This window comes from Salinihabitans flavidus (genome assembly GCF_900110425.1).
Classification (GTDB): domain Bacteria; phylum Pseudomonadota; class Alphaproteobacteria; order Rhodobacterales; family Rhodobacteraceae; genus Salinihabitans; species Salinihabitans flavidus.
The window spans coordinates 55788-108731 of record NZ_FODS01000012.1 but is presented as its reverse complement, the minus strand read 5'-3'; the positions used below and the strand labels follow the sequence as shown (position 1 = coordinate 108731).

At 62.8% G+C, this 52944-nt stretch carries 54 protein-coding genes and 1 tRNA gene (1 of these 55 cut by a window edge); 37 read left to right on the top strand and 18 right to left on the bottom strand.

All coding sequences use genetic code 11. The features are described from left to right. The 9 genes from BMW66_RS11265 to BMW66_RS11225 form a co-directional block, all read left to right on the top strand. A partial coding sequence (locus BMW66_RS11265; RefSeq protein WP_139196157.1) for a transposase occupies window positions 1-261 on the top strand: 261 nt, incomplete at its 5' end. A gap of 259 nt (window positions 262-520) precedes the next feature. Further along, complete coding sequence (locus BMW66_RS11260; RefSeq protein WP_093118501.1) at window positions 521-1765, top strand: CpaE/TadZ family protein; 1245 nt, start codon at window positions 521-523, stop codon at window positions 1763-1765. Between the two features lie 14 nt (window positions 1766-1779). Continuing rightward, a complete protein-coding gene (locus BMW66_RS11255) occupies window positions 1780-3237 on the top strand; it encodes a TadA family conjugal transfer-associated ATPase (RefSeq protein ID WP_093118499.1) in 1458 nt (485 codons plus the stop codon). A gap of 5 nt (window positions 3238-3242) precedes the next feature. After that, complete coding sequence (locus BMW66_RS11250) at window positions 3243-4211, top strand: type II secretion system F family protein (RefSeq protein ID WP_093118497.1); 969 nt, start codon at window positions 3243-3245, stop codon at window positions 4209-4211. An 11-nt stretch (window positions 4212-4222) separates the two neighbouring features. Continuing rightward, window positions 4223-5188, top strand: coding sequence for a type II secretion system F family protein (locus BMW66_RS11245; protein ID WP_093118495.1), 966 nt, complete (start codon window positions 4223-4225; stop codon window positions 5186-5188). A 13-nt stretch (window positions 5189-5201) separates the two neighbouring features. Further along, a complete protein-coding gene (locus BMW66_RS11240; protein WP_093118493.1) occupies window positions 5202-5765 on the top strand; it encodes a tetratricopeptide repeat protein in 564 nt (187 codons plus the stop codon). A gap of 31 nt (window positions 5766-5796) precedes the next feature. After that, window positions 5797-6642 (top strand): tetratricopeptide repeat protein, encoded by an 846-nt coding sequence (locus BMW66_RS11235; protein WP_093118491.1) that lies wholly within the window; start codon window positions 5797-5799, stop codon window positions 6640-6642. Window positions 6643-6654: 12 nt separating this feature from the next. Beyond that, window positions 6655-7152, top strand: coding sequence for a prepilin peptidase (locus tag BMW66_RS11230; protein ID WP_093118489.1), 498 nt, complete (start codon window positions 6655-6657; stop codon window positions 7150-7152). 122 nt (window positions 7153-7274) lie between these two features. Beyond that, window positions 7275-8585 (top strand): ATPase, encoded by a 1311-nt coding sequence (locus BMW66_RS11225; protein ID WP_093118529.1) that lies wholly within the window; start codon window positions 7275-7277, stop codon window positions 8583-8585. Window positions 8586-8651: 66 nt separating this feature from the next. On the opposite strand, the gene BMW66_RS11220 is transcribed toward BMW66_RS11225, so the two are convergent. Both BMW66_RS11220 and BMW66_RS11215 read right to left on the bottom strand, forming a co-directional pair. Beyond that, on the bottom strand, window positions 8652-10025 hold the full coding sequence (locus BMW66_RS11220; RefSeq protein ID WP_093118487.1) for an L-serine ammonia-lyase: 1374 nt from the start codon (window positions 10023-10025) through the stop codon (window positions 8652-8654). After that, window positions 10025-10729: a glutathione S-transferase family protein gene (locus BMW66_RS11215; protein ID WP_093118485.1), complete on the bottom strand. Its 705-nt coding sequence runs from the start codon at window positions 10727-10729 to the stop codon at window positions 10025-10027. The genes BMW66_RS11220 and BMW66_RS11215 overlap by 1 nt, the downstream gene beginning before the upstream one ends. 171 nt (window positions 10730-10900) lie before the next feature. On the opposite strand from BMW66_RS11215, the gene rpiA reads away from it, so the two are divergent. The 6 genes from rpiA (at window position 10901) to BMW66_RS11185 (ending at window position 17097) form a co-directional block, all read left to right on the top strand. Beyond that, window positions 10901-11689, top strand: coding sequence for a ribose-5-phosphate isomerase RpiA (gene rpiA, locus BMW66_RS11210; protein WP_093118527.1), 789 nt, complete (start codon window positions 10901-10903; stop codon window positions 11687-11689). A gap of 9 nt (window positions 11690-11698) precedes the next feature. Beyond that, window positions 11699-13054 (top strand): glutathione-disulfide reductase, encoded by a 1356-nt coding sequence (gor, locus tag BMW66_RS11205; protein WP_093118483.1) that lies wholly within the window; start codon window positions 11699-11701, stop codon window positions 13052-13054. A gap of 65 nt (window positions 13055-13119) precedes the next feature. Continuing rightward, window positions 13120-14307 carry an FtsH protease activity modulator HflK gene (gene hflK / locus BMW66_RS11200; RefSeq protein WP_093118481.1) on the top strand — a complete coding sequence of 396 codons (1188 nt, stop codon included), beginning with the start codon at window positions 13120-13122 and terminating at the stop codon, window positions 14305-14307. A 5-nt stretch (window positions 14308-14312) separates the two neighbouring features. After that, window positions 14313-15197, top strand: coding sequence for a protease modulator HflC (gene hflC / locus BMW66_RS11195; protein ID WP_093118479.1), 885 nt, complete (start codon window positions 14313-14315; stop codon window positions 15195-15197). Next, the gene (locus BMW66_RS11190; protein WP_175483221.1) at window positions 15194-15391 is read left to right on the top strand and encodes a DUF2065 domain-containing protein; all 198 of its coding nucleotides are present in this window, start codon (window positions 15194-15196) and stop codon (window positions 15389-15391) included. The genes hflC and BMW66_RS11190 overlap by 4 nt, the downstream gene beginning before the upstream one ends. A gap of 242 nt (window positions 15392-15633) precedes the next feature. Beyond that, window positions 15634-17097: a DegQ family serine endoprotease gene (locus tag BMW66_RS11185; RefSeq protein WP_093118477.1), complete on the top strand. Its 1464-nt coding sequence runs from the start codon at window positions 15634-15636 to the stop codon at window positions 17095-17097. Between the two features lie 84 nt (window positions 17098-17181). Here the strand turns inward: BMW66_RS11185 and BMW66_RS11180 are convergent, their stop codons facing one another. Further along, window positions 17182-17922: a hypothetical protein gene (locus tag BMW66_RS11180; RefSeq protein WP_093118475.1), complete on the bottom strand. Its 741-nt coding sequence runs from the start codon at window positions 17920-17922 to the stop codon at window positions 17182-17184. Continuing rightward, window positions 17922-18245, bottom strand: coding sequence for a 2Fe-2S iron-sulfur cluster-binding protein (locus BMW66_RS11175; protein ID WP_093118473.1), 324 nt, complete (start codon window positions 18243-18245; stop codon window positions 17922-17924). The genes BMW66_RS11180 and BMW66_RS11175 overlap by 1 nt, the downstream gene beginning before the upstream one ends. Window positions 18246-18437: 192 nt before the next feature. Between BMW66_RS11175 and BMW66_RS11170 the strand changes: the two genes are divergently transcribed. Next, on the top strand, window positions 18438-18974 hold the full coding sequence (locus tag BMW66_RS11170) for a peptidoglycan-binding domain-containing protein (RefSeq protein ID WP_245729458.1): 537 nt from the start codon (window positions 18438-18440) through the stop codon (window positions 18972-18974). A gap of 32 nt (window positions 18975-19006) precedes the next feature. Here BMW66_RS11170 and BMW66_RS11165 read toward each other — a convergent pair whose 3' ends face one another. After that, on the bottom strand, window positions 19007-19801 hold the full coding sequence (locus BMW66_RS11165) for an HTD2 family dehydratase (protein ID WP_093118471.1): 795 nt from the start codon (window positions 19799-19801) through the stop codon (window positions 19007-19009). A gap of 302 nt (window positions 19802-20103) precedes the next feature. Between BMW66_RS11165 and BMW66_RS11160 the strand changes: the two genes are divergently transcribed. Then, window positions 20104-21051 (top strand): stealth conserved region 3 domain-containing protein, encoded by a 948-nt coding sequence (locus BMW66_RS11160; protein ID WP_093118469.1) that lies wholly within the window; start codon window positions 20104-20106, stop codon window positions 21049-21051. Between the two features lie 19 nt (window positions 21052-21070). On the opposite strand, the gene BMW66_RS20020 is transcribed toward BMW66_RS11160, so the two are convergent. Further along, window positions 21071-22189, bottom strand: coding sequence for a glycosyltransferase family 4 protein (locus tag BMW66_RS20020; RefSeq protein WP_139196156.1), 1119 nt, complete (start codon window positions 22187-22189; stop codon window positions 21071-21073). Continuing rightward, window positions 22186-22863, bottom strand: coding sequence for a CDP-alcohol phosphatidyltransferase family protein (locus BMW66_RS20015; protein ID WP_175483220.1), 678 nt, complete (start codon window positions 22861-22863; stop codon window positions 22186-22188). The genes BMW66_RS20020 and BMW66_RS20015 overlap by 4 nt, the downstream gene beginning before the upstream one ends. An 82-nt stretch (window positions 22864-22945) precedes the next feature. Between BMW66_RS20015 and BMW66_RS11150 the strand changes: the two genes are divergently transcribed. Next, on the top strand, window positions 22946-23698 hold the full coding sequence (locus tag BMW66_RS11150; RefSeq protein WP_175483219.1) for a phosphocholine cytidylyltransferase family protein: 753 nt from the start codon (window positions 22946-22948) through the stop codon (window positions 23696-23698). A 169-nt stretch (window positions 23699-23867) separates the two neighbouring features. Here the strand turns inward: BMW66_RS11150 and BMW66_RS11145 are convergent, their stop codons facing one another. Then, a complete protein-coding gene (locus BMW66_RS11145; RefSeq protein WP_093118463.1) occupies window positions 23868-24395 on the bottom strand; it encodes a hypothetical protein in 528 nt (175 codons plus the stop codon). 85 nt (window positions 24396-24480) lie between these two features. Further along, entirely contained in the window at window positions 24481-26157 is a 1677-nt protein-coding gene (locus tag BMW66_RS11140) for an acyl-CoA dehydrogenase family protein (protein WP_093118461.1), read from the bottom strand. A gap of 144 nt (window positions 26158-26301) precedes the next feature. On the opposite strand from BMW66_RS11140, the gene BMW66_RS11135 reads away from it, so the two are divergent. Next, window positions 26302-27069 (top strand): sulfite exporter TauE/SafE family protein, encoded by a 768-nt coding sequence (locus tag BMW66_RS11135; RefSeq protein WP_093118521.1) that lies wholly within the window; start codon window positions 26302-26304, stop codon window positions 27067-27069. 16 nt (window positions 27070-27085) lie between these two features. Here BMW66_RS11135 and BMW66_RS11130 read toward each other — a convergent pair whose 3' ends face one another. Beyond that, on the bottom strand, window positions 27086-29656 hold the full coding sequence (locus BMW66_RS11130) for a hypothetical protein (RefSeq protein WP_093118459.1): 2571 nt from the start codon (window positions 29654-29656) through the stop codon (window positions 27086-27088). Window positions 29657-29821: 165 nt separating this feature from the next. Here BMW66_RS11130 and BMW66_RS11125 point away from each other — a divergent pair, with 165 nt between their 5' ends. After that, the gene (locus BMW66_RS11125; protein WP_093118519.1) at window positions 29822-30505 is read left to right on the top strand and encodes an SIMPL domain-containing protein; all 684 of its coding nucleotides are present in this window, start codon (window positions 29822-29824) and stop codon (window positions 30503-30505) included. A 319-nt stretch (window positions 30506-30824) separates the two neighbouring features. On the opposite strand, the gene BMW66_RS11120 is transcribed toward BMW66_RS11125, so the two are convergent. Then, entirely contained in the window at window positions 30825-32117 is a 1293-nt protein-coding gene (locus BMW66_RS11120) for an O-acetylhomoserine aminocarboxypropyltransferase/cysteine synthase family protein (protein ID WP_093118457.1), read from the bottom strand. 87 nt (window positions 32118-32204) lie between these two features. Then, window positions 32205-33209 carry a glycosyltransferase family protein gene (locus BMW66_RS11115; protein ID WP_093118455.1) on the bottom strand — a complete coding sequence of 335 codons (1005 nt, stop codon included), beginning with the start codon at window positions 33207-33209 and terminating at the stop codon, window positions 32205-32207. A gap of 145 nt (window positions 33210-33354) precedes the next feature. Here BMW66_RS11115 and BMW66_RS11110 point away from each other — a divergent pair, with 145 nt between their 5' ends. After that, a complete protein-coding gene (locus tag BMW66_RS11110; protein ID WP_093118453.1) occupies window positions 33355-33783 on the top strand; it encodes a hypothetical protein in 429 nt (142 codons plus the stop codon). Between the two features lie 65 nt (window positions 33784-33848). Here the strand turns inward: BMW66_RS11110 and BMW66_RS11105 are convergent, their stop codons facing one another. Together BMW66_RS11105 and BMW66_RS20330 are read right to left on the bottom strand one after the other, a co-directional pair. Next, window positions 33849-34958, bottom strand: coding sequence for a CaiB/BaiF CoA transferase family protein (locus BMW66_RS11105; protein WP_093118451.1), 1110 nt, complete (start codon window positions 34956-34958; stop codon window positions 33849-33851). A gap of 88 nt (window positions 34959-35046) precedes the next feature. Next, window positions 35047-35130: transfer RNA gene (locus BMW66_RS20330), tRNA-Tyr, on the bottom strand. 132 nt (window positions 35131-35262) lie between these two features. On the opposite strand from BMW66_RS20330, the gene rlmB reads away from it, so the two are divergent. The 10 genes from rlmB (at window position 35263) to BMW66_RS11055 (ending at window position 44128) form a co-directional block, all read left to right on the top strand. Then, window positions 35263-36039: a 23S rRNA (guanosine(2251)-2'-O)-methyltransferase RlmB gene (gene rlmB / locus BMW66_RS11100; RefSeq protein ID WP_093118449.1), complete on the top strand. Its 777-nt coding sequence runs from the start codon at window positions 35263-35265 to the stop codon at window positions 36037-36039. Window positions 36040-36396: 357 nt separating this feature from the next. Further along, window positions 36397-37401 (top strand): LLM class flavin-dependent oxidoreductase, encoded by a 1005-nt coding sequence (locus BMW66_RS11095; RefSeq protein ID WP_093118447.1) that lies wholly within the window; start codon window positions 36397-36399, stop codon window positions 37399-37401. A 166-nt stretch (window positions 37402-37567) separates the two neighbouring features. Further along, a complete protein-coding gene (locus BMW66_RS11090) occupies window positions 37568-38515 on the top strand; it encodes a DMT family transporter (RefSeq protein ID WP_245729457.1) in 948 nt (315 codons plus the stop codon). Window positions 38516-38719: 204 nt separating this feature from the next. After that, entirely contained in the window at window positions 38720-39010 is a 291-nt protein-coding gene (locus BMW66_RS11085) for an ArsR/SmtB family transcription factor (RefSeq protein WP_093118445.1), read from the top strand. Then, window positions 39007-40065 carry a permease gene (locus BMW66_RS11080; RefSeq protein ID WP_093118443.1) on the top strand — a complete coding sequence of 353 codons (1059 nt, stop codon included), beginning with the start codon at window positions 39007-39009 and terminating at the stop codon, window positions 40063-40065. The genes BMW66_RS11085 and BMW66_RS11080 overlap by 4 nt, the downstream gene beginning before the upstream one ends. A 36-nt stretch (window positions 40066-40101) precedes the next feature. Continuing rightward, complete coding sequence (locus BMW66_RS11075; protein WP_093118441.1) at window positions 40102-40338, top strand: thioredoxin family protein; 237 nt, start codon at window positions 40102-40104, stop codon at window positions 40336-40338. 119 nt (window positions 40339-40457) lie between these two features. Then, complete coding sequence (locus BMW66_RS11070; protein ID WP_093118439.1) at window positions 40458-40817, top strand: CidA/LrgA family protein; 360 nt, start codon at window positions 40458-40460, stop codon at window positions 40815-40817. After that, window positions 40814-41530, top strand: a complete 717-nt coding sequence (locus BMW66_RS11065; RefSeq protein ID WP_093118437.1) for an LrgB family protein — start codon at window positions 40814-40816, stop codon at window positions 41528-41530. The genes BMW66_RS11070 and BMW66_RS11065 overlap by 4 nt, the downstream gene beginning before the upstream one ends. Window positions 41531-41771: 241 nt before the next feature. Further along, the gene (locus BMW66_RS11060) at window positions 41772-43262 is read left to right on the top strand and encodes a SulP family inorganic anion transporter (RefSeq protein ID WP_093118435.1); all 1491 of its coding nucleotides are present in this window, start codon (window positions 41772-41774) and stop codon (window positions 43260-43262) included. 11 nt (window positions 43263-43273) lie between these two features. Next, window positions 43274-44128: a universal stress protein gene (locus tag BMW66_RS11055; protein WP_093118433.1), complete on the top strand. Its 855-nt coding sequence runs from the start codon at window positions 43274-43276 to the stop codon at window positions 44126-44128. Between the two features lie 82 nt (window positions 44129-44210). Here the strand turns inward: BMW66_RS11055 and BMW66_RS11050 are convergent, their stop codons facing one another. Continuing rightward, entirely contained in the window at window positions 44211-44432 is a 222-nt protein-coding gene (locus BMW66_RS11050) for a hypothetical protein (protein WP_093118431.1), read from the bottom strand. Window positions 44433-44691: 259 nt separating this feature from the next. Between BMW66_RS11050 and BMW66_RS11045 the strand changes: the two genes are divergently transcribed. After that, on the top strand, window positions 44692-45456 hold the full coding sequence (locus BMW66_RS11045) for an ADP-ribosylglycohydrolase family protein (protein ID WP_175483218.1): 765 nt from the start codon (window positions 44692-44694) through the stop codon (window positions 45454-45456). 161 nt (window positions 45457-45617) lie between these two features. Next, a complete protein-coding gene (locus BMW66_RS11040; protein ID WP_093118427.1) occupies window positions 45618-46835 on the top strand; it encodes an MFS transporter in 1218 nt (405 codons plus the stop codon). A 45-nt stretch (window positions 46836-46880) separates the two neighbouring features. Here BMW66_RS11040 and BMW66_RS11035 read toward each other — a convergent pair whose 3' ends face one another. From BMW66_RS11035 to BMW66_RS11025, 3 genes are read right to left on the bottom strand one after another with little or no spacing between them, the layout of a single operon-like run. Continuing rightward, the gene (locus tag BMW66_RS11035) at window positions 46881-47498 is read right to left on the bottom strand and encodes a methyltransferase domain-containing protein (RefSeq protein WP_093118425.1); all 618 of its coding nucleotides are present in this window, start codon (window positions 47496-47498) and stop codon (window positions 46881-46883) included. Then, window positions 47495-48184, bottom strand: coding sequence for a class I SAM-dependent methyltransferase (locus tag BMW66_RS11030; protein ID WP_093118423.1), 690 nt, complete (start codon window positions 48182-48184; stop codon window positions 47495-47497). The genes BMW66_RS11035 and BMW66_RS11030 overlap by 4 nt, the downstream gene beginning before the upstream one ends. Beyond that, window positions 48181-48906, bottom strand: coding sequence for a spermidine synthase (locus BMW66_RS11025; protein WP_093118421.1), 726 nt, complete (start codon window positions 48904-48906; stop codon window positions 48181-48183). The genes BMW66_RS11030 and BMW66_RS11025 overlap by 4 nt, the downstream gene beginning before the upstream one ends. Before the next feature lie 223 nt (window positions 48907-49129). Here BMW66_RS11025 and BMW66_RS11020 point away from each other — a divergent pair, with 223 nt between their 5' ends. The 4 genes from BMW66_RS11020 to BMW66_RS11005 all read left to right on the top strand — a co-directional run. After that, entirely contained in the window at window positions 49130-50323 is a 1194-nt protein-coding gene (locus BMW66_RS11020) for an amidohydrolase (RefSeq protein WP_093118419.1), read from the top strand. 291 nt (window positions 50324-50614) lie between these two features. Further along, window positions 50615-51742, top strand: a complete 1128-nt coding sequence (locus BMW66_RS11015; protein WP_093118515.1) for a TRAP transporter substrate-binding protein — start codon at window positions 50615-50617, stop codon at window positions 51740-51742. A gap of 78 nt (window positions 51743-51820) precedes the next feature. Next, entirely contained in the window at window positions 51821-52405 is a 585-nt protein-coding gene (locus tag BMW66_RS11010; protein WP_093118417.1) for a TRAP transporter small permease subunit, read from the top strand. Beyond that, window positions 52402-52944, top strand: the beginning of a protein-coding gene (locus BMW66_RS11005) for a TRAP transporter large permease (protein ID WP_093118415.1). Its footprint extends 876 nt past the window's final position; 543 of the gene's 1419 nt are visible here — the first part of the coding sequence; the start codon lies at window positions 52402-52404; its stop codon lies beyond the right edge, outside the window. The genes BMW66_RS11010 and BMW66_RS11005 overlap by 4 nt, the downstream gene beginning before the upstream one ends.

Below are 52944 nucleotides of genomic sequence, written 5' to 3'. Positions count from 1 at the left end.
TACGACGCCCGCGCGATCCTCGAGCTGATCGCCGCGCATGGCGGACGCGGCCACATCCCGACCCAGCGCGACCGCAATGTGCAACGCTCGGTCGATCCCGCGATCTATCGGCAGCGCAACCTCGTGGAGAGGTTCTTCAACAAGCTCAAACACTTCCGCAAGATCGCGACACGCTACGAGAAATCCGCCCGCAACTATCTCGCTGCGGTGCTCATGGCTTGCTCCCGCCTCTGGGCAAGGCATTATGAGTCCGCATCCTAGGCGGCCTCCTGCGATGTTTCCCGTCTGAACAGCCGCGATCTTGCGCGATCGGCTGTTGGCACAGCATGATACTCTACGCCTTACGGTTGTGAGACCGTCGCCCAATACCGCACAATTTCGGCTTTTTAGCCCCAATGTTGCCCCAGTCTACGGCGATTGTCGTCTCCATGGGAGCAGTGCGCGCGGTGGAAACCGAGCGCCTGGCCAATCCGGCGTATTGTCGTGAGATGGCCCACCAGTAGGTGTAAGGACGTGAAACATGACGAGTAGCGCAAAGATGAATTCGGAACCGAGCCCCATTCTGGCCTGTACGGTCTGCCGGGACGTTCAGAATTTCGACTTGCTTATCGAGGACATGGAGGAAGCTCTTGGAGAGCAATGGGGGGATCTGAACTTTGCCGATGCGCTGCAATTCTTTAACCAGCCTGAGTCTGGTCATCTGGAGTTTATCGCCCTGGCGGTGGACGATTTTGACGAGGACAACCTTCCGTTGCTGCTGGAGATCGTAAAGTCAGCGAAAATGCGGAGAATCAAGACGCTTCTGGTGGCAGAAGACATCACACCGGTCGCACTTCACCAACTGCTTCGCAGCGGCGCGGATGAATTTATTCCCTACCCGCTTCCGACCGGGGAACTGAATGCCGCGATCGGGCGTATCCGCAAGCCCGAACCAGTTGCAGACCAGCCGCAGCCAGCGCAGGTGGCACTTAGCGGCAATGCGCAAAGCCATGAGGGGGTTCTCATCGCCGTCCATGGGCTTGCGGGAGGAAGTGGCGCGACCACGTTGGCAGTCAATCTGGCTTGGGAACTGGCCATCGCCGACAAGGCCGATCCGCCAAAGGTCTGTCTGATCGACCTCGACCTGCAATTTGGATCGGTCTCGACCTATCTTGACCTTCCTCGGCGCGAAGCGGTTTATGAGTTGCTGTCGGATACCGAAGGCATGGACCACGAGGCATTTGGTCAGGCGCTTCTGACCTTTGAGGACAGGTTGCAGGTGCTTACCGCGCCAACCGACATGCTCCCACTCGACCTGATCGGCTCGGAGGATGTGGAGCGCGTGATGGAAACTGCACGGCACCATTTCGATTTTGTCATCGTCGATATGCCTTCGACCCTGGTGCAGTGGTCCGAGGTGGTCCTCAATGCCGCACATGTCTACTTCGCCATGCTCGAAATCGACATGCGTTCGGCGCAGAATGCGATGCGGCTCAAGCGTGCACTTCAGGCAGAGGATCTGCCATACGACAAGCTGAGATATGTCATGAACCGTGCGCCCAAGTTCACGGACCTTTCAGGCAAGGCACGGGTGAAGCGAATGGCCGAATCGCTTGGCATTTCGATTGATGTTCTGATGCCTGATGGCGGACGCCCAGTCATGCAGGCCGGCGATCACGGGTCACCCCTCGCAATATCAGCATCGAAAAACCCGCTTCGACGGGAAATCGCGAAACTGGCCCTGTCGCTCTATGAACTCGACAAGGCGGATACGCAGGCGGCATAAGCCAAGAGGTCAAGATGTTCTCAAGATACAAGAAATCAGCAGGCAAACCAGCGCCGGCGCCTGCGATGGCCGGGGCTGCGAAAACGACCGAGAAAGCCACGGCAGCGCCAAGCTCGGCAGATGAAGCCGTTGTCAAGAATCTGCGTCGTCCCAACCCGACCTTGCAGGCCCGTCCCGCTTCCGCCGACAAGGAACGCAAGCGCAAGGAACGATTGGCGGAGATCAAGCTCGACCTGCACCGCGAACTGCTCGACAATCTCAATCTGGCTGCCCTCGACCAGGCGAGTGAGGCAGATCTTCGCAACGAGATTACAGCAATCGCAAGCGAAGTGTTGCAGGAAAAGTCTATCGTCCTGAACCGCGACGAACGCGCACTGCTCAATCAGGAACTCTATGACGAGGTGACAGGACTGGGTCCGCTTGAGACGCTGCTCAAGGACGACACGGTCAGCGACATTCTGGTTAACGGGCCACAGCAAATTTTCATCGAACGCGATGGCAAACTTCAACTCTCCGACATTACCTTCAAGGACGAAAGGCACCTGCTTCGTATTATCGACAAGATCGTGAGCGCGGTGGGCCGCCGGGTGGACGAATCAAATCCCTATGTGGACGCGCGCCTTGCCGATGGCTCGCGGTTCAATGCAATGGTGCCGCCGATCGCGGTGGATGGCTCGCTCGTCTCGATCCGGAAATTCAAGAAGGACAAGCTCGGCATCGACGATCTGGTGCGATTCGGTGCGTTCTCCGAGGAAATGGCCGCCTATCTCCAGGCTGCGGTCGCCACTCGGCTGAATGTCATCGTTTCTGGCGGGACCGGCTCGGGCAAGACGACCACTCTAAACGCGCTGTCGAGCTTTATCGACAATTCCGAACGCATCCTGACGATCGAGGACACGGCCGAGCTTCAGCTTCAGCAGACCCATGTCGGCCGCATGGAATCCCGCCCCGCCAATGTGGAGGGCAAGGGCGCGGTTTCTCCCCGCGACTGTCTCAAGAATGCGCTGCGGATGCGCCCGGATCGCATCATCGTGGGCGAGACGCGCGGCGAGGAAGTGATCGACATGCTTCAGGCCATGAACACCGGGCACGACGGCTCCATGACGACGATCCACGCCAACTCTGCGCGTGACGGCATATCACGACTGGAAAACATGATTGCTATGGCTGGAATCGAGATGCCGATCAAGGCGGTGCGCAGCCAGATCGCAAGCGCTGTTCACCTCATAGTGCAGGCCAGTCGTCTTCAGGACGGTTCGCGCCGCATGACTTCGATCACCGAAATTACCGGGATGGAAGGCGACGTGATCTCCATGCAAGAGATATTCAAGTTTCAACGCACCGGGTTGACCCCGGAAAACAAGATCATCGGCCATTTCACCGCCACTGGTGTGCGCTCCCATTTCTCGGAACGCTTCCGCATGTGGGGTTATGACCTGCCGCCTTCCATCTACGAACCGACAGCGGGGTAACAACCATGCCGATCAATGCAGAACTGATCATCTACGGCCTTGTTTTCATCGGTGTTCTGGTGCTGGTGGAAGGTGTTTATCTCACAGTTTTCGGGAAATCCATCAGCCTCAATTCCAAGGTCAACCGCCGTCTTGAAATGCTCGACAAGGGGCAGGCGCGGCAAGATGTGCTCGAACAGCTACGCAAAGAGATGGCGCAGCATAGTGGCGTGCGCTCCATACCGATCTATTCGCTTTTGTGCGACAAGGCACAAAAGGCCGCCATCGCTTTTTCTCCACGCCAGCTCATCCTGCTTATGGCGGGGTTGTCCGGGGTTGCGTTTCTTGGTTTGACCATCGGCACCGATTCAGGGCCATTGACGAACATGATTGTTGGACTCGCAGCAGGCGTCGGCGGAGTCTATTTCTGGGTCAGCGCCAAGGCGAACAAACGTATCTCGATGATCGAAGAACAGCTTCCCGACGCTATCGAGCTTATGGTGCGCTCTCTGCGCGTGGGGCATCCTTTCTCCTCTGCGATACAAATCGTGTCGAAGGAGCTTGATGACCCCCTTGCAACCGAATTCGGTATGATCGCAGATGAATCTGCCTACGGCCGCGACGTTGGCGAGGCGCTCAAGGACATGGCAGAACGGCTCGATATGCAGGACATGCGCTTTCTCGCCGTGGCCGTCACGATTCAGCAGCAATCGGGTGGCAACCTTGCCGAGATCCTCGCAGGGCTGTCCAAAGTGATCCGTGCCCGCTTCCGACTATTTCGTCGCGTGAAGGCCATTACCGCAGAGGCCAAGTGGTCCGGAAAGTTTCTCTCCGGTTTCCCGGTAGCCGCTCTGATTTTCATCAATCTCAGCGACCCGCATTATTACGACGAGGTGAAGGACCACGAACTCTTCATTCCGGCCTGCATCGCGGTGGCTCTGTTTCTTGCGGCCAATCTTTTCGTGATGCGCATACTGACCAACATCAAGGTATAGGAGGGGCCGAAATGCTCGATCGAATCATGGATATCTTGACCGGCACGCTCGGCCCTTTCGGACCCCTCATCCTTGTCGGAGGGCTCGGTGTGGCTTTGATCGTTCTGACCATCGTTATGATGGTCAAGGATCACGACGATCCCCTGAACAAGCTCAAGAACGCCTCCGCTGAAGGCACAAACCGAAAGGACCGCAAGGAAAAGCTTCGGCGCGCGTCATCAAATGAGAGGCTGGCAAAATACAAAGCCTTTCTTGAGCCGCAGGACCATGAGGAGCTTTCGTCCATCAAGCTCAAACTCCTTCAGGCAGGGTATCATTCACGCGACGCGGTGCGCTATTTTCACCTCTCGCAATTCGCTCTCGGGATCGGGGGGCTGATATGCGGGCTGGCCTACTTCACGCTGGTCAAGGGCAGCGACGGGGCCACGACCAAACAGATGTTGATGTATGTTCTTGGACCGGGAGGGGCAGGGTACCTGCTGCCGAAATACTGGGTCACACGGCGGCTTGAATCCCGCAAGGAAGAAATCACAGATGGCTTTCCGGACAGTCTCGACATGTTGCTTGTCTGCGTCGAGGCGGGGCAGTCGCTTGATCAATCCATCGTTCGCGTTGCGCGCGAACTCCGGGCCTCTTTCCCCTCACTGGCCGATGAGTTCGAGATCGTTGCCTACGAGATGAAGGCGGGCAAGGACAAGAGCCAGGTGCTCTCCGATATGGGAGAACGTTGCGGTGTTCAGGATGTCTCCAGCTTTGTTACGGTATTGATCCAGTCTTCGACTTTCGGCACTTCTATCGCAGAAGCGTTGCGTGTCTATGCCGCCGAGATGCGCGACAAGCGTGTGATGCGAGCTGAGGAAAAAGCAAATAAGTTGCCAACGAAGATGACCCTTGCCACAATGATGCTGACCGTGCCCCCGTTGTTGATCATTCTGGTCGGCCCTTCGGTGCATGGCATCACGATGATCGGTAAATAGGCTAACAAATCACATGAATTCAATTCTGGGGGGGGGGCTGTTGGTTAGCGCGCTTCTGCTGGCCGCCTGCGACACAGGCGGGCTCGACGCGCACGAAGACGGGCCCTATCCCCCCGGTCGCGCAACAGGCGAAGAGGCCAAGGACGGATTGGTTGTTGGCCATCGCCTGATGGCGGCGGACGAGCATGAGCTTGCGCTCAAGGCATTTACCCGCGCCGCTGCGCAGGACGGTTTGACACCCGACATCCTCTCGGCGCTTGGATCGGCTAATCTCGGCCTGGGGCGCCTTGGACAAGCGGAGGATCTTCTGCGCCGCGCCATCGAAGCGGACAAGGCCATCCCGGAAACGTGGAACAATCTTGGCGTGGTGTTGATGGAGCGCGGCGAAACCGCCGAGGCAGAGCAGATTTTCCGCCGCGCCTACGCGCTCGATAATGGCGAAAGTGACGCGATCCGCGATAATTTGCGTTTGGCTCTCGCAAAAATGGAAAATTCCTCTTATGATGAGGAGGAGAAACAAGAATATAAACTGGTGCGCCGGGGCAGCAGCGACTACCTGATCCGAAGTGCACCTTGACATGAGGCAAGAGCAGTAAAAGGACGCAACAATGCGCCATCCTTTCCTTGTATCCCTGTGTTTGGGCGGTTCCGTGGCGCTTTCGGCTTGTCAGAAACCTGATGACAATTCGGTTGACCGCGCGATCCAGAACGTCAACGCGGTGGACGAAAGCAATCTTTCCGATGTGATGCTGACTGTGGCTGATCCGAACGAAGCGGTGGCCTATTTCAACCGCACTCTGAAGGACAATCCTGACCGAATTGATATTCGCCGCGGGCTGGCCAAGTCTCTGATCCGCGCCAAGCGCCATACAGAGGCGGTGGCCGCATGGGATGAGGTGATCAAACATCCCGACAGCACCAGCGAAGATCGTGTTGATCTGGGCGATGCGCTCATCCGTGCAGGCGATTGGGAGCGTGCTGATAAAGAGCTGGACGCCGTGCCCCCCACGCATGAAACCTTCAAGCGGTATAGGCTTGAGGCGATGGTGGCAGACAGCAACGAGGACTGGGACAAGGCTGACAGCTTCTATCAAACGGCTGTGGGCTTGACCACTCGCCCATCCGGTGTGCTGAATAACTGGGGGTATTCGAAACTGACACGCGGCGATTATGCCGAGGCTGAACGTCTGTTTGGTGAGGCGATCAGACAGGATCAGTCTCTCTTCACGGCGAAGAACAACCTCGTCCTTGCCCGCGGGGCACAGCGTAACTACACCTTGCCCGTGATCCCGATGGTTCAAACCGAACGTGCACAACTCCTTCATACAATGGCGTTGTCCGCGATCAAGCAGAACGATGTGGAGACCGGAAAGGGCTTGCTACGCGAGGCGATCGAAACACATCCCCGACATTTCGAGGCTGCGGTGCGCTCTCTCCGCGCGCTGGAAGGCTGATATGCCAAGCGCATGATGATGATCACCGAAACATCCGCGCTTTGGTTTCTGCCCTTCGTGGCGCCGATCTGCTTTTATGTGGCCTGGAGTGACATGCGCAGCATGCGTATACCGAACATCGCCGTTATGACGCTTTTCGCGGTTTTCGTCGTGGTGGGCTTACTTGCGCTTCCTATGGCGGAATATCCTTGGCGTTTTCTGCAACTGGCAGTCGTGCTTCTGGCGGGTATCGCGCTTAATGCCGCTGGCCTTGTCGGTGCCGGAGACGCCAAATTCGCCGCCGCCGCCGCACCCTTCATACATCCCGGTGATGCACGACTACTGATCGCCCTGTTCGCGGCCACGCTTCTGGCGGCATGGTTGACCCACCGGCTGGCGCGGCATTCCCCGATCTCTCGCGCCTTGCCCGATTGGAAAAGCTGGTATCTCAAGTCCGATTTCCCGATGGGGCTGGCGCTTGGCGGTACGCTGGCGGCCTATCTCGCTCTGGGTGCGGTCTACGGCGCCTGACTTCCAGTCAGGCCGCGAAACATCTTTCCGAGGTGTTTTGCCAAATGGTTCTGGAGAAACTTACCCGCACCGAACCCTGTTCGCGCCAAAATTCCGCCACATCGCTTTGCCATGTCTCCTTCATGAACATGGAAACCACAGCCACTGTCACGGCCCCGCCCGCCCCGCGCCGCCTGGAGGACATGAACCTTCCGCTGGTGATGATGCGCGATATTCTTCTGAAAACCATGTTCCGGAAGAATGTGGACATGGTCAGCGATCTGGCGCGTGCCATCTGTCTGCCCTCCGCGGTGACGCAGGAGTTGATTGACATGAGCCGCGAACAACGTCTGATCGAGGCCACCGGCACACTAAATGCTAATAGCGGCAACGAAATGGGTTATCAGCTTACCGATGCCGGCAAGGCCCGCGCGCTCGACGCGCTCTCGCAGTCGGAGTATTTTGGAGCCATGCCGGTGCCACTGGAGGTTTACCGAGAGCAGATCAGGCGTCAGTCGATTCGAAACATCCAGATCACCCGTCAGCAACTGACCGACGCGATGGGGCATCTGATCCTGCCGGACTCGCTTCTAGACCACCTCGGCCCAGCAGTAAGCTCCGGCCGTTCTATCCTGATGTATGGTCCGCCCGGTAACGGGAAAAGCTCAATCTCCAATGGAATCCGTGACGCGATGGGCGATAAGGTCTATGTGCCCCGAGCCATCGAGTATGCGGGCCAGGTCATCACCGTTTATGACCCCATCGTCCATTCCAAGGCAGAAGAGGAATCCGACGACCCAAACAGTCTGCGCCGCCGCCGTGGGTTTGACCGGCGGTATGTTCGCTGTGACCGGCCCACGGTGATCACTGGCGGCGAATTGTCGCTTTCGATGCTCGATTTGGTCTATAATCCGACCGCCCGCACTTATCAGGCACCGCTTCAACTGAAATCGTCCGGCGGGATCTTCATCGTCGATGACCTGGGGCGTCAGGCTGAACCGCCACAATCGCTGATCAACCGATGGATCGTCCCGCTTGAGGAAAGCAAGGACATCCTTTCTCTTCAATCCGGTGAGAAGTTCGAGGTGCCTTTCGATACGCTGGTAATCTTCTCGACCAACTTTCATCCCAACGCGATATTTGATCAGGCCGCGTTGCGTCGGATTTTCTACAAGATCAAGATCGATGGTCCCAATCAGGAAAACTTTCTCAAGATATTTGCGCTGGTGGCACGGAAGAAGGGTCTGCCACTTGACGAAGGCGCGCTCATTCACCTTTTGAATGTGAAATACCCGACCATCGACAATGTCTACGCCAACTATCAGCCGGTTTTTCTCATCGATCAGATGATTGAAATTTGCAAGTTTGAAGGTATTCCCTACAAAATGAGCCCCGAACTCATCGACAGAGCCTGGGCCAACATGTTCGTGTACGACGAGCAAATAGTGAGGTGAGACTGTGACGGCCCTTGCTCACCGTGGAGCCCCGGCAAACACTGGACAGGTTGCCGGGGTTGCCGATTAGCAATTCGGCACGTTGACCGCCAGACCGCCAAGCGATGTTTCCTTGTACTTCTCGCTCATGTCTGCCCCGGTCTGGCGCATGGTCTCTATGCAGGCATCGAGCGGCACAAGGTGTTGGCCGTCGCCGCGCAGGGCCAGCGACGCGGCTGAGACCGCCTTGATGGCACCCAATCCATTGCGCTCGATGCAGGGTACCTGCACCAATCCTTTCACGGGATCGCAGGTCATGCCGAGATGCTGTTCCAGCGCAATCTCGGCGGCGTTCTCCACCTGTTCGGGGGTGCCGCCCATCACCGCGCAGAACCCGGCGGCGGCCATTGCGGCGGCGGAGCCGACCTCGGCTTGGCAGCCAGCCTCTGCGCCCGAGATCGAGGCATTGTATTTCACCAGCCCGCCGATCGCCGCAGCTGTGAGCAGGAATTCGTCCACGCGGCTTGCGCTTGCACCGGGAACATGATCGAGCCAGTATCGGATCACCGCGGGCACAACGCCCGCCGCGCCATTGGTGGGGGCGGTGACAACCTGCCCGCCTGCGGCGTTTTCCTCATTCACCGCCATGGCGTAGGCGCTCATCCAGTCGTTTATCGTGTGCGGTGGGGACAAGTTCATTCCACGCTCGGCCATGAGCGCGTCATGGATACCCTTTGCGCGTCGTCGCACGCCAAGACCTCCAGGCAGGACTCCATCGCTCGACAAGCCGCGGTCGATGCAGTCGTTCATCACCTGCCATATGCGCACCACCCCGCTACGCAAACCTTCGGCACCGCCGCGTGCGATTTCGTTGGTGCGTTTCATTTCGGCGATGGATTTGCCCGAGGTTTCGGCCATTTGCAGCATCTCTGAGGCGGTCTTGAAGGGATAAGGAACGGGGGGGCCACGGTCCGTGTCCTTGCCCGCGGCCAGTTCCGCCTCTGTGAGCACGAAGCCACCGCCAACGGAAAAGAAGGTGTCCCGAAGGATCACGTCGCCCTGTGCGTCGGTCGCCATCAGGATCATACCGTTGGCGTGGCCGGGCAGGGCCGGGCCGAAATCAAAGCGCAGATCCTCACGCGGATTGAAGGCGAGTGGTGACAGACCCGGTGGTGTCACCGATTCGGTTTCCCGTATCGCCGCCAGCGCGGCCTCGGCCTTGTCGTGGTCATATGTGTCGGGACGAAATCCTGCCAATCCGAGAATCGTGGCGCGGTCGGTGGCATGGCCCACCCCGGTAAAGGCGAGCGAGCCGTGCAGGGAGCCCCTGACCCCGGCGAATTCGAAGGGGGCGGCGCGCATCATGTCGAGAAAGCGCCCTGCGGCGACCATAGGCCCCATCGTATGAGACGATGACGGCCCCACACCCACCTTGAACATGTCAAAAACCGACAGAAACATCAGGTGGCCGATCCTTCGGAGGGTTGCGGGAGATGCGGTGCGCTGAACGGCGTAGGGCCGAGCCCCTCTGCCTGCGCGACAGTGTACGCGGCGGCGTCTTTGTCGAGATGTTGTGCCAGCAAGTGCAGATGTGGAGTGCGGGCAATGTCGAACCATGCGGTATTCATCACCGGGTAGATCGCCATCCAACGCAAACAGGCACCGACATAGTAATCCATCAGGCCAGGGTGAGGGCCATTAAACCAGCCCGGTCCTCGTGCCGCCAGCTCGTCGAGCAGATCGAGCGCGCGCACAAGATTGGCACGAACCTGCTGCCGTAGCGCCGATTGCGTCGTGTGCTCCTCGCCCACATACTGCCGAGGGTAAAATGTCATGCGCAGTTCGGTATGCAGCGTATTCGACACGTAAAAGAGCCACTTGAGAAATTGCGCGCGTTCCGGCGCCTCCGGTGCAGGGGCGAGAGCCCCGTGGGTGTCGGCCAGCCATAATAGGATTGCCCCGGTCTCGAAGATCGCGCCGCGCGGGGTTTCAAGAGTCGGAATAAGCCCGGTCGGTGTAATTGCAAGATAGTTCGCGCTGCGCTGAGCCTGGGTCGAGCGGTCCACCAATACGGTTTCATAAGGCTGCCCTAGTGCTTCGAGCGCCATGCGCACGATGATCGAGGCGTTGTCGGGGGCATAGTGCAATCTATAGCGTGTCTCCATTCCGCATGTGTATCCAATCCCGTCCTTCGTGTCCGCCCCCTTTGCGACACTTCCGATCGGAAACGCGCCGCACGCTTTGCCCGGGGAATGAAACGGTCGAATTCTTCCCTCGCGCCCCCGGTTCAGTTTCCTTATAACCACCGGGAATGCATGTTCCTGGGAGTCGCTGCCATGACCGGAGAATTGTCGCCCATAGACAAGGCGAAGTTCGTCGCTGCCAAGAAGGCGACGGACTTTGTCGAGGACGGAATGCGGGTGGGACTCGGCACCGGCTCCACCGCTGCTTGGCTGGTGCGCTGTCTCGGCGAGATGGTGCGCGAGGATGGCTTGCGAATAAAGGGTGTGCCGACCTCGACTCGCACCGCCGAACTGGCGCGTGAGGTCGGTATTGAGGTCATCAGCCTGGATGCCGCGAAATGGCTGGATGTAACGATTGACGGCGCGGATGAGTTTGACGGGGAACTCAATCTGATCAAGGGCGGCGGCGGTGCGCTTTTGCAGGAGAAAATCGTGGCCACCGCGAGTGACCAGATGGTCGTGATAGCCGATATTGGCAAGGAGGTTGAAACGCTTGGCGCTTTCCCCCTGCCGGTTGAGGTGGTGCCCTTTGGCTGGCAAACTTCGCAGGCGTTGATCGAGGAGACGCTTGTGGGAATGGATGTGCTTGGCCGCTCGTCCACGCTGCGGATGAATGGCGATGCACCGTTCATTACGGATGAGGGCAACCATATCCTCGACTTGCATTTGGGCCGTATCGGCAATCCGCGTCAGCTTGCCATGGTGCTGAACCAGATCCCGGGCGTTGTCGAGAACGGGCTTTTCATAGATATCTGCGATGCGGTTGTGATCGGATACGGCGATGGCAGGGTGGAAGTACGCGACATAAACGCGGGCACCGTCGAGGAGGCGACGCTCGACTTCGTGGAAACCGACAACCTGTTTACCGATTTGGCAGATTAGGGACACTTCATGAGCTTTGACTACGACTTGTTCGTTATAGGAGGCGGATCCGGTGGGGTGCGGGCGGCGCGTGTCGCGGCACAGGAAGGTGCGAAGGTCGCGTTGGCAGAGGAGGATCGCTACGGCGGCACCTGTGTGATCCGGGGCTGCGTGCCCAAGAAACTGATGGTCTTTGCGTCTGAGTATGCGGGCATGGTTGAAGATGCGCAGGCGTATGGCTGGACAGTACATGCGGGCGGATTTGACTGGGGCGCATTCAAGGGCAAGCTGCACACCGAGCTTGACCGGCTGGAAATGGTATATCGCAACCTTCTGAAAAACAGCAACGTGGAGACGTTTGACCAACGTGCAAAGCTAACGGATGCACATACCGTCGAACTGGACGACGGCTCCCGCAAGACCGCCAAACATATCCTGCTTGCAATGGGTGGCCGCCCGGTAAAGCCCGACATGCAGGGGGTTGAGCTTGCCATCACATCCAACGACATCTTTCACTTGGACGAGATGCCCAAATCCATCCTGATCGTGGGCGGTGGCTATATCGCCTGCGAATTCGCCGGCATCCTCAACGGTTTGGGCGTTGAAGTGACACAATTCTACCGCGGGGCACAGATACTGCGCGGCTTCGATGACGAAGCGCGCGGGCTGGTCTGCGAGGAGATGTGCCAGCGCGGTGTTGATGTGCATCTCGGCACCAATGTGCTTGAGATGCGCGAAGAGGACGGCGGCGTATGGGTCAAGGCAACCAACGGCACAGAGCGCGTGTTTGACAAGGTTTTGTTCGCAACCGGCCGCGCCCCCAACACCGAAAGCATGGGGTTGTCTGAGATCGGTGTGGAATTGGGGCGCAACGGTCAGGTGATCGTGGACGAATACTCACAAACCGCCGTGCCCTCGATCTATGCAATAGGCGATGTGACCGACCGCATGAACCTGACGCCGGTGGCAATTCGCGAGGGCATGGCCTTTGTGGAAACGGTGTTCAAGGGAAACCCGACGCCGGTGGATCACGACCTGATTCCCACAGCGATATTCACCCAGCCGGAAATGGGCACCGTAGGTCTTTCCGAGGAAGAAGCACGCGACCGCGAACCAATCGAGGTTTTTGCGACGTCTTTCAAACCGATGCAGCAAAGTTTCGCAGGACGGGCCGAGCGGGTTCTGATGAAGCTGGTGGTGAGCCAGTCCTCGCGCAAGGTTCTGGGTTGTCATATCGTCGCGCCGGGCGCGGGCGAGATGATCCAGCTTGCCGGAATCGCGGTGAAGATGGGTGCGACGAAAGAGGACTTTGACCGCACCGTCGCGGTGCATCCTACGATGTCGGAAGAAATCGTCACTATGAAAACGCCGGTGCGCACAGGTTGATTTCAATCTCGTGCCACACAAGTTAGTATGATGCGCAAGACGTATGTGAGAAGGGAAAGACCTTAATGGCAGGCAACAATGGCGGCCCCTGGGGCGGCGGCGGCAATCGGGGTGGCAGAGGCGGCGACGACAATCGCGGCAATAACGGTGGCGGACGGCGCCCCGAGGATGATCGCCCCCAGATTCCCGATATCGACGAATTGATGAAGAAGGGTCAGGACCAGCTTCGTGTGCTTATGGGCGGACGCGGCGGTGGCTCTGGCGGCGGTGGTTCTGGCGGTGGAGGCGGCCCGCGTTTCACTCGCGGAACTATTGGTCTTGGCGTGGCGGCGGCGCTTGTCCTTTGGGGACTGGCGAGCGTTTACACGGTCAAGCCCGAGGAACAATCGGTCGAGCTGTTTCTTGGTTCATATTACAGCACCGGCCAGCCGGGTCTGAATTTCGCGCCGTGGCCCTTGGTGTCGGCCGAGGTCGTCAACGTCACCTCCGAACGGACCGAGGAAATCGGCCGTAGTGTCGGCGGGCGCGAAGAGGGCTTGATGCTGACCACCGATGCCAACATCGTTGACATCGAATTTCAGGTTGTCTGGAATGTTGCGGACCCAGCCAAGCTGCTGTTCAACATTCGCGATCCGCAGCTAACCGTGCAGGCCGCTGGCGAATCGGTGATGCGCGAAATCATCGCGGCCTCAAACCTAGCGCCGATCCTCAACCGGGACCGGGGTATCATCGCGGATACTGCATTCTCCGACATTCAGGCGACCATGGACGAATATGAAAGCGGCATTCGCATCGTGCGTGTGAACCTCGACACGGCTGACCCGCCGGAAGAAGTAATCGACTCGTTCCGCGAAGTGCAGGCCGCCGAACAGGAACGTGACAGATTGCAGCGTCAGGCGGATGCATATGCCAACCGGGTTCTGGCCGAATCGCGCGGTGAGGCGGCGCAGATCCTAGAAAACTCCGAAGGGTATCGTGCGCGTGTCGTCAACGAGGCCCGTGGTGATGCAAGCCGGTTCACGTCGGTTCTCGCCGAATATTCGAATGCACCGGAGGTAACGCGCAAGCGTCTTTATCTCGAAACGATGGAACAAGTGCTTGGCGATATCGACAAGACCATTCTGGACGAATCCATCGTTGGTGGCGAAGGAGGCAACAATGTGGTGCCCTACCTTCCGCTGAACGAGCTGCGTCGCAACAGCGGTGACACTATAAGTTCGAACAGCAACAGCTCCAATACGCAGGGGAACTGAATATTATGGGTAAACTTAAGATAATCATCCCGGCCGTAGTGGTGCTGCTGTTTCTCGGGCTGTCCTCGATCTTTGTCGTGGACGAGCGGGAGCGTGTGCTTGTGCTGCAATTCGGACAAATCAAGCAGGTCAAGTCGGAACCGGGCCTGTCGTTCAAGATCCCCTTCATCCAGGAGGTCGTGCGTTATGACGCGCGAATCCTGTCGCTAGATACCGAAACAATTGAGGTGACACCATCGGATGACCGCCGTCTCATCGTCGACGCCTTCACCCGCTATCGTATCCGCGACGTTGTGCAGTTTCGTCAGGCCGTCGGTGTCGGCGGGGTGCGCACTGCCGAAGATCGGTTGTCGTCAATCCTCAATGCGCAGATCCGAGAGGTGCTTGGTGCCGATCAGGTCACGTCGAACACGATCCTGTCCGAAGAGCGTCGCAATCTCATGACCCGTATCCGGGACAATGCACAGGCCAGCGCAGAAGGTCTCGGGCTTGAGGTTGTGGACGTGCGTCTGAAAAAGACTAACTTGCCCGATCAGAACCTTGAGGCCACATTCGCCCGGATGCGTGCCGAGCGTGACCGCGAAGCCGCCGACGAGATCGCACGCGGCAACGAAGCCGCGCAGCGTGTGCGCGCGCTCGCTGACCGGACAGTGACCGAGACGATCTCGGATGCCGAACGCGAGGCGCAAGTCGTCCGCGGCGAGGCCGACGCTGAGCGGAACCGGATCTATGCCGAAGCCTATGGTGCAGATACCGAGTTCTTCGCCTTCTACAGGTCGCTCGAAGCCTATCAGCGCGCACTCAGAGGAGGAAATTCGTCGATGGTTATGACGCCGGACAGCGAGTTCTTTGAATACCTGCGGTCGGGTGAGGCGCCGCAGACGCAATGATCGAAACGGCAATTCTCGCCATCGGGCTTGTGCTGATCGTGGAGGGGCTGGTGTATGCACTGGCCCCTTCCATCATTGATGATCTGCTTGCCGCCTTGCGGGCGATTCCCGAAGGCCAGCGCAGAGCGATGGGGCTTCTTGCCGTTGCCCTTGGTCTGGTGCTCACTTGGATCGCGAAAACTCTTGGTGCGTGAGCCGTTCGGCGTCGCAGTGTGGTTCTCTTCACGATTCACATTTTATTGCGCCGCGACGGGGTAGAGGTAAATCGATCTCATTCTTGTCCTTTTTGTCCGCATTACATGATCACGCTCGGATCACGCGCTCTTGACCTGGCGCGACATCGGTTGTGTTGTCGGAGATCAGCCTTACATTCATACGCAAATCGCAAGAGCGGCAGCGTGCCGCTCCGCAACAGTGCAGCAAAGGAGAATTGGGCGTGACATCCAAGGCAGTTTCAATCCAACATGATCACCAGTCACAGTTTCGAACGCTGTGGCTCACGGCACTGGCCTTCGTCTTTGTGCTCACGCAGGCGGTCGTCGCACAGGCCCGGCCCGAAAGCTTTGCCGATCTCGCCGAAGAGGTTAGCCCGGCGGTGGTCAATATCACCACGTCCACAACGGTCGCGGGGCGCACAGCGCCCGAGGGTATTGTGCCCGAGGGTTCCCCCTTCGAGGACTTCTTCCGCGAGTTCCAGGACCGGAACCGCGAAGGGAACCGTCCGCGCCGCACCTCGGCGCTTGGCTCGGGGTTTGTGATTTCCGAGGATGGGTTCGTGGTTACCAACAACCACGTGATCGACGGTGCCGATGAGATTCGGGTGGAGTTTTTCGAAGGAGAGGAAATGCCTGCGGAGGTGGTCGGAACCGACCCGACAACGGATATTGCGCTGCTGAAGGTGCAAAGCGATGAACCCTTGCCCTTTGTCGAATTCGGTGACAGCGAAACCGCCCGCGTGGGCGAATGGGTCATCGCGATGGGCAATCCGCTGGGACAAGGGTTCTCGGTCTCTGCCGGGATCGTTTCGGCGCGCGGGCGCGTACTTTCAGGAAGCTATGACGATTACATCCAGACCGATGCCGCGATCAATCGCGGCAATTCCGGCGGGCCGCTTTTTAACATGGATGGTGAGGTCGTGGGCGTGAATACCGCGATCCTGTCGCCGACCGGCGGCTCCATTGGGATCGGGTTTTCAATGGCGTCCAATGTTGTCAAACAGGTGGTGGATCAGCTTAAGCAATTTGGCGAAACGCGCCGCGGTTGGCTTGGAGTGCGCATTCAGGACATTACCGATGACATGGTCGAGGCGATTGATGGACTGGACAACACCCGCGGTGCGATGGTCACGGATGTCCCTGAAGGTCCCGCGCAAGACGCTGGCATGCAGTCCGGTGACGTGATCTTGTCCTTCGATGGAATCGAGGTTGACGATGTCCGAGCGTTGGTGCGCCAGGTCGGCAATACCGAGGTTGGTAAATCGGTGCGTGTGCTGGTGCTGCGCGATGGCAAGACCCAAACGCTCAAGGTGTCGCTCGGACGCCGCGAAGAGGCAGAGGGCTCCATGCCCGCCGCTCAACCGGACGTGCCGGACGAGCCGCAGCAAAAGGATATTATGGGTCTTCTGCTTTCGTCTCTGACCGATGAACTGCGTGAGCAGCTTTCCCTTCCCGCCGAGGCAGAAGGGCTGGTCGTGCGTGACGTCGATCAAGCCTCAAAGGCTTACGAAAAGGGGCTGAGGGCAGGCGATGTCATCACCGAGGCAAGCCAGCAGAAGCTGAGCCGTGTCTCGGATCTGGAGGACCGGATCGAAGAGGCGCGCGAAGCGGGACGTAAATCGATTCTGCTGCTGGTGCGTCGCAGCGGGGAGCCACGCTTTGTGGCGCTGTCGCTGGAAGAGTGATGATCGATCCACCAAACTTGCAATGGAGGGCGCCTCGAACGGGCGCCCTTTTTCATTGACGTTTCAACGGTCCCGGCGCAGCGATCAGTTCTCCTCGCAGTCGAGAACCTGCGCCACGCTCTGGCGCGCTTCATAGGGGGCGAGGCGTCGGGTTTCGATGCGGGTTCCGTCAAAACGGCTCGCCATGATGTGCGTCCAGTTGGCATCGACGGTGATCAGTTCAGGTCCCTCACCGCAATCGCGAATCCCGCCTGTGATGAAATCCTGCCCGATCCGATGATTTGTCAGGCCGGTGGCATCGGCCACCTGTTCGAGCGCGCCTCCCTGAAAGCGCCAGACACGCAGTGTTCGGGCGAGGTGCGGGCGATCCACGTAGGCGATTTCCACATGTCCGTCCCCGTCAAGATCCGCCGCTCCAATGGGCGCGAGCCATCGGTTGCGTTGTCCGATGAAAGGGGTCGCCGCGATCATTCCCTGCGCCCCGTAAAGTGCAAGCCGTGCCCCGTGCCGCAGATCGCTTTCGACGACCATCGCCGCCTTGCCTGTCTCTGCTCCCACATCCACGAGCTTGGGCTCGATATCCTCGAAGACTCGCGTTTCGGGCAAGGTTATGCGGATCGTTCCAAGACCGTTCCCGCCACAGATCGGGCGGCAAGTGTCGGTACGCATGGTCAGGCTGCCCCACTCGACCGCATCACCGAGAACGGCGTGGTCATAGCGGGTGGTTGGATCGCCGTATTCCGCTCCAATAATCGTCCCTTGCGCCGCGGCGCCGCCTGCCCAGAAGACCAGCGAGACCCCAAGCGCACGAAGGCCGATTGGCATCAGATCTGTTTTTCAGGCATCTGCACAATCAGCCCATCCAGTGCACTGGACACCTTCAACTGACACGTCAGGCGAGAGCGTTCGGTATCCGGTTCATAGGCGAAATCGAGCATGTCCTCTTCCATGTCGTCCTTGGGGGGCAGTTTCGCCACCCAGTCGGGATGCACGTAGACGTGGCAGGTCGAACAGGCACAAGCGCCGCCGCAATCGGCCTCGATCCCCGGAATATTGTTGTCCCGCGCGCCTTCCATGACGGTCAGCCCGTTCGCCACCTCTACCACATGTTCGGTTCCGTCGTGCTCGATATAGGTGATTTTCGCCATGTCGTTCGGGGCCCTTCCAAAGTCATTTGATCATTTCTAGCCATGCCATATAGTTCCCGCCACCCCGATTTGCGACCCCGTCCCGCATTCCGGGCAAAAATTCAAGCATGTTCAGGTATTGTTTGCAGCGGGTGCTTTCGCCCTGATGCCATACGGGCTAGAACATGAGCAAAACCAATCCGAGGCCCGAGCATGCTCCGCCCCCTGTTCCTGGTATTTGCCTTGGCGATCATGGCCGGTTGCACTCCGGAAGACGGGGTGTTTTCGAACCTGGGCGCCTACTCCGAGCCCTATGTGATCCACAGCGCGGAAAACGGACCCGAGGGCGCAGAGCCAGGCACCTGCTGGGGCAGGCATATCGCTCCAGCGGTGGTGGAAACCGTTTCAGAACAAGTGCTTGTCCAGCCGCCCGAGGTTCTGTCCGATGGCACCGTGCAGCAGCCGGCGATCTACAAGACCGAGACGCATCAGCGCATCACACGCGAGCGGGATGAGACATGGTTCGAGGCCCCATGTCAGAAGGTTCTGACGGCGGAGTTTGTCGCCTCTTTGCAACGGGCGCTGAAGGTGCGGGGGATTTATCGCGGGCCGATCAGCGGGGCGATGGATGCGGTGACCCGAGATGCGATCCGCCGCTATCAAAAACCACAGGGGCTCGACACCGGAGTACTGTCGATGCAAGCCGCGCGGGATCTGGGGTTGGTCGCGGTGCCGCGAGATCCCGAATAACGACCTGATTTCAATAAAGAACCACGCCCTGCCTATGGCGTCACCTTGGCCGTCATCACCTGCCGGCCATCGGGGCCACGGACCCACATGGCGCCATCGTCGCCCCGGCACAGCGTTGCGGTTTCATGGTGCAGAAGCGGTGTGAACGCGCGGAAAGAGAATGTTGCAAGGCTGCCCGTCCGGTCCTGCTCCATCAGCATCAGTAATTGCGCCAGAAGCGGACCGTGGACGATGAGCCCAGCGTAACCCTCTGTTTCACGGGCATAATCCAGATCATAGTGGATGCGGTGCCCGTTGAATGTCAGCGCCGAATAGCGAAACAGAAGGGTGCTGTCGAACGCGTGGTTTTCTGACTGAACTTCATCCGTGCGGGCCTTTGGCGGTCTGGGTGCGGATGTGCCGGGGGCGGGGTCTTCGCGGTAGACGAGATCCTGTTCTTCGGTCACTCGAAGACAGCCGCCCTGCGTGAACTCATGGCGCAATGTGACGAAGGCAAGTGGGCCTGTCCGGCCCGTCTTTCGCGTCGTTGACACAAGTGTCGTGCGCTTCTCCGCGGTCTCGCCCACACGCAGAGGAGCCTTGAAAACAAGGCGCCCGCCAGCCCACATCCGGCGTGGCAGCCCCGTGTCGGGGATGATCCCGCCGGGGCGGGGATGGCCGTCGCGGCCAAGCGCGGAGGGGGGCCGCGCATTCCAGAAATAGAGGTGATGGAAGAAGGGTGGGAGCAGATCGCCTGAACGAAGCTCGGCAGGTCGCTCCAGCGCGGTGAGAAGCGCATTGGCGCGGGCCGGGTCGAGTGGATCGGTCTGGCGGTCGGTTTCGGACATGGTCGGGAGCGTAGAAAGACCGTCATGGAGCGGCAAGCGGCAAATTCGGTCCCTTTGTGGCGAATCAGGGTTAACACGCTGAAATCACGCAAAAAGCCGTTTCGGTATTCCGTCGGTATAACGTCGGTATCGCGTCGGTATTGATGTCGGCGGGGCGCATTGCGGCGGCATGGTGAACGGTGCGAACGTTGCAACCGGGGTATCGAGGCCGGGAGGACGCCAGAGGGCGTTGCGAAGCCGACAAGCTGCTTGCACAGCCGCGCGCGGGGAAGGAGTATGCGGCGACGCGGAAGGGGCAGAGTATGACGGATCGCCGGATCGACGTGGTCTATACGTGGGTGGATGACACATTCGATGGCTATGCCGATACCCTGCGCCACTATGCCGGGGACGGGCATGATACCAACCCCAATCGCACCCGCGATAACCTCGATGTGCTGAAATATTCCCTGCGGTCGATCGAGACATTTCTGCCCCAGGTCAGGCGAGTCTATCTGCTGACGTGCCGACCGCAGGTTCCCCACTGGCTCAATCCCGAGGCGCCGGGTTTGCGCTTGGTGCATCATGACGAGGTCATGGCGCCGGAAATCCTGCCGACGTTCAATTCCTTCGCGATCATCAGCCACCTGCACCTTCTGCCCGGTCTGAGCGATGAATTCGTATATTTCGAGGATGACATGCTTTTGCTGCGTTCGGGGCTGATGGCGTCGCTGATGCGCGGGGAGCGGCCCCTGTCGCTGTTTCACCGGCGCCGGACCCGTCCGCTGGAGACGCTCGACCCGCAGCGGGATTCGCCGTGGAACCATGCGCTTGCGCGATCGGATGCGGCGCTGAGCCGGGTCTTCGGGCCGCGCCGGCGCAACCATGTCATCCACGGGCCCCAGCGTATTGACAGGGGCCGTTTCGCACAGATGACAGAGCGGTTCGCCGACGAGTTCGCGACCACCCGCGCGGCGCGGTTTCGCAGCACCGAGTGTATCGCGCCCGAATACCTCTATCCGCATTACGCCCATGAAAGCGGCGCCGCCGAGGCTGCGACACAGGGTGAGGTGCGCGCGGTCGAAGGCTATGTCTCGCTGGAGAATTTCACGCCATGGACATGGGCGCAGCTTCGGCGGCTCGGCTGGCGCAACCCGGTCAGCGCGACACTCAACGACAGCTTCGGGGACAAGCCAAATCCGCGGGTGGAGCGGATGGTCAAACGCTGGCTGGAGGAGCGTTTCCCCGCAAAGTCGCGTTTTGAGCGGTGAGACGTGAGGCCGGTATGAGTCAGCCGAGCGCGCGTTCGAATGCGCCAAGATAGGCCGGACCTTGCTGTACCACGTCGAACCGCAGCGCATGATTCTGTGCCCAGATGCCTAGCCGCTCGCGCAAGGCATCGTCTCTGGCCAGCGCGATGAGTTTCTCCGCCAGTGCGCTGGCATCGCCGGGCGGGGTCAGCAGTTCCTCGCCCTCGCCGGTCATCACGGTGGAAAACCCCTCGTTCGCGGCGGCCACGGGCAGGGCCCCGGCCGACATCGCCTCGATCAGCACCAGTCCGAAGCTTTCGCCATGCAATGCAGGGGCTGCGAAGACGTCCGCGCTGGCGATGAGGGCGCGGGCGGGGGTGTTGGCCGGAGCCGGGCGCAGGCTGAGTCCCGGCAGGTTCATTGACGCCACACGGTCCTTGATGGCGCCCTCGAGCGTGCCGCTTCCGGCGATGGTCAGCCGCGCGTCCGGCATGTTTTTCACGACCTCGGGCCATGCGTCCAGCAGGATCCGGACGCCCTTCCGCTCTTCCAGGCGGCCCATGTAAACGACGTGGAACGGCCCGGTCCGGGGCGGTTGCGCACGGCGCGCAGCGCGCCATGCCGACAGGTCGATCGCGGGCGGCAGGATCTGCGGCGCGGGCGAGAGACCGAGGGCGCGCCATTGATCCTGCGGAGCCTTGGATGGCACGATGATGGCATCCAGCCGGCGGTGAAAATATCGCGCGGCACGGCGCAGGAACCATGAAACCGGATCAAGGCCGCCGTCTCTTGGGAGGGTGGCGTGAAAGGTCGCCACCGACGGAAGCGACAGCCGGCGCCAAAGTTGCCAGGCGAGCATGGGTGTCCAGGGGGTGTGCAGATGCACCACGTCGGCCCCCCAGTCGCGCAGATCGGCAACGCAGGTGGTAAGCTCTGGCCGGCTGGCGCGCGACAACTCGAACGTGGTGCCGTGGATGGAGACCACCCGCGTCTTTCCCAGTTCAATCAAGCCCTTGTCAGTGCCGGGTGCGCCACCGGGCGGGGCCACGATCCGCACCTCATGGCCCTGCGCGCGCAGCCATTCGGAAAGATCGCGGATATTGCTTTGCACGCCGCCGGGGCGCGACATGGGATAGGGGCTGATCTGGACGATCTTCATCTGAACGCGTTGAAAAGAGCGTCGGCGATGTCGAGCGCGCTGTAGATCACAAGTCCGATCACCCAGATATGCAGGAGATTCGGGGCCAGTGCGGTGAAGGGGATCAGGCCGTAGAGGCCGGCTATGAAGCCGATGAGTGGATTGGGCGGCTTGGGGGAGCCGTCGTCGGGACGCTCGGCGGCCGCGTCGTTGCAGGTGCGCGCGTAGAGCCGCATCCACCCGGCGGTGGCGCCGAGCGCGGACCAAAGCCCCGCAGTGCCGAAGGTCCGGTCGGCGAGAAGCCCCAGAGAGACATAGAGCAGCCCCCAATGCGCCATATCCACAAGGAAATCGGCGCGCCCGCCGGTCGCGCTGATCTGACCGGAGGCGCGGGCCATGGTGCCGTCGGCGCAATCGGTGATCTGGAACGCCAGCGCCAGCGCGAAGACGGCGATTCCCGCGATGGAGAGCGGGAGCACCCCGGCCGTCAGCGGGAGGGCGAGGCTGAGGCCAAGGCCGATGAGCGTGACCGTCGTTGGCAAGAGCCCGAGACGCAGGAAAAGCCAGGCCAGCACCAGCCCCGGTGCGCGATAGAGCAGCACGATGGACCAATCGGTCGCCCATTCCCGACGCCGCTGTTCGGCGTCGAAACTGGCCAGCACGGCCCGAAACGACAGGCTATCGGATGCGGTCACGCCTACCCCCTTCTTGCAATGGATTGGTTCCTACCATAGGGTTGCGCGAATGCGCGAGCGGTTTGGGAGCGATAGCAGGCAAATGGCTGATTTCAATGCATTAATTATTGCCGCCGGGCGCGGTATGCGGATGGGCGCGCGCGGGCGCGAGCACCCCAAGGGGTTCCTTCAGATTGAAGGCCGCAGGATCATCGAGCGGTCCGTCGGGATGCTGCGCGCGCATGGCGTGGGACACATCCGGATCGTGACCGGACACCTTGCCGATCAGTATGAGGCGCTGTTTGCCGGGGTGGGGGATGTGGAGTGTCTGCATAACCCGCTTTACGCCGAAACGGGCAGCCTTCGGTCCATGCTGACGGGGCTGGAGGGGCTTGAGGGGCCGGTGGTGATCGTGGAGAGCGATCTGGTCTATGAGCGCCGCGCGCTGGCGCCGGTGACGCCGGGGGAGACGGTGCTTGTGATCTCGGGCGAGACAAAGGCCACCGATGAGCAATTCGTCTGGGTGCGCGACACGGGCGGGCCGATGCCGGCGTTCGAGGAAATGTCCAAGAATCGCCACGCAAGGCCGGAGCCGCATTTCGGGGAACACACTGGAATCACGGGATTTTCCGCAGAGATGGCAGAGCGGCTTCGACAGGTGGCGCGGCAGGTTCTGTCGGAAGATCCCAAGTCCGAATACGAGCCGTCGCTTGTCCGGCTGGCGCAGGAGGCGGATTTGCCCTGCTGCCTGATAGAAGACCTCGCCTGGGCGGAGATTGACGACGAGGCGATGTATGAACGCGCGCTGAAGACCGTCTGGCCCCGGATCGTGGAAAATGACGCGGTGTCGGCCTGATTGGGCGAATCAGGGTTAACGCGCTGAAATCGCTGAAAAACCACTTTCGGTATCACGTCGGTAAAACGTCGGTATTACGTCGGTATTGATTTCCGGATCGTGCCCGGCCGGGCCGTGGTGAAGCCCGCGCGCGTTGCGCGGACGGCCGGGGGGCGTGCGTTGCGGGGGCCTAGCCGTGGAGCGCCAGCACGAGGTCGATGAGCGTGGCCATCGCCTCTTCGCCGGTCTGTCCGTCGCGCGCCGAAAGGTCCGCCATGCCGATGCGCGCGGCATAGAGGATGCGGGCCAGTTCGGGGTTGGACAGGCCCAGTTCCGCCAGAAGGGCGGCGAGCATGGCCTGCCGGGCGGCGTCCACTTCGGCGAGCGTGCGCGACGCGCCGCGATGATCCAGCGCCCAGGCCCGGAGCGCCGGTTCCGCAGGCGCATCGAGCGCCGCCCGTCCCAGCCCGCGCAGCCGGGCGATGGCGGTCTCCCCCTCCTGCGCGAGGGCGGCGAAACGGGCGGTGGCGATGTCCGCCCAATGCGCCAGAAGGCGGGCGTGGAAATCGGGAAGATCCGCGAAATGCCAGTAGAAGGAGCCCTTGGTCGTGCCCAGCCCGCGCGCCAGCGATTCGGCGCGCAGCGCGGTCGGGCCGTCCACCTCCAGCGCGGTGAGACCGGCGGCAAGCCATGCCTCTGGGGTGAGTCGCTGTGTCATGGGCGTTGCCTACAGCGTTTCGGCCATTCGGTGAAGGGGGGCGCCATCGGTCCCCGTCGCTGGTGCGGGGGGATCAAAGGGGAGCTCAGCCCAGAAGGCGGCGGGCGATGACCTGCGCCTGAATCTCCGCCGCGCCCTCGAAGATATTGAGGATGCGGGCATCGCAGAGGATGCGCGAGATCGTGTATTCCAGCGCGAAGCCGTTGCCGCCATGAATTTGCAGGCCGTTGTCGGCGGCGGCCCATGCCACGCGCGCACCCAGAAGTTTTGCCATTCCCGCCTCAAGGTCGCAGCGCCGGTCATTGTCCTTTTCCCATGCGGAGAAATAGGTGAGCTGCCGGGCGATCATGATCTCCACCGCCATCATCGCCAGCTTGCCCGACACGCGGGGAAAGTCGATCAGCGGCTTGCCGAATTGCTTGCGGTCCTGCGCATATCGCATGGCGACATCGAGCGCGGCCTGCGCCACGCCCACGGCACGGGCGGCGGTCTGGATGCGGGCCGATTCGAAGGTCTGCATGAGCTGTTTGAAGCCCTTGCCCTCCTCCCCGCCCAGCAGGTTGTCGGCGGCGACCTTGAAGCCGTCGAAGCCCAGTTCGTATTCCTTCATACCGCGATAGCCGAGTACCTCTATCTCGCCGCCGCTCATGCCGGGGGTGGGAAAGGGGTCTTCGTCGGTGCCGGGAGTCTTTTCGGCCAGAAACATCGACAGGCCCCGGTGGTCGGTGCTTGACGGATCGGTGCGCGCCAGAAGCGTCATCACATGGGTGCGCGCGGCATGGGTGATCCATGTCTTGTTGCCGGTGATCTCGTAACCATCGTCGGTTTTCACCGCGCGGGTGCGCAGGCTGCCGAGGTCGGAGCCGGTATTGGGTTCGGTGAAGACGGCGGTGGGCAGGGTTTCCCCGCTGGCGATGCCGGGCAGCCACTGCGCCTTTTGCGCGTCGGTGCCGCCGCACAGGATCAGCTCGGCGGCAATCTCGGAGCGGGTGCCGAGTGAGCCGACGCCGATATAGCCGCGGCTGAGTTCCTCGGAGACGACGACCATCGATGCCTTGGACAGGCCGAGCCCGCCGTATTCCTCGGGGATGGTGAGGCCGAAAACGCCCATTTCCGCCAGTTCATCGATGATCTCCATCGGGATCAGCTCATCGCGCAGGTGCCAGCCGTGGGCGTGCGGGTCCACGCGGTCCACCGTGAAGCGGCGGAACTGTTCGCGGATCATCTCAAGCTCGTCTTCGAGGCCGGTGGCGCCGACGGTGATATTGGCCGACTGCTCCTGCATCAGCTCGACCAGCCGGGTGCGGGCGGCCTGCGAGTTGCCCGAAGCCGTCAGCGTGCGGATCTCGGGCGTGTCGAGTGTTTCGGTGGTCAGCCCCAGATCGTTCAGGCGCAGGATTTCGCCCTGGCTCATCGGGATGCCGCCGCAGATCTGCGCGAGGTATTCGCCAAAGGCGATCTGGTGAATGATCTGCTCGATCTCGGTGAATTTGCCATCCGCGCTGAGCCGTTCGGCCCATGCCTGCATCTGCGTGAGCGATTGGGCATAGGTGGCCAGCCACGCGAGGCCATGGGCGGCGGACTGGTTCGCCTCCATCAGGGGGGCGGAGACGCGGCCATCCTCGCTCAATTCCTCGCGCAGGCGGGCGGTCGCCTCGTCGGCGAGGGCCTTGACCGGGGCGAGCGCCGCGCCGGTCAGATCCAGCAGATCGGGGAGGAGAATGGGCGTTGTCATCGTCACGTCCTGTCCGTCATGGGGCATGAGTCATGTCCTTTCCTTGCTGCACCGTGACATAGTGTGTTTGCAAGTGCAGCACAACAAAAATACCGGAAATGAGTTCAAAACGGTCTTTTATTGCGTCGAAAATCGCTGGAAGCCCGGCTGCGCGCGGCCTATAGCAAGGGGATGAATGCTCTGACCGCCGGTCTGTCGCCGGAAATTGTTCTTGTCTGTCTGGGACTTGCCTTTCTGGCCGGGCTGGTCAAGGGCACGGTGGGCTTTGCCATGCCGATGATCCTGATTTCCGGGCTGAGCATGGTCATTCCGCCGCATCTGGCTCTGGCGGGGCTGATCCTGCCAACAGTAGTGTCCAACTGGCTTCAGGCGCTGCGGCAGGGATGGCGCGCGGCGTGGGACTCGGCCCGGTCGTTCCGGATGTTTCTGGTGATCGCGGGGGTGGCGCTGGCGATCTCGGCGCAGTTCGTCACGGTGCTGTCGCAGCAGGCGATGATGCTGGCCATCGGGATTCCGGTGGCGGTCTTCACGCTGATCCAGCTTTTCGGGGTGCGGTTGCACCTGCGCGCGCGGGACCGGCGGATCGAGGCCGGCGTGGCGGTCATCTCCGGCGCGATTGGCGGAATCGCCGGGACATGGGGGCCGCCGGTGGTGCTTTATCTTACGGCGCTGGACACCGAGAAGCGTATGCACCTGCGGGTGCAGGGGGTGATCTACGGGCTTGGCGGGCTGGCGCTTTTCGCCGCCCACATCGGCTCTGGCCTGCTGGATTCGCGCACAACGCCGTTTTCGTTGCTGCTGGTGGCACCGGCGCTGGCGGGGATGTGGCTGGGCGGGATGTTCGCCGACCGTATTCCGCAGGCCACGTTCCGGCGGCTGACGCTTCTGGTGCTGGTGGTCGCGGCGCTGAACCTGATCCGCCGAGGGATCATGGGCTAGGCCGGGCGGGCGCCGGTCAGCCCTTGGGCATTTTCAGAACGACGGCGCGCCCCGATTTCACATAGCGCAATTCGTCGTCGCCGATCGCGGCGACGCGGCCGCCGTCGATGCTGTCACCGACCTTCACCTTCTTGTAGCTGCCGCTTGACAGACGGATGAGGGCGCGGCGGTTCGAGGGGCTGCCATAGACGCCGATCAGGTTCAGCTTGCGCATGTTGATGGCGTCGCGCACCGTGGCCTGTCGCGCCACGGAGGCGGTGGTGGGAATGCTTGGCGCAACGGTCTGGCTGGCGGCGGGCGCGGCGGCGGCGGTCTGGGTCGCGGCGGGCGCGGCTCGGGCGGCCCGCACGATGGCGTCGATGTTGCCGGGGCGCGGGCGCGGCGTGAGCGAGCTGGCGATGGCCCGCTCAGTGGGTGTGGTGTCGACCTCCTGCGCGGCCTTGTCGGTCTCGGGACGGGGGCGGGGGCGCAGCGACGCCAGTTCGGAGCGTGTCATGCCCGAAAGCTGCGCGCGTTCGTTGTTTTCCACCAGACCGCCGGGCCGGATGCGCGGGCGCACGGCGGCGAGGCGGGCGACCAGTTCGGGCGACGCGACGGAGATCACTGCCGCGGCCCGTTCGGGATAGGCGGGGGGCAGGGCCGCGGGCTTGCCGCGATAGACGCGCACGCCATCGGGGGTCAGCGCGCCGTCGGGCGTGGCGCGGATCAGGCCACGCTCGTCATACTCGAAGGTCGTGCCGGGCGGCGGGGGGGACTGTATCCGGCCGGGCGCGATGTCGCTGCTGCGATCCGGCGCCTGGGGCAGCGCAAAGGCATCGAGCGCGCCGATCTCATCGTCGATGGAGGCGACATAAAGATCGTCGATCGGAACCGCCGTGGGGGTCGGGGATTGCTCGGGCGCCGCGGCCCAGATGCCCGTGGCGGCATAGCGCGCGTCGGGGTCCATCGGTGCGGAGGCGGGATCGGGCCGCTCCGGCGGGGCGGCGGCCTCTCTGGTGGCGGGGTCCGGCAGCGCATCCATGTCGGGGTCCTGCAAGGGCGTGTCGGAGGGCGAGAGCCGGGTCGAGTCCATCGCGGCGTCGTCATCGTTGAGCCCTTCGATCTCCGCGCTGTCGGGGAGCAGGTCAGGAAGGTTCGAGGCCGGCAAGAGGCCGGTGTCGACCATCCCGGCATCGGGGCCGGCCCCGGGATCGGTCTCGGGCGCGGTGTCGGTGTCGCTGGCGGCAATCTGCGGCGCCTCGCGGTTGCGGAAGATCCCGGCGATCCCGCCATCGAGGAAGATCGTCGCCCAGGCGGCCACACCGGCGAGAAAGAGCAAAAGCAGCACCGAGAGCACCAGCCCGAGATAGCGCGGTTTACCGCCGATCTTCTGTTGCTCGCGTGCGCCGAAGATGGTCATGCGCTCGCTTTCATCCGCCTTCGTGTCGCCCGAGTGCATGGGCGGCGGTGGCGGCGCGATCAGGGTGTCGGTCTTCGATGGCTTCTGCTTCGCGGCCGCGGCGGTCTTGGTCGCCTTGGATTTGGATTTTGGTTCGGTCTTCGGCTTGGGTTTGGGTTTGGGTTTCGGTTTGTCCGCCGGCTTGATCGCGGCGAGGCGGGCGCCGAGGCCCTTGCGGGGGCTTGCGGCGGCGGGTTTTTCGGGGTCTGCCTCGGTCGTCGCCTCTGCGCTGTCGTCCGATTTAGACTTGCGGAACCCGGCCACGATGGCGGCGGGATCGAAGCGCTGCCCGCCGGGATCGGCGGGGGGGCCTGCTGTCGCGGTTTCGCCGGTGCCGTCTTCGGGCACGGCGAGATCGGGCGCGGCGGGCCCGGCCGTGATGCGCGAGGCCCCGGCCAGTGGCGCGCGGGGCGAATCGGGCGGGGGCGTTCCGCGCTGCGCCCGAATCGACGTGAAGGCCGGAGCAGGCCCCTCTTCGGTCGGTGAAGGGGTGGGGTCGTCGCCTTCTGCCGCGGTGGTTGCCGGATCGTCGGGCGGGGCGGCAGGATCGCCGGTCTCTGAGGTGGTTCTGGGCGTTTCGGGCGCCGGGCTCGATGGAAGGGGGCCGTGGCCCGTGATGCGAACCGGCTCTGCCTCCGCCGCCGGGGTCCGGCCCTTGCCGAGTATGGCCTCCGCCCCCGTGGCGGTGCCAAGGAACGGTTCGGAGGGAAATCCGTCCTCGGGCGGAATGGAGGTGAAATAGAGACCGGCGAACCCGTGTTCGGTGGCGAAGTCATCGGCCTCTTGCAGAGTCTCGCGCGCCACGGCGGCCACCCATGTGGTGGCCCCGTCGGCGGCGATGTCGAAACTCAGATCCTCGACCGCGTAGGGCGTTGCCCCGTCAAGCGCCCTGGCCGCCGCGCCGCGCCGGGCGGCATCGTCAATCCGTCCGGTGTCGAGCGTGAGATAGCGGATCTGCGCATTGGGCAGGATGAGCTTGCAGGCGAGCGGAGCCTGCCCCGGTTCGGCCTCCTCGCGCAATGTGCGCAGCGCGGCGCCGGGATCGGGCGAATCGAGTGCCACCGTGCCGAGTTCATGCCAGCCGTCCTCAACCCGCCGCAGCAGGCCGATGCCCTCGAACGACAGGGATAAGGCGTAGATCGGTGTCATGTCACGGCTCTAGCACTGGCATGGCGCGGGAGGGAGTCCCGGGCGCCTTTCGCGGAGTTTACAGCAGGTTATTGCCGAGGGAAAGGTTTGGCCGGATTTCATGGATGAACCGGGCGCAAACTGCGATAGAGATAGGAAAAGGTTTGATTTTCAATGGAGTTGATCATGCGGATGATAGTGTCGGTGCTGCTGGCGGTCTGGATCGCGGGGCCGGGGTGGGCCGAGACGCGCCAGATCGTCGTCGAAGGCGAGGGCGTGGTGGACAGCGCGTCGGACATGGCGGTGATCGAAATGGGCGTGCGCCACGAGGCGGAGACGGCGCGCGCGGCGATGGACCGCGTGAACGAGGATGCCGGCGCGGTGCTCTCGCGGCTCGCGGCGATGGGAATCGCGGCGCGGGACTTGCAGACGCGCGATATCACGCTGAGCCCTGTATGGGACCAGGGCGAGGACGGGCGGCGTGATCCGGCCCGCGTGGTGGGATTCGCAGCGTCGAACCGCATCCTTGTTAGGGTGCGCGACCTGGACGCGCTGGGCGCCGTGCTCGATCAGGTGGTGAGCGACGGGGCCAACCAGTTCGGCGGGCTGAGCTTTACCGTGCAGGAGCCGGGGCCGCTGATGGATGCCGCGCGGCGGGCGGCGGTGAGCGACGCGCGTGCCAAGGCGGAGCTTCTGGCGGAGGCGGCGGGAGTGACGCTCGGATCGCTGATCTCATTGAGCGAGAGCGGATCGCCCCCACCGCGTCCGATGATGGCGCGGGCCGAGATGAGCGATGCGGCGGTACCGATCGCCGCAGGCGAGGTCAGCTTTCGCGCCGGGGTGACGATGATCTATGAGATCGCGCCGTGAAAAGAACCCGGACGAATCAGTTTGGCGGTTTGAAGTATCCGAGACTCCGTTCTCGGCGACACGTCGGTAAAATGTCGGTGTGACTGTCGGGACCGCTCCATCGCGGGGCTCTCGGACGGGGCGAGCGTAGCGTTTCGAGTATTTTTAGAACAGAGAAAGGGCAGGACACCTGCTGCATCTTTTCGGGTCAAATACCTTGGGGGTTTGGGGGTGAAACCCCCAACGCACGCATGAATCGCGCCGCAAGGCGCCCCTTTTGAGAATGCTTTGCCCTGCGCGCGGTTGGGGAGCCGGCGGGCGGCTCCCCCGGGTCGCGGCGTCAGCCGTGCGCCGTGTTCAGCGCCTGATCGAGATCGGCGATGAGATCCTCGGCGGTTTCGATCCCGATGGACAGGCGTACCACATCCGGCTCCGCGCCCGCCGCCTTCTGCTGTTCGGGGGAAAGCTGTCGGTGGGTGGTGGACGCCGAGTGGATGACAAGGCTGCGCGTGTCGCCGAGGTTGGCGACATGGCTGAACACCTCCAGCGCCTCGACGAATTTCACGCAGGCGTCATAGCCCCCCTTGAGCCGCACGGTGAACAGCCCGCCTGCGCCCTTGGGGCAAATCCTGGCCACCCGGTCGTGATAGGGCGAGGATTTCAGCCCGGCGTAGGTGACGGCGGCGACATGGTCGTGCCCTTCGAGCCAGGTTGCGATCTTCTCGGCGTTCTCGACGTGGCGCTGCATGCGCAGGGACAGGGTTTCGATCCCCATCAGCGTATAATGCGCCGCCTGCGGGTTGAGCGTCATGCCCAGATCGCGCAGGCCGATGGCAATGCCGTGGAAGGTGAAGGCGAGCGGGCCGAAGGTCTCGTGGAACTTCAGTCCGTGATACGCGTCTTCGGGGGCCGAGAGAGAGGGGAACTTGTCCGAGGCGGACCAGTCGAAATTGCCCGAATCCACCACGACGCCGCCGGTCACCGTGCCGTTGCCGGTGAGGAATTTCGTCATCGAGTGCACCACCAGCGTGGCGCCATGCTCGATCGGGCGGCAGAGGTAGGGCGTGGCGGAGGTGTTGTCCACGATGAGCGGAATGCCCGCGTCACTGGCCACTTTCGCGGCGGCGTCCAGATCGGTGATATAGCCGCCCGGATTGGCGATGGATTCGCAGAAGATCGCGCGGGTGTCGTCGTCGATGGCGGCGGCCACGGCGTCCATGTCGTCGAAATCGACGAAACGCGCGGACCAGCCGAAGCGGCGGATCGTCTGGCTGAACTGCGTGATGGAGCCGCCGTAGAGCCGGGTGGAGACCACCACGTTGAGCCCCGGCCCCATCAGCGGAAACAGCGCCATGATCTGCGCCGCGTGCCCCGACGAGCAGCACACCGCACCCACCCCGCCCTCGAGCGTGGCCATGCGTTCCTGAAGCACGGCGACGGTGGGGTTGGTCAGGCGCGAGTAGATATAGCCGACCTCCTGCAGGTTGAAGAGCGCGGCGGCGTGATCGGTATCGCGGAACACATAGGCCGTGGTCTGGTAGATCGGCGTCTGCCGCGCGCCGGTGGCCGGGTCTGGGCGGGCGCCGGCGTGAATCTGTAGCGTGTCGAAACCGTAGCTGGGGCCGTCGGACATCGGAAAGCTCCTTGTGTCAGGGATGGGTCGGAGCGCACGGTAGGCGATTGGTCCGGCGGCGGCAACATGAGGTTGCGCCGGGCGCGCCTATCGCATCCAGAAGCCGTTGCGCTTGATCCGGTTGCGGATGGCCTGCTCCTTGCGGGGCAGATCGTCCTGATCGAACAGCGCGCGCACCTTCTGCCCGCGGCCCTGATAGATCATGCGCTTGAACGGCTCGTACTGCTTGAGCAGCTTCTTGATGCGGTTGGGGGCGGCGGTCTCTTCCAGCGCCGCGACGACCTCATCGTTCTCGCGGGCATAAAGCAGGGGCAGCAGCCGGTAGTGACAGGTGGTTTTCCCGTCGAGCCAGCCCGGTGGCAGCGCGTCCCGCCCGCCGCCGAAGGAATGGATCACCAGTGGCAGCGCGACCTGATCGAGCCAGGGGTCGAGCGACTGGCAGGCCAGTTCCGGCGGCGGCGTGTCGCGGATCGCGGTGGCGTAGTCGAGAAACCGCGCCCCGAATTCCCGCGGGCAGCGGTAATAGAAAAAGCCCGCGTTGAAATAGAGATAGCGGCGCCAGTATTCGTCGGGCTGCGCGCGGTCGAGGGAGCTTTCGAAATCGAGCCCGAACATGTCGTAGAGCGATTTCCAGATCTGCGCGTAGCCGGGGCCGTAAAGCTCAAGCTTCGGCCATGTGCCTTCGACCTTGCGCGAGGCGCCGGGGCGGTCGAAGTCGAAGGGCACCTCGGTCAGGTCATCAAGGACAAGGGTATCGGTGTCGAAGAACACGAAGGGTTCCGCTTCCGGCACGGCGGCAAGCGCCTCGATCTTGTTGCCGTAGGGGTAGCTTTGTCCGAAGGCGCGGGAGGGGAAGGGGAGGATCTCCGCCCCCAGTTCGGTCAGCGTCTCGCGGATCTCTTCGGATGCGATCCGGGGGTCGCGGTCCCAAAGCGGGCCGGGCTGCGGCTCGGCCACGAAAAGCCGCCCCGAAAACCCCGGGGAGCGGGCCCGCAGGGAGGCGGCGAAGAGCAGCGCCTCGTATTGCAGGCGGCCCGATTGCCCCACGATCAGGATATTGAACCGGGGGGGCTCAACGCTCTTGCTTGCCATATCACTGCCGACCCTGCACCATTTCCCCGATCATAAGAGGCCGGGCAGGCGCATGAAAGCGCGGATTTGAAACGGAACCGGGAGGTGCGAGATGAGACGGACAAGGCGTTTTGAGCAACGGCGGTCGCCCGGGTGGCGCAGGGCCGTGCTGGTGGCGGCCGTGCTGACGGCGGCGGGCGCGGCGGGCGCGCAGGAGCGGGTGGCGGAGGATCAGACGCCCACGGGCAAGTTCCTGACCGCCACGGAGGTCAGGCCGATCCTGACGGCGACGCGCGCCAACTGGGTGTCGGTGCGCGAATACGGGGGCGAGGATCTTGTCTATGTCACCCATCTGATCGCGTGGCGCTGCGGGCTTTACGAGATCCGCTATGCGATCAACGGCGGGCAGATGCGGCAATGGCCTGTGCCGGAGTGTGACCCCGAGGCCGCCCAGCCCGCCGCGATCCCGGACGGCGCGCAGGTCTACGAGGTCCATGCGGCGGGATCGGTGCAGCAGATCACGGTGGAACTGCTTTATGACGATCTGAGCGTGGAGACGGCCAGTTTCGAGCGCGCGGCGGTGCTGATGCCATAGCGGTCGGGGCCGGCCGGCGGATTTGAGTATTTGAAGAACAGAGAAGGGGCGCGGCGCGCCGGACCTCAGCCCGATTTCGGCAGGATCGGCGCGCTGCGATCCAGCGCAAGCTCCGCGTCGGAGAATTTCCACGGGCCGCGCACGCCGGGCACGCCTTCGGGGGCGATCTGCATCCCGCGCGCCTTGATCTGGGGGTTGGCGAAGGTCTCGGCGATGGTGTTGATCGGCCCGGCGGGCACGGTCGCCGTCTCCAGCGCGGCGAGGATGTCGACGGAGGGCCAGCCCGTGAGCGTCGCCTCCAGCGCGGTGGTGAGCGCGTCGCGGTTCGCCACTCGCTCGGCATTGCTGGCAAAGCGCGGATCGGTGGCCAGATCGGGTCGGTCCAGCACCGCGCAGAGGCGTTGAAACTGCGCGTCATTGCCCACGGCGAGGATGATGTGCCCGTCGGCCACGGGCAGCACCTGATAGGGGGCGATATTGGCATGGGCGTTGCCTTGCCGCACCGGGCTTTGCCCCGTGGCAAGGTAGTTCATCGCCTGATTGGCCAGCAGCGCGGTGGCGCAGTCGAGCAGCGACAGGTCGATATGCTGCCCGCGCCCGGTTGTGTGGCGCTGCTCCACCGCGGCGAGCACGCCGACGGCGCCGTAGAGCCCGGTCACGAGGTCGGTGACGGCCACGCCGACCTTCTGCGGCGCGCCATCGGCGGCGCCGGTGATGGACATCAGCCCCGACATGCCCTGAAGCAGGAAGTCATAGCCCGCGCGGCTGGCATAGGGGCCGTCCTGCCCGAAGCCGGTGACCGAGCAATAGATCAGCCGGGGGTTGAGGGCCGAAAGCGCGGGGTAGTCGAGGCCGTATTTCGCCAGCCCGCCGACCTTGAAGTTCTCGATCAGGATGTCGGCACCGGCCACCAGATCGCGCACGATCTTCTGCCCCTCGGGGGTGCGGAAATCGGCGGTGACGGAGGTCTTGCCGCGGTTGGCGGAGTAGAAATAGGCCGCCGAGCGGTCCCCGTCGCGGTCGATGAAGGGCGGGCCCCAGCGGCGGGTGTCGTCGCCTTCGGGGGCTTCGACCTTGATCACCTCGGCGCCAAGATCGGCCAGCGCCTGACCGATCCATGGTCCGGCCAGAATACGGGCCAGTTCCACGACTTTCAGACCTTCGAGGGGTTTCATGCGCCTGCCTTTCCCGTTGCCAAGGATTGGCGGCAGCATAGGGGGCGCACGGGACGGTGCAAGCCGGATTTGATCAAAAAGGGGAAAGTGGTGGGCGACCTAGGAATCGAACCTAGCGTGCGTCTCCGCGAGGGAGTTACAGTCCCCTGCCACACCTTGCGGCCTGTCGCCCACTGTCCGGTCACGGCCCGGAATGTGAACGGCTGAGTACAAGCGCATCCTGAAGAGGTCAACCAGAAAATCCCTTGCGATACCCGGCCCCGGCGCGCATGAGTGGGGCCGCGTCTGAAGCGGGGTGAGTGCCATGAAAAAGCCGAAATGGGTCGTCGAGAAAGAGCAGGCCAAGCGCGCCGGAGACAAGGAGACCGTGTGGCTTTTCGGGCTGCATGCGGTGCGCGACGCGTTGATGAATCCACGGCGCGAGAAGCTTCGGCTGATCGTGACGAAGAACGCCGCCGACAAGCTTTCGGAGGCGATCGGGGCGGCGGGTATCGCTCCGGAAATGGCCGATCCGCGCCGGTTTGACGCTCCGCTCGATCCGCAGTCGGTGCATCAGGGGGCCGCGCTTGAGGTCAGGCCGCTGGACTGGGGGCGTCTGGAGGATGTCGCGCTCGGCGACGGGGTGCGCCCGCCGCGTCTTGTGCTGCTCGACCGGGTGAGCGATCCGCATAACGTGGGCGCGATCCTGCGCTCGGCGGAGGTGTTCGGGGCGTTGGCGGTGATCGGCATGCGCCATCACGCCGCGCCCGAGACCGGGGCGCTGGCCAAGACCGCCAGCGGCGCACTGGAACGGCAGCCCTATCTGCGGGTGCGCAACCTCTCGGAGACGATGGAGGCGCTCAAGGGCATGGGATATCTGGTGCTGGGGCTTGACGGCGAGGCCGGGCAGGAGATCGAGGCCGCGCTGGAGGGCGCGCGCGACAGGGCGGTGGCGCTGGTGCTCGGGGCCGAGGGGCCGGGGCTTCGGCCCAAGACGAAAGAGACCTGTGATGCGCTTGTGAAGATCGCCTATGCGGGGGCGTTCGGGTCGCTGAACGTGTCTAACGCGGCGGCGGTGGCGCTATACGCCGCGCGGGGCTGAGGCGCGGCGCGACGATCTTGCATTCCCGCGGAGGGCGCCCATATGGCCGGGGAGCATGAGGGGGAGGCCGGATGCCGCAAAGCTCCAGACTTGCAACGAGGATATCTTCGACTGATCCAAACCCGTTGACGTTCTGTTCACAGCTTTATTACATGCCCTTTAAACGTGGCAGAATGGACTTATTTCATGTGGTGAGATGCGAGAACGGAACTTTCGTATCTTTCTTCACTGTCCCTCGTTCCGTGACTGACGCCCGGGTTTTTCCCGGGCGTTTTTTTGTGCTCCGGCGGTGTCTGTGGCGGCGTCCCTTGGCCTTCCGGGCGGGGACACATAGATTGCGGTGAACGGAGGCTACTCGTGCAGAATTTCTCACTTCTCGATCTCTCGCCCGTTCCCGAGGGGAAGACAGCCGCGGATGCGCTGGCCAATACCGTCGATCTGGCCCGGGCGGCCGATGCGGCCGGGTATCATCGCTACTGGCTGGCGGAGCATCACAACATGCCCGGAATCGCCAGCGCGGCGACGGCGGTGGTGATCGGCCATGTCGCCGGGGCGACCCGCCGGATGCGTGTCGGCGCGGGCGGGATCATGCTGCCGAATCATGCGCCGTTGATGGTGGCCGAACAGTTCGGAACGCTTGCGACGCTTTACCCGGACCGGATCGATCTGGGGCTGGGGCGCGCGCCGGGCACGGATATGGCGACCGCCCGCGCCCTGCGCCGTCACATGGCGCCCGAGGACAGCTTTCCGCAGGATGTTGTGGAGCTTCTGGACTATCTCGGGGATGCGCCGGAGGATGCGCGCGTGCGGGCCATTCCCGGCACGGGCACGCATGTGCCGGTCTGGATTCTCGGCTCCAGCCTTTATGGCGCGCAGCTGGCGGCGCATCTGGGGCTGCCCTATGCCTTCGCGTCGCATTTCGCGCCCGCGATGCTGGAGCAGGCGCTGGAGGTGTATCGCGCGCGGTTCGAACCTTCCGTCTGGTTGAGCCGGCCGCATGTGATGGTCGCGGCAGGGGTCTGCGCGGCGCCAACGGATGCGGAGGCGAAGTATCTGCGCAGCTCGCAGATGCTGGCCTTTGCGCGTCTGAGAAGCGGGAAGCCGGGCAAGCTGCCGCGTCCGACCGACGATCTGGCCGTCGAGATCCCGGCGCCGGTCATGGCGCAGGTGGAGCAGGCGCTGTCGTGTTCGGCCACCGGATCGCCCGCGACGGTGGAGCGGCAGTTGCGCGACATCATCGACCGATACAAACCCGATGAGCTTATGGTGACGGGAATGATCCACGATCCCGCGGCTCGGGTGCGGTCGTTCGAAATGGCCGCAGAGGTTCTGACAGGGCTTTGCACACCGGCGGCGGCCTGAACGTCTGCCGTCGCCTCTCGTGATTGACGGCGGTCGAGCGGGCGCATAGAGGTGTGGCGGTGCGAGGGTGATGGCGTCACCCGCCCGCCGTTTATCCGTTTTCCCGTCCTGGACGCCCGGACCTATCCGAACATCGCCAGAAGCGCGATGTGACAGGAGGTTTGACATGGTCGAATTGCCAAGGTTCCTCACCGAGTCCGAGGCCGCCGAGAAGCGCAGCGGCATGATCATGATGTGCGCCGCGATGCTGATGCTGCCGGTCGGCGACGCGATTTCCAAGCTGCTGACCGAAATCGTGTCGCCCTTTGACGTGACGCTCTGGCGCACGGTGGCGCAGGCGCTGTTTTTCATCCCGCTGGGGTTCTTCATGCGCCGGCGTCTGGCGGGGCGGATGTTCTCGCTTCCGACGCTGGTGTCGGGCGGGCTTATCGTGGTGGTTCTGTTTTGCCTGATCACCGCGTTCGAGACGATGCCGATCGCCACGGCGATTGCCATTTTCTTTGTCGAGCCGCTGTTTCTGACGCTGCTGGCCGGGCCGCTTCTGGGCGAGGTGGCCGGACCGCGCCGCTATGCGGCGGTGGCGGTCGGGCTTATCGGGGCGCTGATCGTGATACGGCCGAATTTCGCGGTGTTCGGCCCGGTTGTCCTTCTGCCGGCGCTGGGGGCGCTGGCCTATGCGCTCAACATGATCGTGGTGCGCCGTGCGACGCGGGTGCGGTCGGCGCTGACGTTTCAGCTTGGCGCGACATTCAGTTCGGCGGGGGTGCTGATCGTGGTCTATGGTATCGCGTCCCTCTTCGGGCGGGAGGCGGCGGCACTGACCGAGGTGCCGGGCTGGGCCATCTGGGCGATCCTCGGGGCGGGGGCGCTTGCGGCGCTGACATTCCTGCTGATCACCTTTGCGTTCAGCAAGGCCGAGGCCAGCGTACTGGCCCCGTTTCAGTATCTGGAGATTGTCGGCGCGACGATCGTCAGCTTTGCGATCTTCGGGGATTTTCCTGATGCGATGACGTGGCTGGGCACCGCGATCATCCTGGCATCGGGCGTCTACGTGTTCCACCGTGAGCGCAAGGCCGACACCGCGCACAAGGTGAAAGCGCGTTCCGACCGATAGAAACCGGCAGACGGCAAAGCGTTCGGCCGGGGCACATGCGGCGGTTTCGCCGCGCCACACGGCCCGCCGGAGCCGAAACACGGCCACCAGTGGCCAGATCTCCGGCTGTGGCGGCGCGGGGCAGATGTCTGCGGCAGCGGGTCGCATGGCGGAAGCATCAATAAATGCGCATATGCGTTTGAGTTGATATCCAAGGAGACCGCCGTGCAGGAGATTCTGACAGCCCTCGCCGATCCGACGCGCCGTGCCGCGCTTACCATCCTGTGGGGCGGCGGAGAGCATTGCGTCTGCGAGCTTATGGCCCGGCTCGACGCCAGCCAGAGCCGCATGTCCCGGCATATGAAAATTCTTCAGACCGCCGGAATCGTGACGGCGCGGCGCGATGCGCAATGGGTGCGCTATCGCCGCGATCCCGATCTGTCCCCCGAATTTGCCGCCATCATCGACGCGGTGATGGCCGCCGCCGAACACATCTCAGAACTGGAAGTGGCATGACAACCGAAACACATGAGACCGCCGCCCGCCGCGGTGCGCCGGACTGGCTCTGGTATCTCGGGGCGGCGCTGGCCGCTGCGATCTGGTGGGTGCTTTACAGCCAGCTCGTTCCGTTTTCCGAATGGGTGACTTCGTTCTTTCCCGTCGCGCGCCACAGCCACACCGGCGAGGCGATCGCCTTTTTCGTCTATGACGTGCCGAAGGTGCTTTTGCTGCTGACGCTGATCGTCTTCGTCACCGGGGTTTTGCGCAGCTGGTTCAGCCCGGAAAAGACCCGCGCCATCCTCGCCGGCAAGCGCGAGATCGCGGGCTATCCCCTTGCCGCGCTTCTGGGTGTGTTCACGCCGTTTTGTTCGTGCTCTTCCGTGCCGCTTTTCATCGGGTTCGTCTCGGCGGGCATTCCGCTTGGCGTGACATTTTCGTTTCTGATCGCGGGGCCGATGGTGGGGCCGGTGGGGCTGGGCCTGCTGTTCGGGCTGGTTGGCTGGCAGATCACCACGATCTACCTCGTGTTCGGGTTTACCATCGCGACGGTCGCCGGTTGGGTTCTGGGCCGGATGGGGCTTGAGCGGTATCTTCAGGACTGGGTGCGCGAGCTGAACACCGGCGCCGTGGGCGACGTGCCGCAAGAGCGGCTGAGCATGGTCGACCGGATGAAGATCGGGCTGGAGCAGGTCCGTGAAATCGTCGGCAAGGTCTGGATCTGGGTGGTGGTCGGCATCAGCATCGGCGCTCTGATCCACGGATATGTGCCCGAGGCGATGATGCTGCGCATCATGGGCGGCGAGGCGTGGTGGTCGGTGCCGGCCGCCGTGGTCGTGGGCGTGCCGATGTACACCAACGCCGCCGGTGTGATTCCCATCGTCGAGGCGCTTCTGGGCAAGGGCGCGGCACTTGGCACGACGCTGGCCTTCATGATGTCGGTGATCGCGTTGAGCCTGCCGGAGATGATTATTCTCAAGCAGGTGCTGACCTACCGGCTTATCGCGATCTTTCTCGCCGTGGTCTCGATGGGCATCCTCGCCACCGGCTTTCTGTTCAACATCATCATGTGACCCATCGGGTTACGAAATTCCTCAAGGAGAGAAACCATGAAAAACGTCAAGGTCTATGGTCCCGGCTGCAAACGCTGCGAGGCGACTGAGAAAATGGTCAAGGAGGCCGCCGCGCGTCTGGGTATCGAGGTCGATGTCGAAAAGGTGACCGATCAGAAATCCATCGCCATGGCCGGGGTGATGTCGACGCCCGGGATCGCGGTGGATGGCAAGCTGGTCCATACCGGCGGTCTGCCGGATGAAGGCAAGCTTGACGGCTGGCTGTCCGCATAAATCGCGCTCCGGTCCCGGTCTGGCACCGGGATCGCGGTTCGCGGACCTGTTCCGCCTTTTGCGCCCCCCGCCGCCAATCGTGTAGGCATGAGGCGAGGGGCAACGGGAAAGGAATCGCCGTGATTGTGCATATCGCCGTCATTCTGATGTTTCAGCTTCTGGGCGAAACCTTGGCACGGGGTCTTGATCTGCCGGTGCCCGGTCCGGTTCTGGGGATGGCGGGCCTTTTGGCACTGTTTCTGGTCGTGCCGGGCGCGGCGAAGGCGATTACGCCGACAGCGCAGGGGATTCTGGCGCATTTGTCCTTGCTGTTCGTTCCGGCGGGTGTGGGCGTGACCGCACATCTCGGCCTGCTGTCGCAGGCCGGTCCGGCGCTTGTGCTGGCCCTGCTGATCAGCACCGTTCTTGCGCTTGCTGTCGGCGCGCTGGCATTCGTGGCGCTGGCCAGGCTGACCGGCGTTGAGGAGGATGCGCAATGACCCCCTTGCCGGATATCTGGGCCTACCTCAGTCAGGAACCGCTGCTCTGGTTGACGGCCACGCTGGTCGCGTATCTGCTTGGCGATGCCGCGTCCCGGGCAGCCCGTCACAACCCGCTGGTCAATCCGGTTCTGGTGGCGATGCTGCTTCTGACCGGCGTTCTCTATGCGACCGCGACCCCCTATCGGACCTATTTCGACGGGGCGCAGTTCGTCCATTTCATGCTCGGGCCCGCCACGGTGGCTCTGGCGGTGCCGCTATACAACAACCTTCACCTCATCCGCCGCAGCCTCATCCCGATGTTCGGCGCACTGCTCGCCGGCTCGCTCACCGCGGTGGTCTCGGCGCTTGTGGTGGCGCGCATGCTCGGCGTCGAGGGCGCGTTGCTGTTGTCGCTGGCCCCCAAATCAGCCACCGCGCCGGTGGCGATCGGCATTTCCGAGCAGATTGGCGGCCTGCCGACGCTGACGGCGGTTCTCGTCATCCTGACCGGGATCATCGGCGCCGTTGTGGTTACACCGCTGATGACGCTGCTGCGTATCCGTGACTGGCGCGCGCGCGGCTTTGCCGTGGGTGTGGCCGCGCATGGCATCGGCACGGCGCGCGCGTTTCAGGTCAACGACACGGCCGGTGCCTTTGCCGGGATCGGCATGGGGCTGAACGCGCTGCTGACCGCGCTTGTGGCGCCCTGGGTGGTCTGGGTGCTTCTCTGAACCGGGTGTCGGGGCGGCTGTCGTTCGTGCCGGCGGCCGTTTTCAAAGCGCTTCGAAGCGGCAGGGAACTATCGGGTTGTGCCTTTCTGAAATCCCACTATGCTGCGCCGCAGAATTGGGGCCTCAGGGCGATTCCGTTGCAGCTTGGTGCGCCACTGATCCGCCAGATATCCCGAACACACGAAACACAAGCAACCTGATACTGCCCAGTCCGGGCGATGTCGGACGGAAACGGACGTTCATGATCTCTCTCAACGCCTATCGCAGCCAGTGGTTTGGCAACATTCGCGGCGATCTTCTGGCCGGTCTTGTGGTCGCACTGGCCCTGATCCCCGAGGCCATCGCATTTTCCATCATCGCCGGGGTCGACCCCAAGGTCGGGCTTTATGCCAGTTTCTCCATCGCAGTGATCATTGCCATCACCGGGGGACGACCGGGCATGATTTCCGCGGCGACGGCGGCGACCGCGGTTCTTATGATTACGCTGGTCAAGGAGCACGGGCTGCAATATCTGCTGGCGGCCACGGTTCTGGCGGGGCTTTTGCAGATCGGCGCGGGGGTTCTCAAGCTCGGCTTCATCATGCGCTATGTCTCCAAATCGGTGATGACCGGCTTCGTCAATGCGCTGGCCATCCTGATTTTCATGGCCCAACTGCCAGAACTTGACCCCGCCACGGTTACATGGGTGACCTATGCGCTGGTCGCCGGGGGGCTTGGCATCATCTACCTGTTCCCGCTTCTGACCAAGGCGATTCCCTCGCCGCTCGTGACGATCGTGGTTCTGACCGCGCTGGCGATGGTCTTTGACTGGGACGTGCGCACGGTGGGCGACATGGGCGCGCTGCCCGATACGCTGCCGATCTTTCTGATCCCGCAGATTCCGTTGACGTTCGAGACATTGATGATCGTTCTGCCCTATTCGGTCGCGGTCGCGGTCGTGGGACTGCTTGAAAGCCTGATGACCCAGAACATCGTCGACGATCTGACCGACACCAAGTCGCACCGCAACCAGGAGTGCATCGGCCAGGGCGTGGCCAACACCGCGACGGGGTTCATCGGCGGGATGGCCGGCTGCGCGATGATCGGCCAGTCGATCATCAACGTCAAATCCGGTGGGCGCGGGCGTCTGTCGTCCTTTGCCGCAGGAGTTTACCTGTTGTTCATGGTGGTGGTTCTGGGCGATCTGGTCAGCCAGATCCCGATGGCCGCCCTTGTGGCGATCATGATCATGGTCGCAGTCGGCACCTTCTCATGGTCGTCCATCAAGGCGCTGAGAACGCATCCCCGGTCTTCCTCCATCGTCATGATCGCAACGGTCGTGACCGTCGTTTACACGCATAACCTTGCCATTGGCGTGCTTGTCGGCGTGCTGCTGTCGGGGATCTTCTTCGCCGGCAAGATCGCGCAGCTTTTCAAGGTGACGAGCACGATTACCAGCAGCGGCAGCCACCGCACCTATGTCGTCGAAGGCCAGTTGTTCTATGGCTCGGTCGAGGATTTCATGGATGCCTTTGACTTCAAGGAAGCGCTGGAGAAAGTGGTGATCGACGTGAGTCGCGCGCATATCTGGGATATTTCCAGCGTGCAGGCGCTGGACATGGCGATCCTGAAGTTCCGCCGCGACGGGGCCGAGGTCGAGATCGTCGGAATGAACGAAGCCACCGAAACCATCGTCGACAAGCTTGCCGTTCATGACAAGCCGGGCGCGATGGACACGCTTATGGCGCATTGAAGGAACAGGATATGACACAGAAAGTCATCGCACTGGTGGACGGGTCGATCTATTCGGCCTCGGTGTGCGAACATGCCGCGTGGATTTCGGCCCGCACGGAGGCGCCGGTGGAGCTGATCCACGTTCTCGGCCGCCGCGAGGCGCCGGAGAAACAGGATCTTTCAGGCTCGATCCGGCTTGGCGCGCGCACCGCACTGCTTGAGGAGCTTGCAGAGCTTGATGCGCAGCGCGCCAAGCTGACCAGCTATCGCGGCCGCGCCATTCTTGACGATGCGCGCAAGATCCTCGATGAGGCGGGCGTGACCGAGATCACCACCCGGCTGCGTCACGGGGATATTGTCGAGACGGTCGCGGAGGTCGAGGCGGACGCCCGCGTCATCGTGATCGGCAAACGGGGGGAGGCCGCCGATTTTGCCAAGGGGCACCTCGGATCCAACCTTGAACGGATCGTGCGCACGGCGCACAAGCCGATTTTCGTCGCCTCCCGGGCCTTCAAGCCAATCGAGAAGGTGATGGTGGCCTATGATGGCGGTGTGTCAGCGATGAAGGCCATCGACCACATCGCGCGCAGCCCGCTGTTTCAGGGGCTGTCCATCCATGTCGTCACGGTTGGCGCGGTAACCGCCGAGGCCAAGAAGAACCTTGAGGATGCGAAGGCGCAGCTCAAGGCGGCGGGAATCGAGGCTGAAACGCGGGTGGTCGAGGGCCGCCCCGATGAGGCGCTTGGCAAGCTTGTCGAGGGGGAAAACTTCGATATGGTGGTCATGGGCGCCTATGGACACAGCCGTATCCGCTCTATGATCATCGGGTCCACGACAACCGAAATGGTCCGGTCGTGCAAGGTTCCTGTCGTTCTGATGCGCTGACCTGCATGGCCGGCGCATTCCGGTGCTGTCCTGCAAGCGAGGGCCACATTCGGCGGGCGTGCGCTTCGCGGCCCGCGGCGGGTTAGCGCGGTGCGCCGCCTCGATGCCGGTCATTGATCTGCACCACGTCGGGAAACTGTTGACGCAGCAGGCTGATATCGTCCGGGCAATCGGTTTCGATATACGCCTGTTCGCCGTTCCAGAACACGCGATGTGCCCCTTGCCCGAAATCGAAAAGATAACGATGAACCCGCGCAACCGTCTTGCGGCTGAGTTTTTCGCAAAGAGCGAACTTTGTGAACATCCTGTCTCCTGTTTGTCTGGCCAAGAGCGCGCCACGCCCCGTTGATTGTGTCGCGGGTCAATGTTGCTTGGATCAGGGGGCGCACGGTATTGAGATGTCTGCCCACCGGCCACGCCAGTAGCAGTATTCCTGCCCATTGTCCACGGCGCGTTGCGGGGGCGGCTTGCGTGGCGATCTCCGCGAGGATTTGAAATTTGTCCGCCGATTGGTCATCTTGAGCCCATGGATACGCGCGATGACCGTTGGAAGGAGTGTCTTCATGATCGGCGCAATCGCCGGTGACATCGCAGGCTCGCGCTTTGAGGGAGATTCGGGACCGCCCGAGGGGTTCGAGCTGTTCGCGCCGGACTGCCGGTTCACCGATGACACGGTATGCACCCTCGCCGTGGCGGAGGCGCTCATGCAGGGCGCAGACTTCAGCACGACATTGAAGCACTTTGTCCGCCGCCATCCCGATCGCGGCTATGGCGGCATGTTCCGGCAGTGGGCGTTTTCCGAGAGGACTTCGGGGTATGGAAGCTGGGGCAATGGCGCGCCGATGCGGGTGTCCGCCGTCGGGTGGCTTACCAAAAGCGCCGAAGATGCCGACCACCTTGCCGCTGCGCAGGCGCAGGTCAGCCACGATCACCCCGATGCCGTGGCCGCGGCGCGGGCTGTTGCGCGCACCATCCTTGCCTTTCGTCAGGGCGCGAGTGTCGGGGAGGTGCGGGACTGGCTGACGGGCACGTTCGGATATGATCTGCGGGCAGAAAGCGCGCTTGCGCGGGGCGGCTTCGACGTCTCTGCCGCCGGGACCGTACCAGTGGCGCTTGCTGCGGCGTTTGTTTGTGAAAGCTGGGAGGAGACGGTGAGAACCGTCATCGGCCTCGGCGGGGACACCGACACGCTGGCCTGTATCGCCGGGGCCGTCGCCGAAGCGCGCCACGGCGTGCCCGTTGATGTCGCGGACCGTGCCAGAGAGTACCTGACGCCGGATCTGCGCGAGGTTCTGAGCCGCTTCGAGGAGCGGGTGTCCAAGGGCTGACGGTGCGGGGCGCGGCTTGTGCTCCGGCGTTGGCTGTGCCACGAACACGAGGTTGAAAGAGAACGCCGCGCGAATGCTTCGTATCGTCCGGACGCTCGTGCGGCGCCCCTGTTTTGCTGCCTTTCAACTCGCCGCAGAAACCAGACACCGATTGATCGCCGATGCTCAGATTTTTCAAGGACAACATCCGCTGGCTCGGCGTTGGTTTCCTGCTCACATTCGCATCGGCCTTCGGGCAGACATGGTTCATTTCGCTGTTCGCCGGGTTCATAAAGGACGTGCATGGCCTGACCGATGGCGGCTGGGGCGGCCTTTACACCGTTGCGACGTTGTCGTCGGCCGTCGTCATGTTCTGGCGCGGCTCTCTGGCCGATACGATGTTGTTGTCGCGTCTTGCCCCCCTGATTGCGGTGATTTTCGCTGTCGCGGCGCTCAGCATGGCCTTTGCGTGGAATATCTGGATTCTCGGGCTGGCCCTTTTTGCCTTGCGGTTCTGCGGGCAGGGCATGTTCGGCCATATCGCCATGACGGCGATGGGGCGGTGGTTCGAGGCGCGCCGGGGGCAGGCGGTTTCCATCGCCAATCTTGGTCATCCGGCGGGCGAAGTGGTCGTTCCGATCCTGACTGTGCTGGCCATAAGCGTCATCGGCTGGCGATTCACATGGGTTGCCGTCGCGGTGATCCTGCTGTTTGCGGTCGCGCCGATGCTGTTCGCCATGCTGGCGGAGGGTCGGTCCCCCAAAGGCCATTCGGGCACCGAGGATCGCCCCGGTTTGCATGGCCGCCAATGGCGCCGGATGGATGCGGCGCGGCACTGGCTTCTGCCCGCGCTGCTGCCGGTTCTTCTGACGCCGGGGTTCATAAGCACGGTGGTGTTTTTTCATCAGGTGCATGTGGCCGATGTGAAGGGCTGGTCGCTGGTGGAAATGGCGCCCGGATATTCCGCCTATGCCGTGTTGACGGTGATTTCGGCCTTTTCGGCGGGCTGGGCGGCGGATCGGTTCGGGTCATACCGGCTCTTGCCCGGTCTGCTTGTGCCGATGGGGATCGGCATCGCGCTGATCAGCCCGGCCGAGCATGTGCTCGTCTGGTATCTCGCGCTGGGGTTCATCGGAATCACCCAGGGCATGGCCAGCGCGCTTTGGGGGGTCTTGCTGCCGGATGTCTATGGCACGATGCATCTGGGCGCGATCCGGTCGCTCGCGACGACGATCATGGTCGTGTCAACGGCGATCGGGCCCGGCATCACCGGCGTTCTGATCGACCGCGGCATTGATTTTCCGACCCAAAGTCTCGTGATCGGGGGGTGGTGCCTGATGCTGGCGGTGGCGTGCTATTTCATCGCGCGGCGTCTGACGCGGGAACGGAAGATAGCGTGATGCCTTCGATGCGCGATTCAGGCGATTGTTCACGTCGGTGGAGTGTCACAGGCGCGATACGCGTGTCTTTGCAGCCTGGAAAACGGCCATCTGGCTGGCGCCCCCCAGATCGGGGTGACAGCCCGCGATGTCGTGAAAGGCGACGGTGTATCCCGCGCCTTGCGCCACGCGGCGCCCCCAGTCCCGGAACCGGGCGCGCGGCCATTCGAAGCGGTGATCGGGGTGGCGGAAGCGATGGGCCGGAACGCCAAGCAGCGGGTTGAACTCTGCATTTGGGGTGGTGATGATCACGGTTGCCGGGCGCATACCGTGAAAGATCGCGCGTTCGAGTTGCGACAGGCGGTCGGGGTCGATGTGCTCAATCGTCTCGACCAGAACCGCGCAATCAAACCCCGCCAGATCCGGGGCGTGTTCGGTCATGGAGGCGATGCGCACATCAATCCCTTGCGCCTTCACCGGGGTTTTTTCAAGCCTGCGCCGAAGCCGGTCGAGAGAGTCGGAACACAAATCGATCCCGACAAGCCGCGTGATGCCGGGGTCCTGCGCCAGACGCACGAAAAGATCGCCATCGCCGCAGCCAAGGTCAAGCACGCTCGCCGCGCCGCTGTCGAGAACCGCGCGGTGAACGGCTTGCAGCCGCTCTTCGTGATGCCAGCTAGTCATGCGGATGCGTCCCGCGCGGCCGGGCGCCGCATCAGAGCGACATCCTTTTCCGGCACCTCGCAGGTCCAGCCCCATGCCTGCGCCAGATGGTGGAAGGTCTCTTCGCGGTAGAACACCACATGGGTCGGATCCTTGCGGTAGTGCCAGCCCGCGAACCGGGCATCATCGGTCTGAAAGCAGGTCATCAGCGCGAGCCAGCCGCCGCGCCGCACAAGGTCGCGCAAGCGGGTGAATTCCTCCGCCGGGCGATGAAAATGCTCTGCCGTTTCGGTGCAGGTGACGAAATCATAGGTATCGGCCAAAGGCGCGGGGTCAGGCGCGAAGAACGGATCGTAAAGCGCCACCTCGTGCCCCGCCTCCCGCAGCATCGCGGCCAGTGCCGGCCCCGGCCCGCACCCGTAATCAAGGCCCCTTGCATGGTGGGGGAGGCGATCCAGAAGCGGATCGGCCAGCTTCGACAGGAACCGGCGATAACGCGGATCGTGGGGATCGTTATCGTGGGTAAGGTAGGCCGCATATTCCTCTGCGCGTGCGGGATGTTGGCGCGGGTCGAGGAACCGCGCCGCGCAGCCGGGACAGCGCCAGTAGTCGCGGCCATCGACGGACGCGAAAGACGCAGTCTCGTCCCGGCCACAAACCGGGCAGGGTGGAGAAACCGCCCCTTGCGCGGTGACGGATGTGGTCATTGGGCGGTCGCGGCCCGCGCAAGATAGACCGTCTGCGTGAACGGGCGATCCGTGAGCGGGTTGTGAAACGTCACCGGTTCCGCCCATGCGTGGGGGAACACCTGTTCCAGACGGATCAGAAACCGCGCGTCCGTCTTTTCGTTCGACCACAGGCCGAAGATTCCGCCGGGTTTCAGATGCCGCAAGACAGAGCGCAGGCCGCCGGGCTGATAGAAACTGTCGCTGCGCTCATCGAGAAGCGCGTCGGGCGAATGATCTATATCGACAAGGATCGCGTCGAACCTGCGCCCCGGCGTGTCGGGATCGAATCCCGCCGGCCGCGCCGCCATGTCGAAGAAGTCCCCCTGCACCAGACGGCAGCGGGGATCGTCCGCCAACTCCGTGCCCATCGGCAGGATGCCGGCCTCATGCCATTCGATCACCGGCGCAAGGTAGTCCACTACCACAAGATCGGACACGCTGTCATGGGCAAGAACCTCTTTCGCCGTGTAGCCAAGGCCAAGCCCGCCCACCACGAAATCCAGTGCCTCGCCGCCATGCGCCGCGATCGCCAGCCGGGCAAGCGCGACCTCGGAGTCGGTGAACAGGCTCGTCATGAGAAATTCCTGACCGAGCATGATCTCGTAGACATCGACGCCGAGTTTGAGCTCCCGGCGTCGCCGCAGGCTCAGCGCGCCAATCGGAGTCGGGCAATAGTCAAGCTCTTCGAATAGTCGGCTCATGTGATCGGCCCTGACCTTGCTGTCGTGCCCGCCTTTCGTGTCAGCGGCGCATTGAGCGTGCGTTATCCGCGTTTCCGGGGCGGATTTCAATGCGGGCAGGCGCCGTTCGCGATTCCTCTGGAACGTGATGGCTTGCAGTCGTCGGCGCATTGCGGAATGCTGTGATCGTCGTCTTCGGGGGCACTCGGCAGGCCGGGACGACTGGACCACAGCAGGAGATCGCATGACCCGTTCCACCCCCGGTCGCCCTCGGTTGAGCAACGCCGATATCGTCGATCTGACCAGCTGGCGCCACGAACTGCATCGGCATCCGGAACTGTCGGGCGAAGAGCATGTGACCGCCGAACGGGTGCAGGAGATGCTGCGCCCAACCTACCCCGACCGGATCGTGACCGGGCTTGGCGGTCATGGTGTGGCGGCGGTGTATGACAGCGGGGTGCCCGGCCCCCGCGTGCTTCTTCGGGCCGAGCTTGACGCCCTGCCGATCGAGGAAACCGGCACCCCGCCTTACCTGTCGCTGGTGCCGGGCAAGGCGCACCTTTGTGGTCACGACGGGCATATGGCAACGCTCGCGGGGGTGGCACGCCTTCTGGGGCGTAAACGCCCCGAACGCGGGTCGGTGGTGCTCATGTTTCAACCGGCGGAAGAGGACGGGAGCGGCGCCGCGCGGGTGGTGGCCGACCCAAGGTTTGGAGAGTTGAAGCCGGACTACGCCTTTGCCCTTCATAACGCGCCGGGGCTGCCGCTCGGGCATGTGGCGATTGCCGAGGGTGCGGCCTGCTGTGCCTCGCGCGGGATGCGCGTCGTTCTGTCGGGGCGGACGGCGCATGCCTCGCAGCCGGAAACCGGACTGTCCCCGATGCGGGCATTGGGTCGGTTGATGCCGGAATTGACCGGCCTGTCGCATGGGGCGCCGGGCACTGACCCGGATTTCACCCTCGCCACGGTCTGTCATGCGCGGCTGGGCGAACCCGCTTTCGGTGTCGCGCCGGGGCGGGCGGAACTTTTCGTGACGTTGCGGACGCTGACCGATGCGCGGATGAGCGATCTGGTGGACCGGGCCGAGGCGGCGGTGCAGCGCGCCGCCGCGAGTGACGGGCTGACGGTGGAGATCGGTTATCACGATGTCTTCGCGACCACGGCCAATGATGCCAAGGCCGTTCGGATCGTGACCGACGCGCTTGACGAACTGGACCTTGGCCATGATGCCGGTCTGCTTCCCCTGCGCGCGTCCGAGGATTTCGGGCGATTTGGGGACGGGCCGCATCTGGCTATCTTCCTGCTCGGCGCGGGAGAGGGCAGACCCGCGCTTCATAATCCCGATTATGATTTTCCCGATGAGTTGATAGAGGTGGGATCACGCATTTTCATGGCTGTTCTGGAGCGTGTGAACGAGGCCGAAGATCGGGCGCCCTGATCCGGTTTCCGAACCAATCGGGCGGGTAGTGCAGTGCGCCAATCTCTGAGCGCTGTTGAAACGCGTTGAGAGGCGGCAGTGAATCCCTTCACGTCAGACTGATCGCCCGACGACACTTCCGTTCCCCGAGTCCCATTCAGAAACCGGCATTTAATCCTTCGCAAAGACCTTGCAATCCAAAATTGGTAATTTAAGGTTACCACAGCGCCGACTGGAGGCCCTACGCTTCGACATGTGCACAAGAAGCCGGTGCCGATCCGAAACCCTGAAGTGGCGCATTGGGAGGAAACCATGACTGACAAAGCAAAGATCAACCGCCGTTCGTTCCTGAGGCGCTCCGCGCTCGCCGGGGGGGCCGCAGCCGGAACACTGGCCGCACCGGCCGTATTGGCGCAATCGCCGATCGTCCTAAAGATGCAGACGTCCTGGGGGGCGGGCAACATCTGGCAGGAGTTCGCTCAAGACTATGCCGACCGGGTCGAAGAGATGTCGGGTGGACGCCTGAAGATCGACGTTCTGCCCGCAGGTGCCGTTGTCGGTGCCTTCCAGGTTCTGGACGCGGTGAACGACGGCGTTCTGGATGCGGCCCATTCGGTTCCCGTCTACTGGTATGGCAAGAACAAGGCCGCTTCGCTCTTCGGGACCGGCCCGGTCTTCGGCGGCTCGGCCACCACGATGCTGAGCTGGTTCTACGAAGGCGGCGGCAAGGCTCTCTATGACGAGCTGACGCAGGACATCATGGGGCTGGACGTCGATGGCTACATGGGCTTTCCGATGTTCGCGCAGCCCTTCGGCTGGTTCAAGGAGGAGGTCAACACGCCCGAAGACCTTCAGGGCTTCAAATACCGCACCGTGGGTCTGGCGGCCGATCTGTTGCAGTCGATGGGCATGTCGGTGGCGCAGCTTCCGGGCGGTGAAATCGTGCCCGCCATGGAGCGCGGCGTGATCGACGCCTTCGAGTTCAACAACCCGTCGTCGGACAAGGACTTTGGCGCGCACGACGTGGCCAAGAACTACTACCTGTCATCCTATCACCAGGCGTCGGAAAGCTTCGAGTTCCTGTTCAGCAAGTTCACGATGGAGGATCTTGACCCGGATCTTCGCGCCATTCTGAAATATGGCGTCGAAGCGGCCTCCACGGCCAACACGGCGAAGGCGATGCGCCGCTATTCCGCAGACCTGAAGTGGTTGAAGGAAGAGGCTGGCGTGACGGTTCACCGCACCTCCGAGGAGATTCTGGCCGCACAGCTTGAGGCATGGGATGAGTTGATCCCCGAGCTTGAAGCCGATCCGTTCATGAAGAAGTGCCTCGACAGTCAGCGCGAGTGGGTGGAGCAGGTCACCTACTATGAGATCATGAACGCGCCGGACTATACGCTGGCCTATGAGCACTATTTCCCCGGTCGTCTGGACCTCTGAGACCGCGGAATACCGGACTGATACGGGCCCCGGCGTTATTTGCGCCGGGGCCGCTTGCCACGCAAAGGAGGGGGAAGCGTGATACGGTTCATCCGTTTCGTCGACAGTCTGTCGGCCTGGTTCGGCAAGGCATTCGCCTGGCTGATCATCATGATGGCGGTAGGCACGGGATACGAGGTCTTCGTGCGCTATGTCATGAACAATCCGACAGCATGGGCGCTTGATGTGTCGTTCATCATGTATGGCTCGCTTTTCATGATGGGGGGCGCCTATACCCTGTCGCGGGGCGGTCATGTGCGTGGCGATTTCCTCTATCGCCTGTGGCAGCCGAGGACTCAGGCCAAGCTGGATCTGGTGCTGTATTTCCTGTTCTTCTTTCCCGGTGTTGTGGCACTGGTCCTGGCCGGGTGGAAATATGCCGCGCGGTCCTGGGGTTATGGCGAGGTTTCGGTGAACAGCCCCGCAGGTGTGCCGATATACCAGTTCAAGACGGTGATCGTCGCGGCGGGTCTTCTGCTGTTCATTCAGGGGATCGCGCAGGTGTGCCGCTGCATTCTCGCGATCCGCACCAACGAGTGGCTGATCGCCGATGAAGATGTCTTCGAGACCGAAGACCTCCTGCTGCAAAAGGCGAACAAGGCCGAGAAGGACGCGCATCCATGACCGATCCCCAAATCGCCCTGATGATGCTGGGGTTGTTCATTGCCTTTGTCTTTCTGGGTTTCCCGATTGCCTTCACACTGATGGCCATGGGCATAGGTTTTGGCTACTACGCCTATTTCAATGAGCGTCGCATGTGGCGCGAATACGACCGGCTGGCAGAGGATGCCAGTTGGTGGGACCAGACCTCGCTCTGGCTTGAAGGTTTGTTGAACAACCGAATATTCGACCTGTTCGTGAACCAGACGTTCACGGTGATGTCGAACGAGGTTCTGACCGCCGTACCCCTGTTCCTGTTCATGGGGTATATCGTGGAGCGCGCCAACATCGTTGACCGGCTGTTTACCACGTTGAATGTCGCCTCCAAGAACATGCCCGGATCGATGGGTGTTGCGGCGCTGATCACCTGCGCGCTTTTCGCCACGGCGACAGGCATCGTGGGGGCGGTGGTGACGCTGATGGGGCTACTTGCGCTGCCGGCGATGCTCAAGGCGCGGTATAACCCATCCTTTGCGAGCGGTATCATCTGCGCGGGCGGCACG

Excerpts from the sequence above, each read along its gene's own strand:
- BMW66_RS11260 (WP_093118501.1), top strand. The coding sequence starts at position 521 with ATGACGAGTAGCGCAAAGATGAATTCGGAACCGAGCCCCATTCTGGCC.
- BMW66_RS11255 (WP_093118499.1), top strand. The coding sequence starts at position 1,780 with ATGTTCTCAAGATACAAGAAATCAGCAGGCAAACCAGCGCCGGCGCCT.
- BMW66_RS11250 (WP_093118497.1), top strand. The coding sequence starts at position 3,243 with ATGCCGATCAATGCAGAACTGATCATCTACGGCCTTGTTTTCATCGGT.
- BMW66_RS11245 (WP_093118495.1), top strand. The coding sequence starts at position 4,223 with ATGCTCGATCGAATCATGGATATCTTGACCGGCACGCTCGGCCCTTTC.
- BMW66_RS11240 (WP_093118493.1), top strand. The coding sequence starts at position 5,202 with ATGAATTCAATTCTGGGGGGGGGGCTGTTGGTTAGCGCGCTTCTGCTG.
- BMW66_RS11235 (WP_093118491.1), top strand. The coding sequence starts at position 5,797 with ATGCGCCATCCTTTCCTTGTATCCCTGTGTTTGGGCGGTTCCGTGGCG.
- BMW66_RS11230 (WP_093118489.1), top strand. The coding sequence starts at position 6,655 with ATGATGATGATCACCGAAACATCCGCGCTTTGGTTTCTGCCCTTCGTG.
- BMW66_RS11225 (WP_093118529.1), top strand. The coding sequence starts at position 7,275 with ATGAACATGGAAACCACAGCCACTGTCACGGCCCCGCCCGCCCCGCGC.
- BMW66_RS11220 (WP_093118487.1), bottom strand. The coding sequence starts at position 10,025 with ATGTTTCTGTCGGTTTTTGACATGTTCAAGGTGGGTGTGGGGCCGTCA.
- BMW66_RS11215 (WP_093118485.1), bottom strand. The coding sequence starts at position 10,729 with ATGGAGACACGCTATAGATTGCACTATGCCCCCGACAACGCCTCGATC.
- rpiA (WP_093118527.1), top strand. The coding sequence starts at position 10,901 with ATGACCGGAGAATTGTCGCCCATAGACAAGGCGAAGTTCGTCGCTGCC.
- gor (WP_093118483.1), top strand. The coding sequence starts at position 11,699 with ATGAGCTTTGACTACGACTTGTTCGTTATAGGAGGCGGATCCGGTGGG.
- hflK (WP_093118481.1), top strand. The coding sequence starts at position 13,120 with ATGGCAGGCAACAATGGCGGCCCCTGGGGCGGCGGCGGCAATCGGGGT.
- hflC (WP_093118479.1), top strand. The coding sequence starts at position 14,313 with ATGGGTAAACTTAAGATAATCATCCCGGCCGTAGTGGTGCTGCTGTTT.
- BMW66_RS11190 (WP_175483221.1), top strand. The coding sequence starts at position 15,194 with ATGATCGAAACGGCAATTCTCGCCATCGGGCTTGTGCTGATCGTGGAG.
- BMW66_RS11180 (WP_093118475.1), bottom strand. The coding sequence starts at position 17,922 with ATGCCAATCGGCCTTCGTGCGCTTGGGGTCTCGCTGGTCTTCTGGGCA.
- BMW66_RS11175 (WP_093118473.1), bottom strand. The coding sequence starts at position 18,245 with ATGGCGAAAATCACCTATATCGAGCACGACGGAACCGAACATGTGGTA.
- BMW66_RS11170 (WP_245729458.1), top strand. The coding sequence starts at position 18,438 with ATGCTCCGCCCCCTGTTCCTGGTATTTGCCTTGGCGATCATGGCCGGT.
- BMW66_RS11165 (WP_093118471.1), bottom strand. The coding sequence starts at position 19,801 with ATGTCCGAAACCGACCGCCAGACCGATCCACTCGACCCGGCCCGCGCC.
- BMW66_RS11160 (WP_093118469.1), top strand. The coding sequence starts at position 20,104 with ATGACGGATCGCCGGATCGACGTGGTCTATACGTGGGTGGATGACACA.
- BMW66_RS20020 (WP_139196156.1), bottom strand. The coding sequence starts at position 22,189 with ATGAAGATCGTCCAGATCAGCCCCTATCCCATGTCGCGCCCCGGCGGC.
- BMW66_RS11150 (WP_175483219.1), top strand. The coding sequence starts at position 22,946 with ATGGCTGATTTCAATGCATTAATTATTGCCGCCGGGCGCGGTATGCGG.
- BMW66_RS11145 (WP_093118463.1), bottom strand. The coding sequence starts at position 24,395 with ATGACACAGCGACTCACCCCAGAGGCATGGCTTGCCGCCGGTCTCACC.
- BMW66_RS11140 (WP_093118461.1), bottom strand. The coding sequence starts at position 26,157 with ATGCCCCATGACGGACAGGACGTGACGATGACAACGCCCATTCTCCTC.
- BMW66_RS11135 (WP_093118521.1), top strand. The coding sequence starts at position 26,302 with ATGAATGCTCTGACCGCCGGTCTGTCGCCGGAAATTGTTCTTGTCTGT.
- BMW66_RS11130 (WP_093118459.1), bottom strand. The coding sequence starts at position 29,656 with ATGACACCGATCTACGCCTTATCCCTGTCGTTCGAGGGCATCGGCCTG.
- BMW66_RS11125 (WP_093118519.1), top strand. The coding sequence starts at position 29,822 with ATGCGGATGATAGTGTCGGTGCTGCTGGCGGTCTGGATCGCGGGGCCG.
- BMW66_RS11120 (WP_093118457.1), bottom strand. The coding sequence starts at position 32,117 with ATGTCCGACGGCCCCAGCTACGGTTTCGACACGCTACAGATTCACGCC.
- BMW66_RS11115 (WP_093118455.1), bottom strand. The coding sequence starts at position 33,209 with ATGGCAAGCAAGAGCGTTGAGCCCCCCCGGTTCAATATCCTGATCGTG.
- BMW66_RS11105 (WP_093118451.1), bottom strand. The coding sequence starts at position 34,958 with ATGAAACCCCTCGAAGGTCTGAAAGTCGTGGAACTGGCCCGTATTCTG.
- rlmB (WP_093118449.1), top strand. The coding sequence starts at position 35,263 with ATGAAAAAGCCGAAATGGGTCGTCGAGAAAGAGCAGGCCAAGCGCGCC.
- BMW66_RS11090 (WP_245729457.1), top strand. The coding sequence starts at position 37,568 with ATGGTCGAATTGCCAAGGTTCCTCACCGAGTCCGAGGCCGCCGAGAAG.
- BMW66_RS11080 (WP_093118443.1), top strand. The coding sequence starts at position 39,007 with ATGACAACCGAAACACATGAGACCGCCGCCCGCCGCGGTGCGCCGGAC.
- BMW66_RS11075 (WP_093118441.1), top strand. The coding sequence starts at position 40,102 with ATGAAAAACGTCAAGGTCTATGGTCCCGGCTGCAAACGCTGCGAGGCG.
- BMW66_RS11065 (WP_093118437.1), top strand. The coding sequence starts at position 40,814 with ATGACCCCCTTGCCGGATATCTGGGCCTACCTCAGTCAGGAACCGCTG.
- BMW66_RS11060 (WP_093118435.1), top strand. The coding sequence starts at position 41,772 with ATGATCTCTCTCAACGCCTATCGCAGCCAGTGGTTTGGCAACATTCGC.
- BMW66_RS11055 (WP_093118433.1), top strand. The coding sequence starts at position 43,274 with ATGACACAGAAAGTCATCGCACTGGTGGACGGGTCGATCTATTCGGCC.
- BMW66_RS11050 (WP_093118431.1), bottom strand. The coding sequence starts at position 44,432 with ATGTTCACAAAGTTCGCTCTTTGCGAAAAACTCAGCCGCAAGACGGTT.
- BMW66_RS11045 (WP_175483218.1), top strand. The coding sequence starts at position 44,692 with ATGATCGGCGCAATCGCCGGTGACATCGCAGGCTCGCGCTTTGAGGGA.
- BMW66_RS11040 (WP_093118427.1), top strand. The coding sequence starts at position 45,618 with ATGCTCAGATTTTTCAAGGACAACATCCGCTGGCTCGGCGTTGGTTTC.
- BMW66_RS11035 (WP_093118425.1), bottom strand. The coding sequence starts at position 47,498 with ATGACTAGCTGGCATCACGAAGAGCGGCTGCAAGCCGTTCACCGCGCG.
- BMW66_RS11030 (WP_093118423.1), bottom strand. The coding sequence starts at position 48,184 with ATGACCACATCCGTCACCGCGCAAGGGGCGGTTTCTCCACCCTGCCCG.
- BMW66_RS11025 (WP_093118421.1), bottom strand. The coding sequence starts at position 48,906 with ATGAGCCGACTATTCGAAGAGCTTGACTATTGCCCGACTCCGATTGGC.
- BMW66_RS11020 (WP_093118419.1), top strand. The coding sequence starts at position 49,130 with ATGACCCGTTCCACCCCCGGTCGCCCTCGGTTGAGCAACGCCGATATC.
- BMW66_RS11015 (WP_093118515.1), top strand. The coding sequence starts at position 50,615 with ATGACTGACAAAGCAAAGATCAACCGCCGTTCGTTCCTGAGGCGCTCC.